Genomic DNA, 57671 nt, shown 5'->3' with positions numbered 1-57671 from the left:
GTTCCGCAAGCTCGTCGACGAGATCTACGCGAAGATGACCGCGCGCGAAGCGGCCGAAGCTTCGCAACGGCGCCTTGAAGTGGGCAGCCGTTTGCCCGACGTTTCGACGAACCTGATGGCGGGCTTGATCGAGACGCTGGCGGCCGCGCCGTATCACGGCCGCGCCGACATGCCCGAGATCGCGCGTTCGCTGCATCTCGAAGTGGACGATTTGTTTCCGATTGCCGAGGTGCTGCAACAGTTGGGTTTCGCCGATGTGCGCGACGGTGACCTGCTGCTCACGCCGCCCGCGCGCGTGTTCGCGGAGATGGGCACGCAGGCGCGCAAGCTGATGTTCGCCGACCATTTGCTGCGTAATGTGCCGCTCGCGGCGCGTATCAAGAAGGTGCTCAACGAGCGTCCGGGGCACCGCGCGCCGCGCGTGCGGTTCGAGCAGGAGCTCGAGGACTTTCTCTCTGATGTGGCGGCCGAAGAAACGCTCGATACCGTGATCGATTGGGGACGGTATGGCGAGATCTTTTCGTATAACGATCAGTCGGAGATTTTTAGTCTTGAGGATGTTGAGGGGTGATGCGCGCTAGCGCCATATAGCGAGATTGGACCGGGGCCTTGAGCCCCGGTTTTGTTTTGTGGAGGCTGTTTCGCCGGGGACAACGACGGCGCACGCTTGCATCGCGCCGCACAGGTAAATTAACTAGGCAACTCGGTGGCGGTGCAAAGTGTCGCCGCACCGTTGTCCGCTTGGCTGTCCCCCATTCGAAGGCATGCCCTGTGCTTCTTTGCTGCGCGCAAAGCCCATGTGGTGGCGCTTCCAGCCCCTATGCCCAGGATATTCCCTGGATTGCCCGGTTTTTAATTGAAATTGCTTGCGTTCGGTTTTTTGCTCCCGCAAGCTTGTCTAGACAATGTGGTGGGTGGCGAGGCTGCCCATCCAGGATCCCGACGGCACGACTAAGGAGTATCGACATGCAGGCGAAGTACACCAGACTGGTCAAGTCCTTGATTGGAGTGGCAATCGGCGCTGCGCTGCTGGGGAGCGGCGGCGCTGGCGCGAAAGAGTGGAAAACAGTGACGATTGCGCTCGACGGTAGTTACGCGCCATGGAACCTCACGTTGCCGGGCGGCAAGCTTGGTGGCTTCGAGCCGGAACTGGTCGCCAATCTTTGTGCGCGCGCACAACTCCAGTGCAATCTCGTCACGCAGGATTGGGACGGCATGATTCCCGGGCTCCAGGCCGGGAAATTCGATGTCCTGATGGATGCCATCTCGATCACTCCTGACCGCGAAAAGATCCTCGCCTTCTCCAAGCCCTATGCGGCTACTCCCGCCACGTTTGCCGTGACCGACACGAAGATCCTGCCGAAGACCGCGCCCGGCGCGAGCCCGGTGAAGCTCGATACCGATGCGCGCAGCAACCTGCCGGCCATCGACGCGCTGCGCAAGGCGCTCAAGGGCAAGACCATCGGCCTGCAGTCGGGCACGATTTATACGCGCTTTGTGAACGACAACTTCAAGGAAGTCGCATCCATTCGCGTCTACAAGTCGGCGCCGCAGCGCGATCTCGATCTCGCGAACGGCCGCATCGACGCCTCGTTCGACGACGTCACCTACTACGCCGCCAACGACAACAAGTCCAACGCCTCCATCGTCATGGCGGGCCCGCAAATCGCCGGACCGATCTGGGGTCCCGGCGAAGGGCTCGCGTTCCGCAAGCAGGATGCCGACCTGAAAGCGAAGTTCGATACCGCGATTGTTGCCGCTCAGGCCGATGGCACGATCAAGAAGCTCGCGATCAAGTGGTTCAAGACGGATGTGACGCCCTGAGCGCTTCCCGGCCCCCTTGCCCGCACCGCGGGCAAGGCCAGTTTAGCCAGCCTCGTCTGGTTTGCTTGAGGTAGTCATCATGTCTATGTTCGAAATGCTCGGCTTTGGATCGGAAGGCTGGGGCAGCGTGCTCCTGTTGGGCGCGGCCATGACGGTCGTGCTCACGCTCGCGGCGCTTGCGATTGGTGCTGTGGCCGGTGGACTCGTCGCGGCGGCGAAGCTTTCGCGGCTGCGCGTCCTGCGCGTGATCGGCGATTGCTACACCACGGTGTTTCGCGGCGTGCCCGAATTGCTCGTCATCTATCTCTTCTACTTCGGTGGGTCTGCGCTCGTGACGAGTGTGGGGCAGTGGTTCGGCGCGGACGGTTTTGTAGGCGTGCCGCCTTTTGCGGTCGGCGCGGTTGCCGTGGGCCTGATTTCCGGGGCCTACCAGGCCGAGGTCTATCGCGCAGCGGTGCTGGCTGTTTCGCGCGGCGAGCTCGAAGCCGCGCGCGCGGTCGGCATGCCTGCGCTTACCATGGCGCGCCGCATCCTCATTCCGCAAGTGCTGCGCTTTGCGCTGCCGGGCATCGGCAACGTGTGGCAGCTCAGTCTCAAGGACTCCGCACTGATTTCCGTGACGGGTCTTGCAGAGCTCCTGCGCGCGAGTCAGGTGGCCGCCGGATCGACGCATCAGTATTTCCTTTTCTTCGTCGTGGGCGGCGCGCTGTACCTCGCGATGACGGGAGTGTCGAACCGCATCTTCGGCCGTGCGGAAGCGCATGTCGGCCGATCCTTCAAGCGCAATTTCGCGCGCAATTGACGTTACGGCGGTTCTGACATGCAAATCGACTTCGATTTTCTCTTCGATACGCTGCGCCAGCTCATTGCTGCGGTGCCGGTCACGCTCGGACTGTTCTTCGCTTCGCTGGTGCTGGGTGGCTTGCTCTCGCTGGTGATCGTGGCCATGCGCGTCTCGCCGCGCTGGTTGCCCAATCGCTTCGCGCGAGCTTACATCCTCGTGTTCCGCGGCTCGCCGCTATTGATCCAGATGTTTCTCGTCTACTACGGGCTTGGCCAGTTCGGCGTGATACGCGAGAGTTTCCTGTGGCCGGTGCTGCGCGAACCCTACGTGTGCGCCGTGCTCTCGCTTGCACTGTGCACGGCCGGCTATACGGCGGAGATCATTCGCGGCGGCCTGATGGCCGTGCCGGTGGGCCAGATCGAGGCCGGTTATTCGATCGGTCTGTCCGGCATCGCGCTGCTGCGCCGGGTGATCGGCCCCATCGCACTGCGCCAGTGCTTGCCCGCCTATTCGACCGAAGCCGTATTGCTCGTGAAGTCCACGGCGCTTGCGAGCCTCGTTACGGTTTGGGAAGTCACGGGCGTCGCCCAGCAGATCATCCAGCAGACCTATCGGACCACGGAGGTGTTCACCTGTGCCGCGCTGATTTACCTCGCGCTGAACTTCTTCGTCGTGCGTCTCATCGGTCTCGTCGAAAAGCGCCTCTCGCGCCATCTGGGTCCAGCGCCCAGCGTGCCCGCGCGCAAGCTGACGACACTCGAATCCCATCGCGCCGCCTCGTGACCGGCAGCCATACCCGCCTTATCAGGAGTTACTCATGAATGCAGCCGCACCGGTCGCCCTGTCCGTCAAGAACATTCACAAGTCCTTCGGCGATCACCATGTGCTCAAGGGCATCTCGCTCGACGCCCATCAGGGCGACGTCATTTCGATTCTTGGCGCGAGCGGCTCGGGCAAGAGCACGTTTCTGCGCTGCCTGAACCTGCTGGAGATGCCCGATGACGGCACCGTCGAGCTGGAAGGCGAGACGCTGAAGATGAAGCGCCGCCGCGACGGCAAGCTGCAGCCCGAGGATCGCCGTCAGGTGGACCGCGTGCGCTCGCGCCTTGGCATGGTGTTTCAGAACTTCAATCTGTGGTCGCATATGACCGTGATGGAGAACCTGGTTGAAGGGCCGATGCGCGTGCTCAAGCGCAGCCGCGCCGAAGCGGCGGAAGAAGCCGAAGCGCTGCTCGCGAAAGTGGGTCTCGCCGACAAGCGCGGCCACTACCCGGCGCACCTCTCGGGCGGCCAGCAGCAGCGCGTCGCGATCGCCCGTGCGCTCGCCATGCATCCGAAGGTCATGCTCTTCGACGAGCCGACCTCGGCGCTCGATCCCGAGCTTGTGGGCGAAGTGCTTCGCGTGATGCGCGCACTCGCCGAAGAAGGCCGCACGATGCTCGTTGTCACGCATGAGATGGGCTTTGCGAAGCACGTGTCCAATCGCGTGATGTTTTTGCACCAGGGGCGTGTCGATGCGGATGGCACCCCTCAGGAAGTCTTCGGCGAGCTGAAGTCCGAACGCTTCCGCCAGTTCGTGTCCAGCCACCAGGACAGAAACGCACACTGATCGAGTGCGGCCCCTGGCGTGTGCCACGGGCCGGCACATAACCTTGGCTTTCCGCAGAGATCGACATGACAGTCATCCGTTCCGAAGCTCCGCTCGTCTGGCGTGAGATTGCCGCCGTCGCGGCGGGCGCGCCCTTGCAGCTTTCGCCCGGGACCGAGGCGCGCATTCGCGGCGCGCGCGCCATCGTCGAACAGATAGTTGCACGCGGCATTCGCGCCTATGGCGTGAACACGGGCGTAGGCGCGCTTTGCGACGTAGTGGTGTCTCCCGCTCAGCAACATGAGTTGTCGCACAACATCCTCATGAGTCATGCAGTGGGCGTGGGCGCTCCGCTTGGCAAGGAGGAGACCCGCGCGATCATGGCTGCCGCGATCAACAACTACGCACATGGCGGTTCGGGCGTGCGCGTCGAGATCGTCGCGCAACTCGCCGCGTTGCTCGAAGCCGATTGCCTGCCCGAAGTGCCGGCCTTCGGCTCGGTGGGCTATCTGAGCCATATGGCGCATATCGCGCTCGTGTGCGTGGGCGCGGGTCACGTGCGCTGGCGCGGCGAGCGTTTGGGCGGCGCCGAGGCGCTCGAACGCCTTGGGCTCGCGCCGCTCGCGCTCGAAGCGAAGGAAGGTTTGAGCCTGGTGAACGGCACGCCTTGCGTGACGGGCCTCGCCGCGCTGGCGCTGGAGCGCGCGCAGCGCCTGCTCGACTGGGCCGATGCGGTGGCCGCGATGAGCTTCGAAAATCTTGGCGGCCAGATAGCGGCATTCGATGCGCAGTCGCTCGCGTTTCGTGTCTCGCCCGGGCTTGCCCGCGTGGGCGCGCGCATGCGTGCGGCGCTCGCGCAAAGCGGCCTCCTCGCGGCAGCGCTCGGGCGCCGCACCCAGGATCCGCTCAGCATGCGCACCATTCCGCACGTGCATGGCGCCGCGCGCGACGTATTGGCCGCCACGGAGGAGGTTGTGAACCGCGAACTGGCGTCGACGACGGATAACCCCATCGTCGACGGAACGCCCGACGCACCACGCGTGTTCTCGCAGGCTCACGCCGTGGGCGCGTCTATTGCGCTTGCGATGGATAGCCTCGCCACCGCCGTCGCTCAGGTTGCGGCGATGGCGGAGCGCCGTCTCGACCGGCTCGTCAACCCGCTCGTGAGTGGCCTGCCCGCGTTCCTCGCCTATCCGGGCGGCACACATTCCGGCTTCATGATCGCGCAGTACACGGCCGCTTCGCTGGTCGCGCAGAACCGGCGCGATGCCGCGCCGGCGAGCCTCGATGGCGGCGTCACATCGGGCCTCCAGGAGGATCATCTGTGCCATGCCACGCCGGCCGCGCTCAAGGCGCTGGCCGTGATCGAAAATAGCAGCCGGATTCTGGGCATAGAACTGCTCGCCGCCGCTCAGGCATACGATCTGCAGCCCGTGGCGGCCGTGCGGGCGGATTACACGCAAACGCTGTACGGGCAGATTCGCAGCGTCGTGCCAACGTATCGCGACGACCGGCCGCTCGCCGGCGACATGTCGGTGGCGTTTCGCATGATCGCCGGCGGCAGCCCGCCTCCGCTGCCCGATCCGCAAGCCGCGCCTTGCACGCCGGAGCCCCTGGCGTCCTGCGCGTTACAGCCGCCGCTGCAAGGCGTGGCGACACCGGGCACGCACGCCTCGGCCAATGAGGAAATGCCGGGCGCGGTGGGCCACTGAGGCGAGGGGAAACACAACGACATCGCGAGCGCTCGTGGATGCCCCCGTCGGCTGAATACGGGAGCTGCGCCATTGCATGAATCCGCCGAAGGAGCCAGACAAAGAATGAACATCGATGCTTCAGCGCGCACCGCGGACGAGCTTGGGCCGGACGTCCGGATACGCAAGGTGGCGGCGCCGTACGAGCAGATCAAGCGCTACGTGATGGAGCGCGTCGCGAACGGCACCTGGAAGACCGGTGACGCGATCCCCTCCGAGACGATGCTGGTGAAGGAATTCGGCGTGGCGCGCATGACCGTGTCGCGGGCGCTGCGCGAACTCACGAACGATGGCGTACTCAAGCGCGTGCAAGGCTCCGGCACTTTCGTCGCGCCGCGCGACTATGAGTCGACGGTGCTCGAAATCCGCAATATCGCAGACGAAATCGCGGCGCGCGGCCATCGCCACGCGGCGCAAGTGTTGACGCTGGACGCGAGCGGCGACGAGGCGGCGCTCGCCGCACTGGACCTCGCGACCGGTCCGGTGTTCCATTCGCGCATCGTGCATTTCGACGAGGAAGAGCCCATCCAGTACGAAGACCGTTACGTGAACCCGGCGCTCTTTCCGCACTACCTCGAGCAGGATTTCAAGCTCGAAACGCCGAATCAATACATGGTGCGGCTTGCTCCCATTCAGCGGGCGGCGTTCCGCATTTATGCACGCAAGCCCGACGTTTATATCCGCGGTCATCTCGACATGGAAATCGGCGAGCCGTGTCTCATGGTCGAGCGCCGTACGTGGGTCGGCGACGCGGTGGCCACTTCGGTGCAGCTCTGGCATCCCGCGTCGCGCTTTCATCTGGCGGGCACGGTGTAAACCTCGCACACAAAGGTGAGCTTCTCCGGGACCCGTGATGAAGTCCCGGCCTCGCTTCCTCACCCCACACCCAGGTCATTGATTACACAGAAAACTCCGCCGCGCGCGGGACGCGCGGCGAGTGCTCCAAGCCGTTAAAGGTGAGCATTTTCGGGATCTCTCGCCAGGCAACACAAAGGTGAGCCCAACATCCGCAACCCGCGCACCGCCCCAGGCAAACATCAATTCGGCTTCCCACGCACCTCACCGCGCGATCGCCCCGCAGCGCGATCGCTATCGCTATCGTCGTCATCGTCACTCGCGGCACGCTGGCCATCCCCATACATGCGCCCTTCGACATCGCTCCCGCTCGCGCGTCCAATCAAGAAGCTGCGCTGCGGATTCGCGAGCTCGATACCGCGCTCCGTGAACCGCGCCAGCACGCGTCGATTGAACTCGCGCTGCACGCCCCATCGCGCCGAGTCCTTGCACTGCATCTGCCCCACCAGCGTCACGCTCGCCCCATCCACCTGATCCACGCCCCAGTACGCGAAGTCGCTGAGAATGCCGTTCTTGTATGCCTCGTCGTTGCGAATCTCCGCGCCGATTTCCTTGAGCGTGTCGATGGCGCGCTGCAAGTCCGCGCCATGCGCGATCAGCACCTTCACCGCTGCGTTGCCGATGCCGCGATTCGTGTTGTTCACGGTCGTCACCGAACTAAACGGCACGGTGTAAAGCGAACCGTCGCCGCCGCGCAAACGCACCGTGCGGATCGAGAGAAACTCGACCGTGCCCGAGACGCCCGCGACCGTAACCCAGTCGCCCACCTGCATGGCGTTCTCGGTGAGCAGGAAGATGCCGGTGATGAAGTCCTGCACGAGCTTTTGCGAGCCGAAGCCCAGCGCGACGCCGAAGATGCTCGCGCCCGCGATCAACGGAGCGGTGTTCACGCCGAGCTGCGAGAGCGCCGTGAGCCCGACCACCACGAGGATCGCGACGAACAGCATGGTGCGGAACATCGGCAGCAGCGTGCGCAGGCGCGCCGCGCGCACGAAGTCGCCGGCATCGGTCCACGCGTTCAGGCGCCGCTCGGCCGCGCCGTTCGCGGCTTCCCAGATCACGATGGCCACGGCGATGGCGATGGCGATCGTCAGCAGCGCGGAGCCGATCAGGTGTCCGATGGGTGCGTTCGTGATAAGACGGCCCGGATGCAGGCCCCAGACGCGCAGCAGGATGTCGAGCGTGGCGATCCACAGCACGGCGGTCACGACGCGCCGCAGCGCCGGGTAGTAGCGATACGCGCGGCGCTGCGCGATCGTCATGTTCTCGCTGTTGCCGTTCGGGTCGAACATGCGGCCAAGCGCGCCGAGCGAGACGATGGCTACCACGCGCGCGGCGAGCAGCACGGCGAGCGAGATGCCGCCGGCGCGCATGAGTTCGCGGTAGCCGCCGCGCAGGTCGAGCGCCCAGACGAACCACAGCGCCATGACGACGAAGACGGCCGCGGCGGCCCAGATGTCGGCGAACCAGTGCACGAGATACGCGAACGAGCTGCGTTCGGCGGCCGACTTGCGGATGGCCGCGGCCACCGGCTGGCGGCATTGCAGAATCGCCACCGCGAGCGCTACGTGCGCGAACAGGATGACGAGCTTGAGCAGGGCGAGATGCGTGTCCTCGGTCATGCCGAGCGGCACCGCGCCGCCGAGCGCGCCGCCCACGCCGCCGATCACGACGATGCGTTCGACCCAGCGCTGCGCGAATTCGGCCCAGGTGCCGGAGAGCGGCATGAGCCGCAGGGCGTCGGCGTCGGGCGCAAAGAGCATGTTGCCGATGACGATGATGGTGCGGCAGACCACCCACGTGTCGACGATTTGACCGACGGCGGCGGCTGGTGCGGCGTCCGCGGGGTTCATGAGCGAGAGCACGCCGGCGGCGCACAGCCCGAATGCGATCACGGGCACGAGTTCGAGCACGGCAACGAGCAGCGCCCAGGGCAGGCGTTTGAGCAGGCGCCAGTGCTGCGCGCTGCGGATGCGGTGGCGCGTTTCGCGCGCGAGCGAGGCGATGCGCTGCCCGGAGGCGTTGTCGGCTTCGGCGGCGAGGGCGCTGGCTCGTGCGCTGGCGTGCTCGTCGAGGCTGGTGTCAGTGGTGGCGTCCGTGCCGGGGGGCGCGGCGGCCGGCGTCATGCCGGCAGCGGCGCGCAGGGTCGCCTGATCGGTTTCTGCTGGCTGCACGCTGGCTGCTTCAGGCGCTGAAGGTGAGGAATCCGTAGTAGCTGGCGCATCTGCGGCATTCGAATCCGCCGCCGGGCCGCCGTTCGTGCCTCGCGCCTCGTCCGCATCCTGTGCGAGCGCCGCATGCTCGACGATCGCACGGCGCGGCTTGCTGATCACGCGGCGCAGGATCGCCTCGATCGCGAGCGCCGGCACGAGCGTGAGCAGCAGCACGCGCATCAGCGAGAGCAGCATCGCGTGGCCTTGTGGCGTGCCGAGGCGGGTACTCCACCAGTCGCGTGCGGACGCAACGTTGAAGAGCGCCGCGCGCGCGCTCAGCAATCGCTGGCCGACGGCCTGCACGCCGCGCGCGGCGCCGTCGGCGATTTGCAGCACGAGGCCATTCGAGCGCAGCGCGTTCGCGAGCGGCGTGGACGCCGCAGCGCTGCTGGCCGCCGATGCCGATGCTTCGCTCGCGCCCGCCGGAGCCGCCGTGGGGGCCGAAGCCGGCGTGGCGAGCGCGCCCGCAGCGGCGATCGCGCGCAGCGTGTCCGTCACGTGCGCGCGCTGAACTGGATCGTCGAGCACCCGCAATGCCGCGTTCGCTTGCGCGGGCGTCAGCACGACCGGCGCGGCGGGGTTCGTCGTGGACGCGGCGGCGGGCGCCGCCGCGCTGCACGGCGCGGCCCAGGGCAGGGCAAGCAGCAACGTGCACACGAAGGCGGCAATTAGCGTGTTGCGGCACTGCGCGGCACGCGACTGTAAGCGGGAGGAAAGAGACGTCCTGGGCATGGGAGGAGTGCGATATCGAATCCGGATCGCTGTGCGTCAGCAAGTTTCGTGCCCCGAATTCGCGGGGCCGGTCATTGACGCGACGGCACGCGCGGCATGAGGACCCAGAGTATGCGCTGCGTCGCGGCGTTTCAAGCTCGATGCAGCCGGATGTAGTGCGTGACGGTTTTGCCGAAGTCAATCAACGCTGATTCAGATTCGAGTGGTGACGCTTCGCTGATCGGGGATATCGCAACTAACAGCCAGGTCCGCGAGATCCCCACCAATTGGGCGGCGTTGCGGGTTTTGATCAGTGGCGCAGGAGATGCGCCCAGTGCTACCGTTGCGCGACACTGCTGCTGGCGGGCCTCGTGTCCGGTGTGGTGACCTTCGTGGTCGGGCCGCTCGCGGGGCTGCTTTCCGACCGCATCAGCCGGCGCGCGCTGGTGTTCTGGCCGCGCCTCGCCGTGGTCGTGCTGATCTGGCCGGCGTTCCAGTGGCTGTCCAGCGGACCGGATGCGGCGCGCCTGCTCATCACCGTGGGCGGCCTGAGCGTGCTGCTCGCGTTGCAGGCCGCGCCCGCCATCACGATGCTGCCCGAAATGTTCCCGCGCGCGGTGCGCGCGACGGGCATGGCCATCGTCTATAGCGTGTCGGCGTGGCGATCTTCGGCGGCTTCGCGCAGGCCATCTCCACGTGGCTCATCAAGCTCACGGGCGACCTGCATGCGCCCGCCTGGTACGTGATGGTGTGCGTGGCGCTTTCGTGCCTCACACTGCCATTCATTCGCGACCTCACCGGCAAGCCGCTGGAGGATTGAGGGCCGTGTTCTATCCGGCTCTGCGCGCCGCTTCCAGATTCGCGTCGAGTTGGCGCGCGAGACCGTAGAGCATGCCGAGCGCCGGCGCGGCCACACCCGCGCGCTGCGCGAGTTCATAGGGCGCGCCCAGCAGCGCCTCCACTTCGAGCGAGCGGCCCGCTTCCACGTCTTGCAGCATGGAGGTCTTGAACGCGCCCAGCTTGCGCGTGATGGCGTTGCGCTCTTCGATGGTCATGGCAAGGCCGATGCCGAATGCCTCGCCTATCGCGCGCGCTTCAGCCATGACCGCTTTCACGAGGCTCGCGGTCAGCGGGTCGTCGAGGATCACGTCGGCGGTCGAACGCGTGAGCGCGCTGATGGGGTTCATCGTCATGTTGCCCCAGAGCTTGGCCCAGATTTCATGCTGGATCTGCCCGGTGGCCTGCACTTCGAAGCCCGCTTGTGCGAGCAGCGCGCACGCTTCCTTGGCGCGCGCCGGCGTGCGCTGCGAAGCGCCGCCCACGATCAGCAGATTGCCCCGGCCTTTGCGGATCACGCCAGGCCCCGCAATCGACGACGAGAGATGCACCACGCAGCCCGACGCTTGCGCGGGCGGCAGCGCCGCCGACACCGCGCCGCCAGGATCGACGGATTCGAGGTGACGGTCGTCGCTCGCGTCGTGCGCGCCGCCGAACTCGGCGAGGAACCACCACGGCACGCCGTTCATCGCCGAGACGATGTGCGTGTGCGGACCGACGAGCGGCGCAAGCGAGGCGGCGGCCTGCACCAGCGCCTGGCCCTTGAGGCAGACGAACACGATGTCCTGAGCGCCGAGCGCGGCGGCGTTGTCGGTGGCGTGCACGCGGGCCGTATAGCGCGAATCTTCTTCGAGTATCGTGAGGCCGTCGCGGCGGATGGCATCGAGATGCGCGCCGCGCGCGAGCACGTTGATTTGTGCGCTGTTATCTGCGCGCGCGAGCCGTGCCGCAATGAGGCCGCCAATCGCGCCGGCGCCCACTACCGTGATGGTGCGTTGCGGGGCATTCACGGTTTACTCCTTGTAAGAAGGGTCGATGCGATCCACGCGGCGGATCAGCGCCGCGAGCACATTCTCGCCCGCGCCATGCGCGGGCGAGAATTGCAGCGCGTCGCGCGTGGAGCGCGCGGTAATGGCCGGGTCGATGGGAATGGTCTGGCCGCGCATCGAGTCGGTGACGCACTGGATCTCGCACGCGCGATTGAGCGTCCAGAGCAGCACGAATGCGTGCGCGAGGCTCGTGCCGTGGGCGAGCAGGCCGTGATTGCGCAGGATCAGCAGGCGGCGGTCGCCCATCGATTTCAACAGCCGCGGCTTTTCTTCGTCGTGCACGGTGATGCCTTCGAAGTCGTGGTAAGCCACCATGCCGTGCAATTGCGCCGAATAAAAGTTCGTGTACGCGAGGCCGCTTTCCATGCACGCGACGGCAAGTCCCGCCGTGGTGTGCGTGTGCATCACGCAATGCGCGTCTTCCACGTGGGCGTGAATCGCACTGTGGATCACGAAGCCGGCCGGGTTGACCGGATAGTCGCTGGGGCTCAGGATCTGGCCGTCCAGATCGACCTTCACGAGGTTCGACGCCTTGATCTCGTCATACGCGAGGCCGAACGGATTGATCAGGAAATGCTTCGCGGGACCGGGCACGCGCAGCGTGATGTGATTGAAGATCAGCTCGGTCCAGCCCATCAGGTGAAATACGCGGTAGGTGGCCGCGAGCCTCACGCGTGCAGCCCATTCTTGCGGCTCGCACCAGTGGGGGCGAGCCGCATCGTCGGGTATTGCGCTCATGGGGCGTCTCCGTATTGAGTTGGCGCGAGGGCAACGATATCAGACGAAATTGAAGCCGATGCCGCCGAGCGGCCCGTAGTCGGCATGGAAGGTGTCGCCCGCGCGCGCGGTAATGGGCGCAGTGAACGAGCCGCTCAGAATCACGTCGCCGGCTTCGAGGCGTTCGTCGTGGCGCGCGATCCGGTTCGCGAGCCAGGCCACGCCCGTGGCCGGATGATTGAGCACGGCGGCGGCCAGCCCGCTTTCCTCGACTGCGCCGTTCTTGTAGAGCAGCGCGCCGACCCAGCGCAGGTCGACGTCGAGCGGCTTGACCGGGCGGCCGCCCAGCACCACGCCCGCGTTCGCTGCGAAGTCCGAGATCGTGTCGAACACCTTGCGCGGCGCCTTCGTCTCGCGGTCGAACTGCTCGATGCGCGCGTCGATGATCTCGATTGCGGGCGTGACGTAAGCGGTGGCGTCGAGCACGTCGAACAGCGTGACGTCCGGCCCTTGCAGCGCACGGCCCAGCACGAAAGCGAGCTCCACTTCCACGCGCGGCGCGATGAAGCGGTCGGCGCGAATATCGCTGCCGGCTTCGATAAACATGCTGTCGAGCAGCGGCGCGTAATCGGGCTCGTCGATTTGCGAGGCGCGCTGCATCGCGCGCGACGTGAGGCCGATCTTGCGGCCCTTGATCGTGTAGCCCGCCGCGAGCTTGAGCTTGACCCACTCGCGCTGGATCGCATAGCCGTCGTCGATCGTCATCGACGGATGGGCGCGCGAGAAGTGGCGCAACTGCGTGCGCGTGCGTTCGGCTTCGTCGAGCTGCGCGGCCAGCTCGCGAATGAGTTGCGGATCCAGCATGGCGATTTCCGTGGTTTGCTTTTAGGGGCGCTCAGGTCTTGAGCCGGGCGTGCAGGTTGTTGTGCTTCCACGCGCCTTCCTCGCCGAACTCGACGATTTCCAGCGAAAGCGCGAGCCCATGCGCGGCGAACGCTACGGCAAAGTGCTGCTTGATGGCTTCGAAGAGCGCGTCGCCGGTGGCGCGGCGCACCTCGGGCGAGCGGCCCGCGCCGATCTTCAGGCAGCCGTGCAGGAAGGCGTTGTGCGGGTCGCCGTCGGCGATGAAGTACTGATTGCAGCGCAGCGCGCGCGTGCGGATGCCGCCGCGCGGGTACACGCGTGCGCCGTTCGCGTCGCGCTGCGCGTCGAGCACGTGTGCGAGCGTGGCGCACAATTCGCCAATGCTCGTTTCGTCGGCGAGATTGGCGCTGTATTCGAGGGTGAGATGCGGCACGAGAGGCTCCTTCGAAATTCAGACGGGCAGCGGCGTGACCGGAAAAATCGCGTTGATCTGCCCGGTGCCGGAGCTGCCGAAATACGGCGTGATGACTTCGGCGCGGCCTGCGTAGCGGTCCCAGCCGAGCGCGCCCAGCAGCATCGCGGTGTCGTGCATGCCGCCTTCGCCCCAGCATTTTTCGGCGTAGAGCGGCAGCATTCCGCAAAAGGTGGTCCAGTCGCCGCGCTCCCAGAGCGACACCACATGGCGGTCCGTTGCTTCGAGGAACGGATCCCAGACCTTGTGCATGAACTGCTCGGCGGTGCCGTTGTTCGCGAAGTGGTGGCTCAGCGAACCGCTCGCGAGAATCGCGACGGTGCCGTCGTAGCGCTCCTCGATGGCGCGGCGCACCGCAAGACCGAAGCGCACGCTCGTGGCGAGGTCGTGCCACATGCACCAGCCCGCCACGGACACCGTTTTGAAGTGCTGGTCGGCATTCATATAGCGCATTGGCACCAGCGTGCCGTATTCGAGGTCCAGCGTGGTTTCGCTGTGCGCGCGGCTCTTCACGCTCATTTCATTGGCGACATCGGCAATCGAATGGCCGAGCGCGGGATTGCCCGGGTACGCGTACGGCATGTTCTTGATGAAATGCGGCAGCTCGTTGCTCGTGTAATTGCCCGCGAAACGCGGCGCGCAGTTGATGTGATATTCGCTGTTCACGAGCCAGTGCACGTCGAACACGACGATCGTGTCCACGCCAAGCTCGCGGCAGCGCCGGCCGATTTCGCGGTGGCCGTCGATGGCGGCCTGACGGCAGCCCTTGTGCGGTCCGTCGAGCTCGGAGAGGTACATCGACGGCACGTGTGTGATCTTGGCGGCCAGCGCGAGTTTGCCCATTTCGATCCTCAGCTTGATCAAGCGCCCCAGCGTGGAATGTGATGCGAGCCCATCGACACGCACACGTTCTTCGGTTCGAGAAATACTTCGTAGCTCCAGGTACCGCCTTCGCGGCCCACGCCCGAAGCCTTCGAGCCGCCAAACGGCTGGCGCAAATCACGCACGTTCTGGCTGTTCACGAAGCACATGCCCGCTTCGATAGCGGCGGCCACACGCAGCGCGCGCCCTGTGCTTTCGGTCCACACGTAGCTCGACAGGCCGTAGGCAATATCGTTCGAGAGACGGATGGCATCGGCTTCGTCGTCGAAGGGAATCAGGCACGCAACCGGCCCGAAGATCTCTTCCTGCGCGATGCGCATGCGGTTATCGACATCGACGAACACCGTGGGCTGCACGAAATTCCCTTGTTTCAGGGCCTCGGGCAGCACGGGCGCATCTAGCCCGCCACACGCGAGCGTTGCGCCTTCCTTTGGCCCGAGTTCGATATAGCCGCGCACCTTGGCGAGATGGCCCTGGCTGATCATCGGGCCGACCACGGTTTTTTCGTCGAGCGGGTCGCCCACGGCGATGCGCTTCGCACGTTCGACGAAGCGCGCGGCGAACTGCGCGTAGATCGAGCGCTGCACGAGAATGCGCGAGCCCGCCGTGCAGCGTTCGCCGTTGTTCGAGAAGATCATGAACACGGCGGCATCGAGCGCGCGCTCGAAGTCGGCGTCCTCGAAGATCACGAACGGCGACTTGCCACCCAGCTCCATCGAGAATTTTTTGAGGCCCGCAGTTTGCACGATGCGATTGCCCGTGGCCGTCGATCCCGTGAACGAAACTGCGCGTACGTCGGGGTGCGCGACGAGCGGCTCGCCCGTTTCCTTGCCGTAACCGTGCACGATGTTCAGCACGCCAGAGGGAATGCCAGCTTCGAGCGCAAGCTGGCCCAGCATTGCGGCGGTAAGCGGTGAAAGCTCGCTCATCTTGAGCACGGCGGTATTGCCGAACGCGAGGCAGGGCGCCACTTTCCAGGTGGCCGTCATGAACGGCACGTTCCAGGGAGAAATGAGCGCGCACACGCCCACGGGATGAAACAGCGTGTAGTTCAGGTGCGTGCTGGTGGGGTAAGTGTGGCCGTCCACCGCCGTGCACATTTCGGCGAAGTACGTGAAGTTGTCTGCCGCGCGCGGCACGAGTTGCTTGCCCGTTTGCGAAATGGTCTGGCCCGTGTCCTGCGTTTCCGTCTGCGCGATCTCGGGCACGTTCTTCGCAATCAGTTCGCCCAGCTTGCGCACGAGTTTCGCGCGCTCCGCTGCCGGCTTCGCGGCCCACGCTCGAAAGGCGTTCTTCGCGGCGCGCACGGCAAGGTCGACTTCTTCTGCGCCGCCGCGCGCGACTTCTGCGAGCACCTGCTGGTTCGCGGGGTTCACGGTCTCGAAGTAGTCGCGGCCCGCATGGGCGCGGCCGTCGATCAGGTGTTCGATGCGCATGGCGTTCTCGCTGGTTTTCCGCTCAGGTTTGTTGCATGGGTGACGATGTGCGGCCGAACTCGGCGTCGGACGCGATCGTGTTGACAAGGCGGCCTAGGCCGTCGATTTCGCAGATCACTTCGTCGCCGGCGTTCACGTTGACGATGCCTTCGGGCGTGCCCGTGAGAATCACGTCGCCGGGCGCGAGCGTCATGAAACCGCTCAAATACTCGATCAGTTCGGCAATGCCGGTGACGAAGTCGCGCGTGTTGCCGCGCTGCTTCAGTTCGCCGTTCACGTATGTGCGCAGTTCTAGCGCATTGACGTCGGCGATATCGGCGGCGTCGACGAACCATGGTCCGAGCACCGTGCCGCCATCGCGATTCTTCACGCGCAGGTTCGGGCGATAGTAGTTCTCCAGATAATCGCGGATCGCATAGTCGTTGGCGATGGTGTAGCCCGCGACGTGCTGCATGGCGTCTTCGCGCTTCACGTTTTGCGCGGTGCGGCCGATCACGACCGCGAGTTCGCACTCGTAGTGCATGAAGGCGACGTCGGCTGGGCGGCGCGTGATGCCGCGATGCCCGATCACGCTGCCCGGCCCCTTGAGGAACACGAGTGGCTCTTCCTGCTTCGTGAATTGCAGTTCTTTCGCGTGCTCGGCGTAATTGAGGCCGAGCGCGAAGATCGTGCCGGGCTCGAACGGCGCGAGCCAGACCACTTCATGCTCTTCGCGCACGCGGCCATCGGCGAGCCGCACGCGCTGGCCTTCGGGGCGTGCTTCGTGAATGGCGCCTGCGTAGGCAACGCGTCCTCGCATCATGCTGCGGCTCCTTGCGCGACGGTTGGTACAACAAATTCGATGGCAAGCGCGGGCCAGTCCGAGATGGAAATGGTTGCGTGCGCACCCGAATGCACGACGGGCACGCCATGCGGCACGCCGAGCGTGAGCACGTCGCCGGCCGAGAGCGTCATGAAATCGGTCACGTCCGCGAGCAGTTGCGCGACGCCGCGCACGCAGGTGGACGTATTCGCGCTGAAACGCGGCTCGCCATCTATATCGACATGGATCGCGAGCCGGTCCGGATCGGCGACATGCCTGCGCGCCTGCACCGTCGGCCCGATTACGCAGAAGCCGTCGCGCGCGCGAAAGCGCACTGAGGGGCGATAGACGCTTTCGTGCGGCACGCTGAGGTCGGCGACCAGCGCATAGCCCGCGATGTAATCGAACGCTTCACCCGGCGCAACGCGCGCGGCGGTCCGGCCGATCACGATGCCCAGCGACGCGCCAACCTGCACGCCTTGCACGCCCGGCACGCCCACGCGCACGCCATGGCCGGCGAGCGTATTGCGCGGCTTGAGATAAAGGACGGGCGCGCGCGGCGGCGCTTTGTAGGGCGCCGCGTTCACGGCGTCGCCCAGGGCTTCCAGCGCGGCGCGGTCGTTGAGCAGCGTGCCGTAGACGGCGCCGGAAATGGGGGCGCGGCAGCGCGCGCCATCGGCCAGCAGCGCGCGCGCCGCGCTTGCGCTCACGTCGCGCGGCAGTGCTTCGCCTTCGAGATGCAGCAGATGGTCGGCCAGCGAAAACATGTCGTGACTCGCTTTCCCATAAACACTAATATGTAAGTGAGTCTGCGCTGGCTATGATCGAGCGTCAACCATCGAAGCAGATTTCGCGGGTTTCCCCTGGAATGAAGTGAACCAAGCCGCCATGTCCGATTCTTCCCGCACGTCCACGCGCGTCGCGCACCGCAACCTGCCCATGCTGCTGCTGCGCGCGCGCGAAAAGATGATGGAGCGCTTTCGTCCGTTGATCACGGCGCATGGGCTCACGGAGCAGCAGTGGCGCGTGATTCGCGCGCTCAACGAAAGCGGGCCGCTGGAGCCGCGTCAAATTTCCGATTTGTGCACGATTTCGAGCCCGAGCATGGCGGGCGTGCTCGCGCGCATGGAGGCGCTGGGCCTCGTGACGAAGGAGCGCTTCGCCGACGACCAGCGGCGCGTGCTCGTGAAGCTCACGAAGAAGAGCCACCAGCTCGTGAAGGCGATTTCGAAGGATCTGGAGGCGCGCTACAAGGCGCTGGAAGCCGAGGTGGGGCCGGAGGTCGTGGAGCGCGTGTATCGGGCCATCGACGATTTGCTGGCCGGGCTCGAATGAATGAGTGAGCGGCGCCTGGCAATGCTTTAGCGCCGCTTTGAAAAGGCGTCCGTTCAGCCCAGCGCCGCGAACGCCGCATCGAGCTCGGCCGCTGCGCCCGGGCGCACCACGCGCGCGATTTCCGCGCCATCGCGCAGGAAGACGAGCGTGGGCCACAGCTTCACGCGAAACGAGCGGCCGAGCGGGCGGCCCGGACCGTCTTCCACCTTGATGCGGCGCACGCCGGGGTGCTTCGCGAACGCATCGCCAATCAGGGGCTGCGCGCCTTGGCAATAGCCGCACCAGTCGGTGCCGAATTCGAGCACGGCAAGACCGCTCAGCGCATCGATTTCCTGGCGGCCCGGGGCCTTGGTGGCGTAACTCATTACATCTCCTGTAGACATCGTCCCCGTACGATACCGCAAGCGGCTCCGGCGCGTTGGCGCTTCCGCGTCCCTCTCAGGCGCACTTCAGGCGCGCTTCAGGCGAGCGCGCGCGTGGCAATCGTCGCGGTCGACTCGATGCGCTCGATGAGCCAGCCATCGTCGCCATGCGCGGCGGCAATGGCGTCGATTTCGGCGAGCAGCGCGTCGAGCTGGCTGCCCAGGCGCTCGCGCGAGAGGCTCGACATCGAGAGCGGGCGCGCCTTCAACTGCTCCGCGCTCACGCGCCGGTACTCGATCACCGAAATGCGCTCGATGGCGGCGAACGCCGAGCGCGCGAGCACGTCGATGTGGCTCTCCCAGTTCGGCGAGCGGCGCAACTCTCGCGCGGGATCGGTATTGGCGTAACGGTCGAGCAGGTCGCGATAGTGCGCGGCCCACGGGCGCTGCGGGTCGTCGAGATGCGTGGTGTTGAAGAGCGCGACGGCGCCGCGTTCGCCGAGGATCGCGTGGAGACGCGCGAGCGTATCCACGCGATCCATCCAGTGAAACGCGCGACCAATCACGGCGAGATCGAACCTGCCGAGTGCGGGCGAGAGTTCATACGAACTGCCCCGGCGGTACTCGATGTTCGGCGCGATGCCCGCGCCCAGCTGCGCGGCGACTTCGAGCATGGCGGGCTCGGGGTCGATGGCCACGGCGCTGCCCACCCAGCTTGCGAAGGCGAGCGAGAGCTGGCCCGGGCCGCAGCCGAGGTCGAGCAGGCGCTGCGTGCCGTCCAGGCCGCTGCGCTGCGCGACGCGGCGAATCAGTGCGGGCGAGTACGCGGGGCGGCCGCTCAGGTAATGCGGCGCGGCGTTGTGAAAGCGTTCGGGAATGAAGGGCGTGACCTGGTTCATGGGCTATCGGATGATCGGGTTCGCGGCAGACTCGCCCAGTCTGGGGACGCGCGTGGGTTGCGTCAAGGTGGATTGCCGCACGTTTGCCGCAAAGGTGAGTCTTTTCGGGAGTGAGCGAAGTGCCGCGCGCGAGCGCACCGTCGAGGTTTCGCGCGCGTCTTGCTTTGATCATCTCGTCGCACAGAAAGTGCCTTGAAACAAGGCGTAATCTGCAACGAAGCGCCGGATACGCAGGTGCCCCGCAGTGCGTTGCCGAGCGCTGAAACTTGCGCTCGAATACGTCTTCATTGCACAAAGGTGAGCGTTTCCGGGAGTCTCCCGGAAGTCTCCCGGAAGCCGGCCCGCACACAGCCGGCTTGCCAGGAAACGATCGAACCGACGCTTGTTTTCGGGGCTTTTCTTTGCGTTCGCCATGAGCCTCGGCAAGCGTGAACGGCGCACGCACCGGCGCGATACGCGCAAAGGTGAGAAGATTCGGGAGCAGCCCGTGCGTTGCCCGGCATGCCCGGCGGCGTCCAATGGACGACTGCCTGTGATGGGTATATAACAGCAGTGCGGGATTTTTTTCCACGAAGTACCAGCTAGGGGAAACGGTTCATCATGACGAGCGACGACACGCGCAAGGATGACGCTCAAGCGGCAGGCGGTAACGGGCAAAAGGACGATCTGGAGAATCTCAACGCGGCGTTATCGCACGTCGACGAAGGGGTGAAGAGCGGCAGCATCGCCAAAGGCGCGGCCAAGGGTCTGGTCTTCAGCCTGATCGAAACGCTGGGCGCGCTGGTGGGCGACCCGGACCTGCCCGAACATGCGCGTTCGGGCTATGAAGGCTTGCTGGAGGCGGCGCGCGAACTGCGCGTGAAGCTGGAGCGCTGAGCAACCCTGGTGTTGCTCAAAACCGCGCGGGCGGCGTGTGCAACATGCACGCCGCCCGCGCATCGTTTTTGGGGTTTCAAGGTTCGGGTTTCAGGATTCGGCGAGCAACGCGGTGGCCAGCCCGGGCGGCGCGTCGCCGATCCGCAATGCCGGCGTGCCGTGCCAGTCGGCGCAACGTTGCAGCGCGCGCCGCAGATCGTTCACGAGACGGCCGCTTACGCGCACGCCCGGCTCCAGATGCAGCGACTTCAATTCGAACACCGCCTGGGCACGATGCGCTTTCGCATCGGCGCGGCCGATCAGTTTTCCGCGGCTCAATATCGGCAGTACGAAGTAACCGTATTTGCGCTTGTGCGCTGGCAGATAGCATTCGATTGCGTAGTCGAAGCCGAATAGCGCCGTCGCGCGCTTGCGCTCCCATACGACCGGATCGAAAGGCGAGAGCAGCGTAGTGGTCGTCGAGGCCAGCGCGCCGCTCGCGGCGCCGTCGATGAGCGGCGCGAAGTCGCGATGCACGAACGCATCGTGCTTCCAGTCTTCCACGCGCACGGGCACGAGTTCGCCGGCGTCGGCGAGCGCGTGCAGCGCCTCGGCGTACGGGCGGCGCGGCAGGCGGTAGTAGTCGGCGGCCCAGTCGGTGCGAATCACGCCCAGCGCCCGGCAGGTGCGCAGCAGCAGTGTGCGCTCGGCGTCGGCGCGAGCGGGCAGATCGCGCGCGTCGCTCCAGTTGGGCAGCACGCGTTCGGTCACGTCGTAGATGCGCTGAAAATTACGGCGCTCGGCCACCATCAGCGCGCCGGTCGAGAACAGCACTTCCAGATGGCGCTTCTCGGGCTTCCAGTCCCACCAGCCGCTGCCTTTCGCGCCCTTTTCGCGGGCGAAATCGGCGGAGCGCACGGGGCCGTTCGCGCGAATGCGTTCGAGCAGCGCATCGATCTCGCGGCGATGCTTCGCATGCCATTCAGCCGGATATTTCCAGCCCATGCCCGAAGGGTCGAGCATGCGATGGCGCAGCAGGCCATAGTCCTCGATCGGTACGAAACAGGCCTCGTGCGACCAGTATTCGAAGAGCCGGCCTTCGGCGAGGTGGGCGTCGAGCCAGCGCGTGTCGTAAGCGCCGATGCGGCTGAACAGCACGAAGTAAGGACTGCGCGCGACCACGTGAATCGTGTCGATTTGCAGTTGCGCCATGCGGCGGATGGCGGCGAGCACGTCGTCCTGGGTGGCCTTGCGGCGCGGCGGCGCGAGCAGCCCTTGCGCTGCGAGATGAAGCGTGCGCGCCGCTGCGAGCGGCAGCGTCACGGTGGTGCGCGAAGGTTGCGCGCTTACCTCGGCTGCGGTGTCGAGCGCCGCGTCGTCACGCATGCAGGCCCGCCATCGCGGCCATGGCTGCCGGCGTCACCGTCGCGCGCGGCACGCTGGCCTCGCTCAGCCACTGGTGAATCTGCGCGACTACGGCCGCGCCTTCGCCCACCGCCGCCGCAACGCGCTTGGTCGAGCCGGCGCGCGCATCGCCAATCGCATAGATGCCATCGACCGTGGTGGCGAGGCTGCACGAGGCGTCGTTGGCGCCGGTCAGCACGAAGCCGTTCATGTCGAGCGCCACGCCGCATTCGTGCAGCCAGCCGGTGTTCGGGTCCGCGCCCGTGAAGAGGAACAGATGGCGGGCGTCGATGCGCTCCACGCCCGACAAGGGGCACGGCGCTTTCAGGCGGATGGCCGCGAGCCCCGCCTCGTCGTCCTCCAGCGCGCCGATCTCGCACGATGGATGCACGGTGACATTGGGCAGCGAGGCGATGCGGTCGATCAGATAACGCGACATCGTCGATTCGAAGCCGGATTTGCGGATCAGCACGTCGATATGGCGCGCGTGCGAGGACAGATAGACGATCGCCTGGCCCGCCGAGTTGCCGCCGCCCACCAGCACGACGTTCTCGTGTTTGCAGAGCTTCGCCTCGACCGGCGAGGCCCAGTAATAGACGCCGCGCCCAGCATAGCGGTCGAGCCCGGCAATGGCGGGCCGCCGGTAGTTCGCGCCGCTTGCGATCACGACGGTGCGCGCACGCACGTTGCCGCTGCAGGTTTCGAGGCGGCGCGGCGCTTCGTTGCAATAGAGCTTGCGCACCATGACCGGGATGGCCACGTGTGCGCCGAACTTCTGCGCCTGCACGAACGCGCGGCCCGCGAGCGCCTGGCCCGAGATGCCGGTGGGAAAGCCGAGGTAGTTCTCGATGCGCGAGCTGGCGCCCGCCTGGCCGCCCGGCGCGCGCGCATCGAGCACGATCACCGAAAGGCCTTCTGATGCCGCGTACACCGCGGTCGCGAGACCCGCCGGGCCGGCGCCCACCACGGCCACGTCGTAGACGCGCTCGCCGTCGAGTTCGGGCAGGAGGCCGAGGCAGGTGGCGAGCTCGGGCGAAGTGGGGTGGCGCAGCACCGTGCCATCGGGGCAGATCACGAGCGGCAGGTCCTCGTTGCGCGCCGCGTAGCGCTCGATCACGCCGAGCATGACGCTCTCGTCGCGTTCGTCGAACACCGTGTACGGATGGCCGTTGCGCGAGAGAAAGCCTTGCAGCGAGAGCATGCAGGGGTCGTCGTGCTTGCCGACCAGGATCGGGCCGCCCGCGCCTTTCTCGATCAGCGCGACGCGCCGCAGGATCAGCGCGCGCACGATGCGCTCGCCCAACTCTGCCTCGGCGACGATGGCCGCGCGCAGGCGCTCGGGCGCAATCACCAGCGCCTCGACCGGTTCGAGCGCGAGGCCGTTCACAAGTGACGGCCCGCCGGAAAGCTGGGCCACTTCGGCGAGGAAGCTGCCGGCTCCGTGTTCGTTGATGAGCCGCTCGTGGCCGAGCCCGTCGCGCTGAAATACCTTCACGCGGCCGGTGAGCAGCACGAACATGCCTCCGCCGGTCATGCCGGTCTGGAACAGCAACTCGCCCGCCGCCCAGCTGCGCCGCTCGCCAAAGCGCGAGAGCCGCACGATCTCCTCGTCGGAGAGGATGGGGAACATCTGGTGGCGCCGGGTAGAGAGCGTCGAGAACGGCGCTTCGGCGGCGTTGCTTGCGTCGGTTGGAATAGCGCCCATCAGGCGGTTCTCCTCATGCGCGTGGCGGCGCGAGAGACGCCGCGAGAATCCAGCGCGGATCTGTGTGGATCAGTGTGAATCTGTATGAATCAAACGGGCTTCGGCGTGATGTTGACCGGCACCTCGGGCTGTGCCACGACTTGCAGCGATTCGAGCGTGCGGCCCGAATCGCGCCAGGCGTCGAGGCCGCCGAGCAACGGCAGCACATCGACAAAACCGGCCTCGGCAAGCTGCTTGGCCATCCAGGCCGCCGAAATCTCGTTGGGACACGAGCAGTAAATCACGAGCTTCTGCTCGCGCGGATACTTCTGGACGATCTCGTCGAGCTGGCGTTCATCGGCGAAGAGCGACCCCGGGATGATGTACGGATCGAGCTTGCGCTTTTCTGCCGAGCGGATGTCGAAGATCACGGGCGGCGGCTGGTTGTCCATCGCGCGGTAGAGGTCGTCCACGGTGATGCGCGCGTTCGCGAGCTTCTTGATGAGCTGGCGGCGGCGCTGCCAGCGATATGCCGCGTACAGCAGCAACAGCACGACGATCACGACCGCGGTGAGACGCCCGAGGCGGCTCGCGCCCGCGAACAGCATGTCGATTTGCGGTGCGAACAGCACGCCGATCAACAGGCCGGTGCTCGACCAGAGCGCCGCGCCAATGCCGTCGAAGCCCACGAACTGGCGATAGGGCGTGCCCATCGCGCCGGCCATCGGCACCGAGACGATCGACAGGCCCGGCACGAACTTGGCGATGGCGAGCACGCGCACGCCCCAGCGGCCGAAGAAGCGTTCGGTCTTCTTCACGCAGGTGTCGCGCGAGAGCGAGAGCTTGCAGAGCGTCTTGAGCGTGTTACCGCCGTAGAGCCGGCCGGCAAGAAACCAGACACTGTCGCCGATGAGCGTGGCGACGATGGACAACCCGAGCACCGGTGCAACCTGCTGGCCGATCGAGCCGGGATGCATGGCGGCCATGGCGCCGAACAGCACGAGCGCCGGCATCGCGGGCACGGGCAGGCCGAGCGATCCGGCCAGCACGTTCAAGAACACGAGCGCAGGCCCGTACTGCGCGATGAGGTCATGTAGCATCGGCTTACTTCCTTGCCACGGGAGCGCCGCACGGACGGCGCGAACTGGAAGAATAACGTTTCGATTATGGACGCATTTCGACAGCGTTCAAGCGAGGTCCAAAGCATACGCCCAATGCGGATTTGTTGCCCGTGGACATGAGCGCGGCGGGTATGCCAGGAGGGCTGGCTTGCCGCGCAAGCGGCGCAGCGAATGAAGCGCATAGTGAATATGCGCGGTGGAAGACGCGCCGCGTGAACGCGCGTGCGTTAGCGAAGCCACCGCGACGGCGTCTTCGCTCAAGGGCCGGCCGGCGCGCAGGCCGGCTGGCGGCCGCGAGTTACCGGTTGTGCGATTCCCCTGGAAGCTCGGCGCCCTGCGCGCGGATGGCCGCGATCAGTTCTGCAGGCGTGATTTCATAACGCACTTCGCGATGGACGCCCGGCTTGCGCTCGTCGACTTCGATCAGCAAAAGGCTCTTGCCGTCGGCCGCCGATTCGAGACGCAGAGAGCGCGTGTCGCGCCCGGTCGAGTCGTCATGCTCGGTGAGCAGGGTCATGCTTCCGGAAGACCCAGTCATGCGCATTGATGTTGTCCTCGTGTGTGGTCGAGCCATTGTACGGGGTCGGCTGCGTGGCGTCTCATCGTAGTGAGCGCGGGCGCACACTGCAGGCCGCCGTACCCCCCCGGCCAGCCAGTGTAACGCGAGTCCAGGCCCGCACGCATGCCCGTATGAGGATTTTTGCGTGCCGTGCAACGCTGCATGCGCCCTGTGTTGCCGCATGGTTCGTTGTCATGGGCATGACGCAAACCGGCCTTATCGGTTTCCCGACTGACGACTGACTATCGGTTCCCGTATTACCTCACCATTCAGGCAAGAAAAAACGGCTCACCCGGTAGAGGCCAGGTGAGCCGCTGAAACGCCGTTGTTACTCGGATCAACACCCAGGTCCTGGGCGCTGACGGGGTACATAGTGCGGCTTCGCGCGAGTGCCGTCGAGATGGGATTTATGCCGATCTATCAGCTTAATTGCGGCAAGCAACAGTATTACGAAACGCCTTCAACGATACTCTCAAACAAGCAGCCAGTGCCCGGATTTAGACATAAACTATTATGGGTGCCGTACATCCGCGGTGTAACGCGCACCATCACGGGGCAGCGCTGGGCGTGCCGCCGTGTTGCCATGGGGAGGCCGCCGTGAAGATCTTCAAGCGCGCTCTGATCGCTTCGACGTTCGTATGGCTGGTGTGCGCGCTCCCAGGCGGCGCATTGGCAGCGCAGCCCGCCCCCGCCAAGCCCGCACCGACGCCCGCGCCAGCGTCCAGCGCGGATGCATCGGCGGCATCGGCAGCCTCGGCGCCAGCGGGCGATATGCGCAAGCTGAGTCTCGCCAACAAGCCTGCTACCGGCGACTTCGACGCGATGCTGAACCGGCGGATTATTCGCTTCCTTGTGCCGTACAGCCGCACGCTCTATTTCGTCGACAAGGGCCACGAGCGCGGGCTCGCCGCCGAGCTCGCGCGCGACTTCGAACGCTACATCAACCGCAAGTACGCGGCCCAGCTCGCGAAGCGTCCGCTGACCGTGTATCTGATCCCGACCACGCGCGACCAGCTGCTCACGAAGTTGAACGCCGGCTTCGGCGATATTTCGGCGGGCAATCTGACCGCCACGGACGACCGCCTCAAGATTGTCGATTTCGTTGCACCCCGCGACCGCAAGCCGGTGCGCGAACTCGTCGTGACGGGACCCAAGGCGCCGGCGCTGGCTTCGGTGGACGACCTCTCGGGCAAGGAGGTCTATGTGCGCAAGTCGTCGAGCTACTTCGGCAGCCTGACCCAATTGAGCGAGCGCTTGCGCAAGGCGGGCAAGCCGCCGATCCGCATTATGCCGCTGCCCGACGCGCTCGAAGACGAAGACGCCATGGAAATGGTGAACGCGGGCTTGCTGCCGATTATCGTGGTCGACGACTGGAAGGCGCGTATGTGGGCCCAGGTGCTACCGCAGATCAAGGTCCGCGACGACCTCGTCGTGAGCGGCGAGGGCTACACGGGCTGGGCGATCCGCAAGAACAGCCCGCAACTGCAGGCCGTTGTGAACGACTTCTATGTGGGCTACGTGAAGAAGCAAAGCGTGGTCGAATACCGCCTTGCGCAGTACATGAAACGCATCAAGCAGATCCGCAATAGCGGCGGCGACGCCGAGCAGCAACGATTCAAGCAGACGCTCGCGCTGTTCGAGAAGTACGGCGCGCAATATGGCTTCGATCCGCTGATGCTCGCGGCGCAAGGGTTCCAGGAATCGCAGCTGAATCAGAAGGCGCGCAGCCATGTGGGCGCGATCGGCATCATGCAGCTAATGCCGGCCACGGGCAAGCAGATGGGCGTGGGCAGCATCTCGGTTGCCGACGCGAATATTCACGCCGGCGCGAAATACATGGATGAGCTGATGGAGAAGTATTTCCCCGACGCGCATTTCAGCGGCAGCGAACGCACGATGTTCGCGTTCGCGAGCTACAACGCGGGACCGGGGAACATCGCGAAGATGCGCAAGCTCGCCGTGCAGCGCGGCCTCGATCCGAACAAGTGGTTCAACAACGTGGAGATCGTCGTGGCGGACAAGATCGGGATCGAAACGACAACTTACGTGCGCAACATCTATAAGTACTACGCCGCGTACAAGCTGATCACCGATGCCCAGCAGGCTCGCAACAAGGCCGTCGAGAGCATGCAGAAGGGATCCTGATAGCGCTGCTATTTTTTTATCGCGCTCCCGCCACCGTAAACAGACGCACGGCTTCGTCGAGCACGTCGGCCTGCTCGGCGAGCCGCTGCGCCGTGGCCGCCGCCTGCTCGACGAGCGCGGCGTTCTGCTGCGTGGCGCTGTCCAGATGCGCGACCGCCTGGTTGACCTGATGAATACCCTCGGCCTGCTCGCCGCTCGCGTTGGCAACTTCGACGATGATAGCCGAGACGCGGCTCACGGCTTCGTCGATGGCGCGCATCTGCGCGGTCGTGCGGCCGACCAGCTCCGTGCCCTGGGCGATCTCGCTCACGCTCTCGTCCACGACCTGCTTGATCTCCTTCGCGGAGGCCGCGCAGCGCTGCGCGAGCATGCGCACCTCGCCCGCGACCACGGCGAACGAGCGGCCCGCCTCGCCCGCGCGCGCGGCCTCCACGGCCGCATTGAGCGCGAGGATGTTGGTTTGGAACGCGATGCCGTCGATCACGCCAGTGATGTCGGCGATGCGCTGCGAGGCATCGGTGATGCCGGCCATCGTGTGCTCCATGCGGCTCGCGATCGAGCCGCCCTGGGCGGCGGCGGACTGCGCCTCGCGCGCGAGGTCGAGTGCGCGCGCGCTCGCCTCGGCGTTGGCCTGCACGGTGGTGGTGAGCTGCTCCATGGTCGCGGCGGTTTCCTCGACCGAGGCGGCCTGCAACTCGGTGCGGCGCGAGAGGTCGAGGTTGCCGGTGGAGATTTCGTGCGCGGCGTCGAGCATGCCAGCGATCTGGGCGCGCACATCGAACACGATGGCGGTGAGATTGGCCTGCAGCTGATTGAGCGCCTGGAGCACGCTGCCGAGATCGTCCTTCGACTCAATCGCGAGCGTGGCGGTGAGGTCGCCCGCCGCCATGCGTGTAGACGCCATCGACATCTGCGCGAGCGGGCCGCCGAGCTGGCGCGTGGCGAGCCGCCAGGCCGCGAGGCTGCACACCGCCGCCGCGCCGAAGGCGCACCAGAACGGCGTGGGCGGCAGCCCGCGCCAGGCGCCGAAGCCCGCGGCGGCGAACACGGCGGGCACGAGCGCATAGCCGGCGGCGACGCGCGTGGCCACCGGCAGGCGCAGGAACGATTGCACCGCGCCGGGAACGCCGGTGCGCACGAGCGCGCCGCGCCGCAGACGCACGCCGCGCAAACGCCCGTCGCGCATGCGCGCGTAGAGCGCCTCGGCCTCGCGGATTTCCTCGCGGCTGGGCTTCACGCGCACGCTCAGATAACCCACCACCTTGCCTTGCTCGGAGACCGGCGTGACATTCGCGCGCACCCAGTAGTGGTCGCCGTTCTTGCGGCGGTTCTTCACGAGCGCGGTCCACGGATGGCCGGAGCCGATGGTCTGCCACATGTCGGCGAACGCTTCGGGCGGCATGTCGGGATGGCGGATGACGTTGTGTGCCTTGCCGATCAATTCTTCTTTCGCGAACCCCGAAACCGAGATGAACGCGGGATTGCAATACTGAATGCGGCCCTTGAGGTCAGTGGCCGAGACGAGCATCTGCGAAGCGGGATAGTCGAATTCCTGCTGCGTGATGGGCTGGTTGTTGCGCATGGGGTTCCTTGCGTTCTTTGCAATGGGGCCGCTCACGGCCCGACAACATGCAAGGATTAACGGCATTTCCCCTACGATCTTTAGGGGATTAAAAATGCTTGATCGGCATCGTTTTCGAGCGATTCGGCCACCGCTTTCGCGATGCCGGCTTGCGAGGCGCCCCACGTGGCGTTGCCGTGGAAGTCGTTTTCGATTTGCGCCTTGTTCACGTAGAGCGTGAGCGGCTTGGCGGGAATTCCCGGCCGCGCGATCACGACGAAGGGCGCGTGGCCCGCGGAGGGCGTGGCGAGCGCCGTGGAGAACGCCTGGCCCGCGGGGCCGTTGCGCGGCCCGACCAGCACGTTGATGTGGGCGAGATTGACGCCCGGTCCTTCGAATCCTTCACCGATATAAAGCTGCTTGCACATGTGTCTGCTCCAGTGCCGATATGCGATTAAGGAATGCAACGGTGGAGCGATTGTGCGGCGGGGCTGGACAGCGCATGAATCGATGATTTCTCGCCGGGGTGCGAGGCAAACTCATATCCGGGTTAATGCCAGGGGCGCTGGGGTTGGCGGGAAGCGATGGCATCGGTGGCGGGCATTTCGTGGCGCGGACGAGGCAATTTTCTTCAATACAGGCGCACGCGCGCCTCGTACGCTCGACGGTGAATCATCGCCATTGGGCGTAACGAGGAAAACCGTGAGCACCGCACTTTCCATGGCCGCCTTCGCGCTGGCCACGTCGATCACCCCTGGGCCCGTCAACGTGGTCGCGCTGGGCGCAGGCGCGCGCTACGGACTGCGCGCGAGCTTGCGCCATGTGACGGGCGCGACAGTTGGCTTCGCGCTGTTGCTGCTGCTGATCGGACTCGGCCTGCGCGAGTTGCTCGCGAAGTTGCCGTTTCTCGCGCGCGCGATCGAATGGGCGGGCGTGGCGTTCCTGCTGTACGTCGCGTACAAGCTCGCCATCGACGATGGGCGCATCGATGCGCCGGGAGCCGCGCGCGGCCCGTCGCTCATGACCGGGGCGGCGATGCAGTGGCTCAACCCCAAGGCATGGCTCGCCTGCGTCGCCGGCATGGGCGCGTTTGCGGCCTCGGGCGAAAACGCAATCGTGTGGCAGTTCGCGGCCATCTATTTCGTGGTGTGCTACGCGTCGATTGCGTGCTGGGCATGGGCGGGCGCATCGTTGCGCCAGGCGTTGCGCGAACCGGCGCGCGTGCGTTTCGTGAACCGCACGATGGCGCTGCTGCTCGCGGCGAGCGCGCTGTGGCTGCTGCTCGAATGAACGGCCCGGACCTTAGCCGCGATATTGTCCCGGCGTGGCCGCCACGAACTGGCGGAAGGCGCGTTGAAGATGGGCCTGGTCGGCGAAGCCGGCTTCGGCGGCGACGTCGGCGATGGCATGGCCGCGCCGCAATTGCGCACGGCAGAACTCGATGCGCCGGTTCACTACATACGCATGCGGTGTCATGCCGTATTGCTCGCGAAACGCGCGGATCAAATACGAAGGCGACAAGCTTGCCGCCGTGCAGATGTCTTCGAGCTTGAGCGTGCGCGTGTAATTGCCGTCGATGAACTCGGCGGCGCGCGCGAGGCGCGGGTTGGGCTCGCGTGGCGTGCTCTCGGGCGGCGCGGGATTGAGCGCTTGCTGGAGCGCGGTGAAGTACTGCGTGACGGCGCATTCCTTGCGCAGCGCGTCTTCTTGCGGATTCACGAGCACGTCGTAGAGCGCATTGAGCCCTGCGAACAGATCGGCGCGCCACGTGAGCGTCTGCGCGAACGGAACGAATGTCGCCTGCGTGCCGAAGCCCTGCGCGTGCTGGAGCTTCGCGAGCCAGCCCGTGTCGAGATGGAACATGCGATAGGACCATGCCTCGTCGGCGGCGGGATTGCATGCGTGCACAACGTTCGGGTTGACGATGACCACGGCGCCCGCGTGTACGCGCTCGAGCGTGTTGCCGTTCAGATAGGTGCTGCGCCCGCCCGTTACCGCACCGATCGAGAACGTGTCATGCGCATGACGGCCGTAGCGCAGCTTGCGGCCGTCGGCAATGGCGCGGACTTCGATGAACGGCAGAGCCGGGTCGCGCCAGAAAGAGGGCGTGGAGTCGGTCGGTTGTGGCACGGTGGGCCTCGGTGGCGATGCGGCGCGAAGAATCGAATGGCCATCTTAACGCAGCCGCGCTGGCACGCGAGCCGTCGATTGGCAAGTCCATTCATCATTTCGTCATATATAAACGCCGATAATGCCCCCCGAATAAATTGGCCTCACGTGTCACGAGTCGCGCAGTCATAGCGCGTCCGGCACGGTGCAAGGCCCGGGGATTTCGACATGACCATTCGCCACCGCATCACGCTACTCATCGTGCTGATGTTCGTCGCGTTGTCCGCCATTGGCGGCTACGCGGTCTATCAGACGCGCCGCAGCGCCACCGACGTCCATCAGGTCACGCAGGGCGTCGTGCCCAGCGCGCTGGCTTCCGCCGATCTCGTTTCGCTCTTGAAAGACGTGCAGCTCGCGACGATGACGCTCGTCTACGCGCCCGACGCGACCACTGCCCAACTGGCGCAGGACGAACTCAGGAAAAAGAAGGCCGCGCTGGGCGCCGCGCTCGACGTGCAGCGCCAGGCCGCCGCGAGCCATGCGCAGGACGGGCTCGTCGCGCAGGCGCGCGAAAGCCTCGCGAACTACTTCAACGCCATCGAAGAAACGGCGAACATGAAGGCCGCGGGCAAGGGCGAACTCGCGCAGGCGTATCTCTTCGCGAACGTCGCGCAGTATCGCGACGAACTCGAAGGCATCGTCACCACGCTGCGCGTGGAGAAAAATCGCCAGAAGGACGCGGCCATCCAGGCGCTCAACGGCATGCTCGACACCACCACGAGCGCCATTGCGGGCGTCACGGGCGGCGCGGTGCTGCTGCTCACTCTGATTGGCGCGCTGTTGTATCGGCAGATCACGCGGCCGCTTTCGCGCATGCAGGAAATGATGAGCGAGATTGCGTCGAGCCAGGATTTCACGCGCCGCGTGCCCGTGGGGCGCATGGACGAGATCGGCCGCTCGATCGTCGCGTTCAACGGCATGATCGAGAAGATTCAGCACAACTCCGCGCAACTCGAGCGCAAGACCGCCGACATTCAGGCGATGTTGCAGAACATGCAGCAAGGCATTCTCACGGTCGTGGAAGGCGCGAGCGTGCACGACGAGTATTCGGCCTATCTCGAAGCGATTTTCGAAACGCGCGAGATCGCGGGGCGCGCGCTCATGGATCTCGTGTTCTCGCACACGAATCTCGACGCCGATACGCTGGCGCAGATCGACGCCGCCGTGCACGCGTGCATCGGCGAGGACGACGTGAATTTCGCGTTCAACCAGCATCTGCTCGTGAACGAAATCACGCGTACCATGCCCGATGGCCGCAAGAAGGTGCTCGACCTGAGCTGGTCCGCGATCACCGACGAACGCGATGTGGTCGTGCGCCTCATGCTGTGCGTGCGCGACGTTACCGAGCTGCGCGAACTGGCGGCGCAGGCCGACGAGCAGAAGCGCCGCCTGCAGATGATCGGCGAAATTCTTTCGGTAAGCGAAGAGAAGTTTCATCGCTTCGTGGAGAGCTCGAAGGGCTTTATCCACGAGAACGAGCGCATCATTCGCCAACACGATTGCGCCAACATGGACGCGGTTGCCGCGCTGTTCCGCAACATGCACACGGTGAAGGGCAACGCGCGCACCTACAGCCTCCAGCATCTCACGGGCGTCGTGCACGAAGTGGAGCAGCGTTACGACGCGCTGCGCCGTTCAGATGCGAGCCACGCATGGGACCAGCAGGCGCTCATCGACGATCTGCAGCGCGTGCGCGAGGCCGTCGACCATTACGCGACGCTCAACGAAGTGAGCCTCGGGCGCGGTGCGGGCGGGCGCGGCGGGAACGGGGCTGCGGGCGGCATCGGGCGCGAGCAGATCGATGCGAGCTTGCGCGTGCTGGACAGCGCGAACGAACACGACCTCGATTCGCTGCGCGCGATGCGCACGGAGTTGCGTCGGGTGCTGGGCCGCATCGGCACGCAGAGCGTGGAGCAAGCGCTCGCCGGCGTGCTCGAATCGCTGCCTTCGCTGGCGCAGGAACTGGGCAAGGTTGCGCCGCACGTCTGCATCGACGATGGCGGCTACCGGCTGCATTACGATGCAGCCGGCACCGTGAGCGATGTCTTCACGCATTTGCTGCGCAATTCGCTCGATCACGGCATCGAGATGCCGGCGCAGCGCCGCGCGCAGGGAAAGGACGAGGCGGGGCGCATCGACATCGCGTTGAGCGTCGCCGATGGCGCGCTGCGCATGGCGCTCTCCGACGATGGCCGGGGGCTTGCGCTCGCGCGCGTTCGCGCCGTCGCCGTGGAGCGTGGGTGGCTCGACTCCGGCGAGCAAGTCAGCGACGAGACCGTGGCGGCGTTCATCTTCCGGGCGGGTTTTTCCACGGCGCATAGCGTGACCGAGGTGTCGGGGCGCGGCGTGGGCATGGATGCGGTCCGCGATTTTCTGGAGCGCAAGGGCGGACGCATCGAACTGCGCTTCACCGACAACCGGCAAGGCGCCGATTATCGGCACTTCGAAACACTTGTATATTTGCCGCTGGCCTGCGCCGTCGCGTGTGCGGGCGAGCAGGCCGCATCGCACGAAGCCTTGCTGGCGTAACAGGAGGCACCGTGCTTTTACCGTATCTGATGGGCGGGGCTGCGGGCCTCGCGTTGGCGGCGCTGTGCGCGGCGGGACTTCAGTGGCGCGCGCGCGCGCAGTGGCGCGATGCCGAACGACTGGAGCGCACCCGGCATGAAGACGCGCTTGCGCAGGTCGAGGCGCGCGTGCGCGCGGCACAGGAAAGCGCCGTGCAGGAGCATGAGGCGCTGGCCGAGCAGATCGAGTCGCTGCGTGCGGACCTCGCCCAACGCAAGTGGGTGAACGAAGCGATGGAAGCGGCGCTCGAGGGCGAGCGCGCGCGCAGCGCCGAAGCGCGGCAGCGCACCGAACGCATCGCGGCGGAGACCGTTCGCCTGAAGCAAATGTCGACGGTCTTCGAGCGCTGGCACGAGCAAATGATCTCGCTGATGGCGCAGAACCGCGACATGCACGAGAAGAATCAGGTGCTCTCGTCGATCGTGAGCCATGTGCTGATCGTCTCGCTGAATGCCTCCATCGAGGCGGCGCGCGCTGGGGCGGCGGGCCGGGGTTTTTCGATCGTCGCGGGCGAGGTGCGCGCGCTCGCCACGCGTTCGCAGGAGCTTTCCAGGAGCTACCGCGAGAGCCTGCACCGCAACGACCTTGTCACGACCGCCACGTTCCAGGACATTCAGGCGGGCGGCAAGATGATCGCGGCCTCGCTTGCGAGCGTGGAGTCGCTTGCGCAACAGTTGCACGCCCAGCTCCAGGAAGCGACCGACGAGGTGCCCGCATGATCGGCCCGCAGGCGCAGGAAAGCTTCGAGCAGATTTTCTTCGCGGCGGCGCGCACGCGCCTCGTGACAGATCCCCTGCACGCGTGTGAGATCACTGCGGCGCCGGGCGAGCATGCGCGCGGCGAACATGCGGTGCTGCTCACGATATCGTCGATGCAGTTTCGCCTGCTGCTGCTTCTGCATATCAAGGATGACGAAGCAACGCGCGCATACTACCTGGGCGGCGCGCAAGGCGCGCTGGCGGATGCGTTCATGGAGTTCGGCAATCTGTGCTGCGGGGCGATGAACCAGCATCTGCTCGAGCATTTCCAGGACCTCGGCATGTCCACGCCCTACGCGCTCGACAGCCAGTGCCTGCAGCATCTGCGAGAACTGAAGCCCGATTACGTGAAGTCCTATGCGCTCACGATCGACGGCGCCGTGCAGTTGGGGGCGACGCTATGCGTCTGCACCCATTCGCCGCTCGATTTCGTGACTGCCCGGGACCAGTTGAGCGCGGCGCACGAGAGCGCGGGCGAACTCGAACTGTTTTGAAACACTCATGCACAGCGCGCCGCTCGGGCGCAAAGGAAAACAACAAGATGGCGAAGATTCTGGTGGTGGACGATTCCGGCACGGTGCGCGACGAAGTCGCGGGCTTCCTGCGCAAGAACGGCCTGGACGTGGATACGGCGGTGGACGGCAAGGACGGCCTCGCCAAGCTGCGCGCGAATCCGGCCGTGAAGCTCGTGGTGAGCGACGTGAACATGCCGAACATGGACGGCCTCACGATGGTCGAGAAGATCCGCGGCGAACTGGGCAACGCCGCGGTCAATGTCGTGATGCTGACGACCGAAAGCAGCCCGGCCATGAAGGAACGCGGCAAGGCTGCGGGCGTGCGCGGCTGGATCGTGAAGCCGTTCAAGGGCGATGCGGTGCTGGAAACGTTCCGCAAGCTGGCGGGCTGAAGCCGCGCGAGGCGCGCGGCGATCACGCCACAAGCGCGCCGCAAGCGCGCCACAAGCGCGCCGCAATCACGCCGCGAGTGCGCTCGCCTTCGCCGGGCTCAGCAACACCGGAATCGACTTCGAAGTGGGCGTGCCCGCGCCATCGGCCACCGATGCAAGCGGCACGAGCGGATTCGTCTCCGGATAGTACGCGCCGAGGCACCCGCGCGGAATGTCGTACTCCACGAGCAGGAAGTCCTCGACGTGGCGTTCCACGCCGTCGTCCCATACGCTCGTGATGTCCACGCGCTGGCCCGGCTCGTAGCCGAGCATCGTCATGTCCTCGCGGTTCGCGAACAGCACGCGGCGCTGCCCATAGACGCCGCGATAGCGGTCGTCGAGACCATAAATCGTGGTGTTGTACTGGTCGTGCGAGCGCGTGGTCATCAGCGTCATCAATCGCTGGCCGTGCGCGGCGCGGGCGCGATGGATGGGCGTGTCGAGCGCAATCGCGTGCACCACGAACTGCGCCTTGCCGCTTTCGGTCATCCAGACGCGATCGCGCGAGGCCACGCCCAGATGGAAGCCGCCGGGCTGCTTCAGGCGCTCGTTGTAGTTCTCGAAGCCGTCCAGGACCTTTTCGATACCGTCGCGGATCTTCGAATAATCGGCGGCCAGACCGAGCCAGTCCACTTTCTCGCTGCCTAGCGTGGCCTGCGCCATGCGCGCGACGATGGCGATTTCCGAGAGCAGGTTCTGCGAAGCGGGCCGGTTCATGCCGTACGAGATGTGCACCATGCTCATCGAATCTTCCACGCTCACGCCTTGCGGCACGCCGTTCTGCATGTCGATTTCAGTGCGGCCGAGCGTGGGCAGAATCAGCGCGTCCTTGCCGTGCACGAGATGGCTGCGGTTGAGCTTCGTGGTCACGTGTACCGTGAGCGCGCACGAGCGCATCGCGTCCCACGTGCGCGGCGTGTCGGGCGTGGCGATCGAAAAATTGCCGCCCAGGCCGATGAACACCTTCACGCGGCCTTCGAGCATCGCGTGGATCGTTTCCACCACGTCGTAGCCGTGCTCGCGCGGCGGCTCGAAATCGTAGGCCGCGCCGAGGCGGTCGAGAAACGCCTGGGTGGGCTTCTCCTCGATGCCTACCGTGCGATCGCCCTGTACGTTCGAATGGCCGCGCACCGGGCACAGGCCCGCGCCGCGCCGCCCGATGTTCCCGCGCATCATCATGAGGTTCGAGAGCAGCTGCACGGTCGCGAGCGAGTTCTTGTGCTGCGTGATGCCCATGCCCCAGGTCGCGATGGTGGCACGGCCCTTCGCGTAGATGTCGGCGAGCTTGAACACCTCGTCGAGCGGCACGCCCGACTCGGCGACGATGGTGTCCCACGATTCGGCGCGCAGGTCGGCCGCGAAGACTTCGAAGCCAACGGTATGTTCGGCGAGGAAACCCACGTCGAGCACGCGCTTCGTGCCGCGTTTTGCACCCATCGCGCGAGCGGCGTCGTCGAGTTCGAGCGTGCGCTTGGCCACGCCCTTGATGAGCGCGAAGTCGCCGCCCACGCGCGGGCGGATGAACACCGAGCTGATCTGCACGCCCGAAGGCGAGAGCATGTCGAGCGTGTGCTGCGGGCTCGCGAAGCGTTCGAGGCCGCGTTCCTTGAGCGGGTTGATCGAGACGATGGTGGCGCCGCGCTTTGCGCAGTCGCGCAGCTCGCCCAGCATGCGCGGGTGATTGGTGGCGGGATTCTGGCCGAAGATCAGCAGCGTGTCGGCATGCTCGAAGTCGTCGAGCGTGACCGTGCCCTTGCCGATGCCCACCGTGCCCGGCAGACCGCGGCTGGTGGCTTCGTGGCACATGTTCGAGCAGTCGGGGAAGTTGTTGGTGCCGTACATGCGCACGAACAGCTGATAGAGGAACGCGGCTTCGTTGCTCGCCCGGCCCGAGGTGTAGAAGGCCGCGCGGTTCGGGTCGTCGAGCGCGTTGAGGTGCTTCGCGATGAGCCGGAACGCATCGTCCCAGGCGATCGGCACGTAGCGGTCCTGGTTCGCGTCGTAGACGAGCGGATCGGTCAGGCGGCCATGCTGTTCGAGTTCGTAGTCGGACTGCGCCATCAGCTCGGTCACGGTGTGCTCCGCGAAGAGCTGCGGCGTCGCGCGCTTGCTGGTGGCCTCGGCGGCCACGGCCTTCACGCCGTTCTCGCAGAACTCGAAGGTGGAGGCGTGCTCGCGGTCGGGCCACGCGCAGCCGGGGCAGTCGAAGCCGTTGGGCTGGTTCTGCTTGAGCAGGGTCCGGTAATTGCCGCCCGTCACCTTCTCCTTGATGAGATTGATGGCGACTTGCTTGAGCGCTCCCCAGCCGGCGGCGGGATGGTGGTAGGGCTCGATGCGGGGTTGCGGCTTTTTCATGGTGCGTCTGGCTCGGATCTGGCTGGGGCGGTGCGGGTGCATGGCCCGATGTGCGAAGCGTACTGTGTTCCTGTGTGCGCGGTGATCACAGAAAAACGAAAAGGCAAGGGGTACAGTTGCGGCGATTTGTCATAGACTCTCGGAATCGTCCGCCTCGCGCCAACTGCCGTCCGTGACCGCTCCGTCCACCGTTCCCCGCTACGAACATCTCGCCGACGACATCGAAGCCGCCGTGCGCCGCGGCGTGTTCGCCGCGGGCGAGCGCATTCCTTCGGTGCGGCGGGCGAGTGTTCAGCACGGCGTGAGCATCAAGACCGTGGTGCACGCCTATGCGTTGCTGGAGAGCCGCGGCGTGATCGAATCGCGGCCGCAGTCGGGGTTCTTCGTGAAGGCGCGGCCCGTGGCGCGCGACGGGTCGCTTGCGCGCACAGGTGAGGGGGCCGCGCATGGGGCCGCTCAGCGATCGTCTCCGGCCGCGAAGGGGCGCCGCGCGGGGGCGCAGAAGATGCCGATGGAACCCGCGCCCAACGCCGCGCCCGCGCCGGTGGATGTGAGCCGCCTCGTGCTCTCCACGCTGCGCAGCATCGTCGCGCAGGACGCGGTGCCGCTCGGCTCGCCGTATCCGGACCCGGCGCTGTTTCCGTGGCGGCGCATCAACCAGTACGCGAATGCGATTGCGCGGCGCCACGTGAGCTGGAACCTGATCGACGACCTGCCGCCCGGCAACCCCGAGCTGATCCGGCAGATCGCGCGCCGCTACGCGGAGAACGGCGCGGACGTGGATCCCGACGAAATCGTCGTCACGGTAGGCGCGACCGAGGCCATCAACCTGAGCCTGCAGGCGGTGGCGAAGCCGGGCGACACTGTGGCGGTCGAGTCGCCCACTTACTACGCGATGCTGCACGCGATCGAGCGCCTCGGCATGCGCGCGATCGAAGTGAGCACGCATCCCGACACCGGCATCGACCTCGATGCGCTCGAGCGCGTGCTCGAGCGCAAGAAGGTGGCCGCGTGCATGGTGATGCCGAATTTCCAGAATCCGCTGGGCTTTCGCATGCCCGAGGCGAACCTGCGGCGGCTCGTGGCGCTGGCCGAGGCGCACGACTTGCCCGTGATCGAGAACGACGTGTATCAGGAGCTTTATTTCGGGCCCACGCGGCCACTGTCGCTCAAGCAGTTTGACTCGCGCGGGCTCGTGCTGCATTGCGCGTCGTTTTCAAAAAGTCTTTCGGCATCCTACAGGATTGGCTGGGCGCTGCCGGGGCGCTATCGCGCGCAGGTGGAAAAGCTCAAGTTCCTCAATACGCTCACGACGCCTTCGGTGCCGCAGGTCGCGCTCGCCGACTATCTGCGCCACGATGGCTACGACCGCCACCTGCGCCGGCTGCGCCGCTTCTATCGCGAGCAGGCGCGGCTCATGCGTGCGATGATCGAGCGGTTCTTTCCCTCCGGCACGCGCACCACCGACCCGCAGGGCGGCTACGTGCTGTGGGTCGAGCTGCCGCCGCGCGTGGATTCGATGCGGCTGTATCGCGCCGCGCTGGCGCAGGGCATCACGATCGGGCCGGGTTACATGTTTTCGATGCGCAACGACTTTCACCACTATATTCGGTTGAACTACAGTTATCCGTGGACCGCGCAGACCGAGGCGGCGTTGAAGACACTCGGCGAGCTGGTCGCGCGCATGGCATGAGGAGACGCTATGAACGACGCAAGCGACGAAGGTGATGAACGCGGTAAAGAAAGCGGCGACGAAATCGATCCCGCGCTGGTAGCCATCCTCGAGCAACTGTGGCGCGCGCACTGCGAAACGCCCGGGCGCGCGTGGTCGCTCGCGAAGCTCTCGAAACAGGCCGGCGTGCCGATGAGCGGTTTGCGTCGCCATCTGACCGGCCTTGTGGACGGCGGCCTGGTCGTGACGACGCTGTCCGAGGACGGCACCGGCAGCGCGAGCCTCTCCGAGGACGGCCGCGCGTTTTGCGCGGAAGTATTCGGCGCGGCTGAGCCGTGACGCGCGGCTTCACGCCGCCGCGCTGAATCGTTTTTTACTCCATTCGCCATCATTGGCGCTCACGCCATGGACTATATCGACACCCTGCGAATCTTTCGTTCCGTGGTCGAGGCGCGCAACTTCACGCGCGCCGCGGACATGCACGGGATCGCCACGCCCGCTGTCTCTCGCGCGATCGCGCGGCTGGAAAAGCGTCTGGGCAGCCGGCTCTTTCATCGCACCACGCGCGCGGTTTCGCTCACCGAAGCCGCCGAGCGCTTCTACGACGGCTGCTGCCGCGTGCTCGACGATCTCGATGCGCTGGAGGCCGGCGCGACCGAGCAAACGCGCGAAGCCAACGGCGTGCTGCGCCTCGTTGCGCACACCTCGGCCTCGGTGCACCGGCTCGTACCGCTCATTTCCGGCTTCAAGCGTGCGCATCCCAACGTGACGCTCGACGTGATGCTGACCGAGCGCCCCGTCGATCTGGTCGCGGATGGCTACGATCTCGGGCTCGTGCTGCCGTTCATGCTCAATAGCGAAGGCACGGTGACGAAGCTGCTCGAGCGCATTCCGCTCGCGCTCGTCACCACGCCCGGGTACCTCGCGGCACACTCGACGCCGCGCCATCCCTCGGACCTCGAAGCGCACACCTTCGTGCCGATGCCGCCTTCGCTGCGCAAGCCAGCGCTCACGTTCCGAGATGGCGGGAAGGAGGTGACCGTGCGCATGAAGTATGAAATCGCCTCGAACAACTCGGACTTCAATCAGGCGATGGTGCTGGAGGGATTCGGCATCGGCATCCTGCCGCTCGCGCTCGTGCGGCCCGACGTGGCGGCGGGGCGGCTCGTCACGCTGCTCGACGATTTTCCGATCGTCGACTCGCAGATCGAGATCCGCCTCGCCTATGCGTCGCGCACGCTGCTGCCCGCGAAAGTACGCGCGTTCATCGACCACGCCACCGAGTTCTTCGGCGGCGCGGCGCAGTAGCGCGGTTGACCTCGCAGCGCATCGGCGCCGCCTACGTTGCTTTCAGCGGACGCGCTGCTTCATCGGCGCTCATCGGCTCTCCTCCGCGCAGCGGCAAATTCTCGCAAATACCAGCGTTGCGATCCGGCGCGTGGTGGCATGATGAAGCCTGCTCCATTCGACGCATAGCCGCCGGCTTACATGAAACGACATCGACTGCCTTTGCCGCATTTCATGCGCGACCCGTCGCATCCGGCGTGGCGCGATCTCGCGCTCACGTCGCTGCCGATCGCGCTGTTCTGCGTCGCGGTGGTCGCGGTGTTCGTGTGGCTCGTCGACCCCTCGCCGCCGCGCACCATCACCATCAGCGCGGGGCCGCGCGACAGCTCGTTCATGCAGATGGCGCAGGCATACGGCAAGATCCTCGCGCGCAACGGCGTCACGCTCAGGGTGCTGGAGTCGGACGGCTCGGTGCAGAACCTGCAGCGCCTGCTCGATCCCAAGTCGAAGGTCGATCTCGCGTTCGTGCAGGGCGGCGTGGCCGACGGGTTCGACACGCGCTCGCTCGTCTCGCTCGGCAGCGTGGCGTATCTGCCCATCGTGGTGTTTTATCGCGGCTCGGGGCTCACGCAACTTTCCCAACTCGATGGCAAGCGCATTGCCATCGGCCGCGTGGGCAGCGGCACGCGCGAGCTCTCGCTGAAACTGCTGGCCGCGAACGACATGGAGCCGGGCGGCGACTCCACCTTCCTGCCGCTCGACGGCATGGAAGCCGCCACCGCGCTGGTCTCGAACCGCGTGGACGCGGCCATGCTGAGCGGCGACTCCACCACGCGCGAACTCATGCAGCGCCTGCTCGGCATACCCGGCATTTCGGTGATGAGCTTCGACGAATCGGCGGCCTATACGCGGCTCTTTCCGTATCTGGAGAGCATCGACCTGCCGCCTGGCGTGCTCGATTTGCGCCGCCGCATGCCGCCGCAAACCGTGCATCTGATTGGGCCGACTGTAGAGATCGCCGCTCGCAACACGCTGCATCCGGCCATCTCGGACCTCATCGTCGAAGCCGCGGGCGAGGTCAACGGCGTACCTGGGCTGCTGCAGCGCGCGGGCGAATTTCCGAGCCCCGTCGCGCATGACTTCCGTATCAGCGAAGACGCCACCCGCTACTACAAGTCGGGCAAAAGTTTTCTCTATCGCACGCTGCCGTTCTGGCTCGCGAGCGTGGCCGACCGCCTGCTCGTGCTGCTGCTGCCGCTTGCCGTGCTGGTGTTTCCGGCGCTGCGGGCCATCCCCGCGCTGTATAGATGGCGCGTGCGCTCGCGCATTTACCGCTACTACGGCGCGCTCATCGCGATCGAGCGCGATGCGCTCAAGCATTCGAGCGACGAAGAGCGGCGCGAGCTCATTGCGGAGCTCGACGAGATCGAGCGCGCGCTCAATACGCTGCGCATGCCGCTCGCCTATGCCGATGCGTTCTACGTGCTGCGCGAGCACATAGGCTTCGTGCGCATGCATCTGGCGCCCGGAGCCCGGCCGTCCGAAGGCGCGGGGCGTTGAGCGAAAAGGGGGATTCCCGGTTGCCGGAATTATTCCCGGATTCATGTCATTCAATGTAATTGATTCAATTCCGGAAACGGATCGTTCGCCGACGAACTCGTGGTTGACACAATGAGTCATACCTCTATATTTTTGATCGCCAGTGCGTCACGGGATGTCGCATTAAAAATCAAAATCGCGGTGCCTCGATTAAGATTTCAATCCGCACCGCAGGCAGGTTCTCCATTTCGGGCACCTGAAAGAGTTATCCGCAACGAGGAGGAACGATTCGTGAAATCGTCCGGTGTACGCCAGCGCGCTGTCTGGCTCATGTGCGCCGCGCTCGCGGCCGCACCGCTGTTCGTCGGCCCGACCGGTCCGGCGGCCGCCATCGCGCAACAAAGCGCAGCGCAACATTTGTCGAACCAGCAACTCGACTCGCTCACGGCGCCCGTCGCGCTTTATCCCGACGCGCTGCTCGCACAGGTGCTCATGGCTGCCACGTTTCCGGCAGACGTGCAGGCCGCCGCCGCGTGGTCCAGAGCCAACCCCAACCTCAAGGGCGACGACGCCGTGAAGGCCGTCTCCTCGCAGCCGTGGGACCCGAGCGTGCAGTCGCTCGTGGCCTTCCCGCAGGTGCTCGCCACCATGGATTCCAAGCCTGACTGGGTCGAGCAGATCGGCAGCGCGTTCCTCGCGCAGCCCGGCGACGTGATGGACTCCGTGCAGCGTCTGCGCTTGCAGGCGCAACAAGCGGGCAACCTCAAGACCACCGAGCAGCAGAAGGTGATCGTGCAGCCGGCCTCGGGCACGTCGACCACGCAAACCATCGTGATCGAGCCCGCCAATCCGGAAGTGGTGTACGTGCCCACGTATAACCCCACCGTGGTGTACGGCACGTGGCCGTACCCTGCCTATCCGCCCGTGTACATGCCGCCGCCTCCGGGCTACGCGATCGCCACGGGTTTCATGACGGGGCTGGCGTTCGGCGCGGGCATTGCGGTGGCGAACTCGCTGTGGGGCGGCTTCGGCTGGGGCTCGCACGATGTCAATATCAACGTGAACCGCTACAACAATATCAACGTCAACAACCGCATCAACACGAACAACCGCACGGCCAACTGGAACCGCAACAACAACGTCGAGCGCCGCAACCAGAACTTCAATGGGCAGCGCAACAACTTCAACGGCGGCCAGCGCAACAACCAGTTCCGCGGCTATGACCAGTCGCGTTCGCAGGCCATGCAAACCCTGCAGAACCGCACCGGGCAGAACATGAGCGGCAGTGCGAGCCAGCGTCTGCAAGGCATTCAGCAAGGCGGCCGGCCCAATGGCAATGGCAGCCATGGCAACCTCTCGGGGGCCACGCGCAATGGCAACGGCAATCTTTCGGGCGCCACGCGCAATGGCAGCCGCGGCAATTTCTCGGGCGCCACGCAAAACGCCAATCGCGCCGACCTCGCCAACCGTTCGCAGAACGCGAATCGCAGCAATGCGCTGCGCGGCGCCGGCGACGGCAATGCGGCTCGCGCCGACATGCAGCGCGGCCAGCAAAGCCGGCAGTCGTTCCAGAGCCGGGGCGGCGGTGGCGGCTTCAACGGCGGCGGCGCGCACAACTTTGGCGGTGGTGGCGCACACAACTTTGGCGGCGGAGGCGGCGGTGGCCGGCTTGGCGGTGGTGGTGGCGGACACTTCCGTCGTTGAATCTCTATAGGAGTCTTGCGATGATCCGCAAACACGCACGCCTTCCGTCGCAACATGCATCGCGCAACGCAAGGCCTGCCGGGCTCGCCCGGCTCACCGCGGCAGTGGCGTTCGCGCTGTTCGCCGCGCCCGCTCTGCTGGCCCTGCCCGGCGCAGGCGCGGCTTCGGCGCAGGCCGTCTACGCCACGCCCGACGCGGCGGCAGAGGCATTCAGCAACGCGCTGGCCACCAATGACCAGGACGCGATGAAGCACGTGCTCGGCAACAATTTCGAGCAGTTCATCCCCACGAAGGATATCGGCGAGGAAGACATCGACGACTTCCTGGGCGCGTGGTCGAAGGGCCATCAGATCGTGCCGGACGCCACGCCCGTGGCCGGCAAGGCGAGCGCTCACCTGGCCGTGGGCGACAGCGGCTGGACGCTGCCCATCCCGATCGTGCAGAACGCCAGCGGCTGGCGCTTCGATCCGCGCGAGGGCACGAGCGAAATGCTCACGCGGCGCATCGGCCGCAATGAGCGCGCCGCCATGCTCAGCTCGCTTGCCTATGTCGACGCGCAGAACGACTACCGCAAGCTCATGGAGCACTATGCGCAGCGCCTCGTGAGCACGCCCGGCACGCATGACGGCCTTTACTGGCCCGTCGAGCAGGGCGAGCAAGAAAGCCCGCTCGGCCCGCTGGCCGAAGTCATGATGCGCGACTCGAAGGTCACGCCGCAGGAGGGTTATCACGGCTACCACTTCCGCATTCTCACGGCGCAGGGCGCCCATGCGGAGGGCGGGGCGCGCAGCTATATGGCGAACGGTCAGCTGGCCAACGGCTTCGCGCTCGTGGCGTGGCCGGCGCAATATGGCAAGACGGGTGTGATGAGCTTTATCGTTAATCAGGACGGCAAGCTTTATCAAAAGGATCTTGGGCCCAACGGCGCGCGCACGGCCGCCGCACTCAAGAGCTTCGATCCCGATGCGTCCTGGCAGCCCGCCACGCCTTGATCTGACGTTGCCTGGCGGCGCTGGCGCGCGCTGCCTGGCCAGTTGCATGAGCACGTGCCGCGTGCCTGCTCCGGAGCGGGCACGCGGCATGCTGCAAACTTCTGCACGCTCTCATTCGTGTAGGGGAAACGACATGCAACGACGCACCTTCATGCTTTCAACCGCCGCCGCGCTCGGCGGTTTCGCGCTTGCGGGCTGTACCACCACGCCGGGTGGCACCTCGAACGCCGCGACCAATATGTCGAAGCGCCAGTCTATCGACGCGAGCGTCGACAACACCATGGCGAAGCTCTATTCCACCGTGCGAGGGTCGCATGAACTCGTCGCGAAGTCGCGTGGCGTGCTCGTGTTCCCGTCGGTGCTGCAGGCCGGTTTCATCGTCGGCGCGCAGTACGGCGAGGGCGCGCTGCGCGTGGGCGGCGCCACAACGGGCTACTACAACACGGTTTCCGGATCGCTGGGCTTGCAGGCCGGTGCGCAGTCGAAGGCCATCATTTTCTGCTTCATGACCCAGGACGCGCTCGCGAAATTCCGCGCGACGGACGGTTGGGCAGCGGGCGCCGACGCCTCGGTTGCGCTCGTCACGGTAGGGGCGAATGGCGCGGTCGATACCAACACGGCTACGCATCCGGTCGAAGTGTTCGTCTTGACCAACGCGGGCTTGATGGCCGACGTCTCGCTCGAGGGAACCAAGGTCACGCGCCTGAATATCTAACTGCTTGATCCGAGGTTATAGCCGTCGCGCAATTCGCCATTGAGTTCCTGTTTTTGTTTGGAGAAACTGCCGGAACGAGAACGAACGAGAACTTCGGGACATGCGGATCTGTGTGCTGGGCGGCGGCGTGATTGGCGTGACGACGGCGTATTTTCTCGCCCGTGACGGACATCAGGTGACGCTGGTGGAGCGTCACGCGGAGGTGGCGCGCGAAACCAGTCACGCCAATGGCGGCCAACTGAGCTATAGCTATGTGGCGCCGCTCGCGGATCCTTCGGTGCTGCCGAAGCTGCCGCAATGGCTGTTTTCGCGCGAAGCCGCGCTGCGTTTCGCGCCGCGCCTGGACCCGCGCCAGTGGCGCTGGTGCCTCGCGTTTCTGCGCGCCTGCACGCGCGCGCGCAGCCGTGCCACCACGGCGGAACTACTCGGCCTCGGCTTTTTGAGCCAGCGGCTCATGCATGAGATCGTCGCGCGCGAGGCGTTCGCGTTCGACTACGTGCGCAATGGCAAGCTCGTGGTGTATCGCGACCGCGACGCCTTCGAAGGCGCGCGCGGCCAGGCGCGCTATCAGGCGCAGCTCGGCTGCGAGCAGCATGCGCTCGACGGCGCGGCGTGCGTCGCGCTCGAGCCCGCGCTCGCGCACATCGGCGCCGAGATTGCGGGCGGCATTCACACGCCGGGCGAGGAAGCCGGCGATTGCGACAGCTTCACGCGCGGTCTTGCGCGCGCGGCCCAACGCGACGGCGTGGATTTTCGTCTTGCCACCGAATTCTCCGGACTCCGTACCGAAGGCCTGCGCGTGCAGGCGGCCGCGACCTCGGCGGGAGATATCGAAGCGGATGCGTTCGTAGTGTGCCTGGGCTTTCAGAGCCAGCCGATGCTGGCCTCGCTCGGCGTGAACGTGCCGGTGTATCCGCTCAAGGGATACAGCCTCACGCTGCCCAATGCGAGCGCGCGGGGCGCGCCGCGCGTCTCGGTCACGGATGCGCATCACAAGGTGGTGTACGCGCCGCTGGGCGAGCGCTTGCGCATCGCGGGCATGGTCGATCTCACGGGCATGAGCGCGCACGCGGACCACGAGCGCATCGCGTTGCTCGCGCGCCAGGCGCGCGAGACCTTTCCCGAAGCCGGCGACTACGGCGCGATCCAGACGTGGACCGGCATGCGTCCCGCCACGCCCGACAGCAAACCGCTGATTGGCGCCACGCATTTCCGCAATCTATGGATGAATACCGGACATGGCGCGCTGGGCTTCACGCTCGCGTGCGGGAGCGCCCAATTGATGGCCGACTTGCTCGCGGAGCGCGAACTGGCGCTCGATGGCGACGCATTCGCGCCGGGCCGCTGAGCTACAACGGGGCACCACAGAACAGCACGGAGCACCACGAACCACGCATTCACTGCGAGGCCACTTCTTTACTTTGACGAGTTGGGAGACGAGCACGATGAACAAAATCAAACTGATCGCGTCGATGGCGCTGGCACTTGCGACGCTCACGACGCTCGCGGGCGCGGCCCACGCCGATGAACTCACGGGCACGCTCAAGAAGGTCCGCGACAGCGGCGTGATCGTGCTCGGCACGCGCGAGTCGTCGATTCCGTTCTCCTACTATGACCAGAACCAGAACGTGATTGGCTATTCGCAGGAAATCGCGCTGAAGATCGTCGATGCGGTAAAGCAGAAGATCAATATGCCGAACCTGCGGGTGAAGTCGATTCCGATCACCTCGCAAAACCGCATCCCGCTCGTGCAGAACGGCACCATCGACATCGAATGCGGCTCGACCACGAATACGTTCGAGCGCCAGAATCAGGCCGCGTTTTCCAACAGTATTTTCCTTTACGGCATTCGCTTCATCACGCGCAAGGATTCGGGCGTGAAGGACTTCCCCGATCTCGCGGGCAAGACGGTCGCGACCACGGCGGGCACGTCTGACGAGCGGCTGCTGCGCAAGATGAACGAAGAGAAGCACATGAACATGACGATCATCAGCGCGAAGGACCACGCCGAATCGTTCCTCAACGTGACGACGGGGCGCGCGGTGGCGTTCGTGATGGACGAACCGCTGCTCTATGGCGAGCGCGCGAAGGCGAAGAACCCGGGTGATTATGTGGTTGTGGGCACGCCACCCGTTTCGGAGAACTATGCGTGCATGTTCCGCCGCGACGATCCGCAATTCAAGGCGCTCGTGGACGACACGGTCGCGAAGATGCAAACCTCGGGAGACATGGCGAAGCTTTACGCGAAGTGGTTCACGCAGCCGATCCCGCCCAACGGCATGAACCTCGAATATCCGCCTTCGCAGCAGATGAAGGAGCTGTTCGCGCATCCGAACGACAAGGCGCTCGATTGATGCGTAATTGAAGCGCCAAAAGAAAATGACGCATCCCGCGAGGGAGTGCGTCATTGTCATTGCATGCGGCCAAACCGAAGGCGCACGCCGCTGTACTGAATATTCGTTGGTAGGCTCGATTGGATTCGAACCAACGACCCCCACCATGTCAAGGTGGTGCTCTAACCAACTGAGCTACGAGCCTGTTGAGAGCGCGAATTATAGAGACACTCCCGCAGGCTTGCAAGCGCTTTTCGCAAATTGTTGAAAACGGCTTGCGGACACCGCAATGACGAGCGGCGTACACTGAACAGCGCCAGGGCGGCCCCGCAAACGGGAATGCCTGCCAGCCGGAATGTTCAACCACATTCATCAGGGGCGTCATGAAGAAACTCGTCAATCACCCTTCCGACGTCGTGCGCGAAATGCTCGAAGGCATCGCGCTGCAGGCACCGAATGTCGTTATCCTCGGCGAGGAGAACGTGCTCATTCGCCGCGACATTCCCGAATTCCATACGCGCCCGGTCGCGCTGATCTCGGGCGGCGGCAGCGGCCACGAGCCCGCGCACGGCGGCTATGTGGGCGCGGGCATGCTGAGCGCGGCCGTATGCGGCGAGGTGTTCACCTCGCCGCCCACCGACGCGGTGCTCGCGGCAATCCGCGCCACGGCGGGCCAGCGGGGCGCGCTGCTGATCGTCAAGAACTACACCGGCGACCGGCTCAACTTCGGCCTTGCGGCCGAACTGGCGCGCGCCGAGGGCATCCCGGTCGAAGTGGTGACGGTCGCCGACGACGTCGCGCTGCGCGGCCACGCCGAGCGCCATCAGCGGCGCGGCATTGCCGGTACCGTGCTGATCCACAAGATCGCGGGCGCGGCGGCCGCACGCGGCGCGCCGCTCGAAGTGGTGGCGGCGATCGCGCGCGACGCGGCCGCCAATCTCGGCACCATGGGCGTCGCGTTAGACGGCTGCACGTTGCCGGGCGCAGGGGCGTCCAGCTTCAGCCTCGGCGACGACGAAATCGAAATCGGCCTGGGCATTCATGGCGAAAAAGGCGTGGAGCGAAGCGTGCCGCTGCCGGCCGACGAACTCACCGAGGCGCTGCTCGTCAATATCCTCGACGATCTCGCCATCACGCGAGGCGAACGTGTCGTGCTGCTCGTCAACGGCTTGGGGGCCACGCCGCGGATGGAGCTCGATATCGTGCTGCGGGCGGCCATCGCTAACCTGCGCTGCCGCGAAGTGCGTGTGGAGCGCGCATGGGCCGGCACCTTCCTTTCGGCGCTGAACATGCCGGGCTGCTCGATCTCGCTGCTGCGCGTGGACGACAGCCGGCTCGCATTGCTCGATGCGCATACCGACGCGCACGCCTGGCCTGGCAAGGGCTGTGTGAACCCGACCATCCGGCTCGACACCTCGGGTGTCAATCATGAGGAATCCGTAGCACCATCGCTGGACGCTTCGCGCGCGGCGTGGGCGGCGCGGCTGAAGGCGGCGCTCGATGCGGTTGCGCTGGCGTTGACCGAGAACGAGGCGCGCCTGACCGAACTCGACACGCTCGCGGGCGACGGCGATTTGGGCGCGAGCATGCGGCGCGCCGCCGACGCGGTGGCCGCCATGCCGGTCCATGCGCTCGGCACCGCGCCGCAGGCGCTGGCGTCGCTCGGCGAGAGCATGCGCCGGGCGATTGCGGGCAGCTCGGGGCCGTTCTACTCCACGGCGCTGCTGCGCGCGTCGCGTCACCTCGCCGATACGCCGGAGCCCACGCCGTACGAGTGGGCGCAGGCTTTCCGCGGCGCGATCGAGGCGATCAGCGAATTGGGCGGCGCGAAGGCCGGCGACCGCACGATGCTCGACGCGCTGGTTCCGGCCCTGGAGGCATTCGAAGAAGCGCTTAAGCAGGGTCAGACGGCGCAGCGCGCCTGGGCGGCCGCAGTGGCTGCCGCGGAGCATGGCGCGCAGGCCACGGCACATATGCACCCGCGCGTGGGCCGCGCGAGCTATCTGGGCGAGCGGGCGATCGGCTCGCCCGATGCCGGCGCGGTGGCGGTGGTGTGCTGGCTGGCGGCGTTGCGTCCGCACGTGGGCGGGAACGCGTGAAGGCTTGAAGGGCTTGCCCGGACTGCCTTGAGGCTCTTGGCGCAGGACCGGAATTCCGCGCGCTCATTCCTGAAATAGTGACCGCGAAAAGCCCTGCAGATTCGGTGTCCGGAGCGTTCGCGCCGCTCCGGGCGGCGACTGCTATAAAATCGCGGTCAAATTACCCGCCACACTCGTTAAAAAGAAGTCAGAATTTTTATGGATTCGGATCCGCATCGCGCTTCAGAGCGTCTTTCCAGCTCTGGAGACTCAACGTCGTCAACTCCCTCCTTGCACCGCAGTCTCAAAGCCCGCCACCTGACCATGATCGCGATCGGTGGATCGATCGGCACTGGTCTGTTCGTCGCTTCAGGGGCCTCCATTTCCCAGGCCGGACCCGGCGGCGCCATGGCCGCGTATCTGGTGATCGGCCTGATGGTCTATTTCCTGATGACGAGCCTCGGCGAAATGGCCGCCTTCATGCCGGTCTCGGGCTCGTTCGCGACCTATGGCGCGAAATTCGTCGACGAAGGTTTCGGCTTCGCACTGGGCTGGAACTATTGGTACAACTGGGCCGTGACCATTGCCGTCGAACTGGTTGCGTCGCAACTGGTGATGGGCTACTGGTTTCCCCACGTGCCGGGCGTCTGGTGGAGCGCCGCATTCCTCTGTGTGATGTTCCTGCTCAACGCGCTTTCCGTGCGCGGTTTCGGCGAGGTCGAATACTGGTTCTCGCTGATCAAGGTGATTACCGTGATCGCCTTTATCGGCATCGGACTGCTGATGATTATCGGCATCCTGAAGGGAGGCGCCGACCACGTCTGGGGCAACTTCACGCTCGACGGCGGACCGTTCACGGGCGGCCTGCCGGCCTTGCTGGGCGTCACCATGATCGCGGGCTTCTCGTTTCAGGGCACCGAACTGATTGGCGTGGCGGCCGGCGAATCGGAGAACCCGGGCAAGAATATCCCGCGCGCGGTGCGCCAGGTATTCTGGCGCATTTTGCTGTTTTACGTGCTCGCCATTTTCGTGATCGGCTTGCTGATTCCGCATACCGACCCGAACCTGCTGAAATCGGACGTGACCGATATTGGCGTGAGCCCGTTTACGCTCGTGTTTCGCCGCGCGGGTCTCGCGGTTGCAGCGGGCGTCATGAACGCAGTCATTCTGACCGCCGTGTTGTCGGCCGGCAATTCGGGCATGTATGCATCCACGCGCATGCTCTATAACCTCGCCGTGGAGGGCCGTGCGCCCAGGCTGTTCGCGAAGCTTTCCGCGAGCGGCGTGCCGAGGAATGCGCTGTATGCCACCACGGCTGTTGGGGCGCTGTGTTTTCTTTCGTCGATGTACGGCGATAAAACCGTTTACATGTGGCTGCTGAACACCTCGGGCATGACGGGGTTCATTGCTTGGCTGGGCATTGCCGTCAGCCATTATCGATTCCGCAAGGGGTTCGTCGCGCAAGGCTATTTGCTCGATCAACTGCCGTACCGGTCGAAGTGGTTTCCCATCGGGCCGATTTTCGCGTTCGCGGTCTGTCTGGTTGTCATGCTCGGGCAGGACTACCAGGCGTTCACGGCCAACAAGATCGATTGGGTGAGCGTGCTGGCCACGTATATCGGGATTCCGCTGTTTGTGCTGATGTGGCTTGGTTATCGGATCGTGAAGAAGAGCCATTTCATCAATTACGGGGAAATGGATATCAAGCTTTATATCGGGCAAGCGCGTGCATTGGCGCAGGCGAGCAATGAAGGCGTGGTTAGAGCCGGCCACGAAGCGTAAAAACGGAGGGGAAGCCCTCCGTTTTTTTCGCAGATTTCTGGGGAAGGGCGCTGATCGACCCACTGCCGCCATTCAACCGGCCGCGAACCGGACGGCGGCTTTCAAGGCATAACGGCCCCACGTTTTTTCATGCTTCCGATGGGCTTTCAATATGAAACGCCGTAGCGCACCGACGTGCACCGCCGCGATTCGTGTTAAAGCAAAGTAAGCGCGGCGTCTCGAGAATCGACGGCCGGTGTGCAGCATGATTGAGGTATGGGACACGCGCGAGCGTCGCTACGCGACGACAGGATGACCTCCCATGCCATAGCCGGCGCATAGGTGCGCCCTTTAACCTCGCCTCTGGCCGGAGAGTGGTGAATGCTACGGACGTTCCTGATCCTCCATCGTGCCTGTTCCTGAACATTTCAGCCTGCGTGGCGGAAAGCCATGATCTGCATCAACTCACCCAGCACCAACCCGCGGTGTGATATCGGCGTGGGCTGCGAACGCGCTACTCAGCGTGTCATGGAAGACGCCCGATCTTCGGACGAATGAACTCCCAACGTGGGGCCGCCGATGACGTGCTCGCAGTCCGTGGCGCATCTGACCCGGCCCGCCGTTCGCGTCTGTGACTTGGTCGACCAGCCGGCGAAACCTTGCACGCGCCGCCCTCGATCAACGCCAGCGATTCACGCGTTGCCTGGGTTTGCCTGAATGGCAGTGCGGAGGAGCAATGCAGATCTATCGTGTCGATGAGCCTCGGCTCGGAGCATTGCGGGTGCGCGAATGGCGGCGCCGCGCCCGCCGCGCGCTTGCTTTGCTGCTTCTACTGCTGCTGATCGTGGTCACGGGGCTGACGCTGCTCGACAATTCGAAAGCGCCGCCGCCAACCAAAGTGTTCCATGCGCTGTGGGACGGCGTGAACCTCGTGACCACACTTGGCGACTTCACCGATTTCAACGAGCACCAGAAGATTTTCATGCTCGCCGCCATGCTGGTCACGATGCTGGGCGCGGCACTGGCCATTTCGATGTTCACGGGCCTGCTTTCGGGCGACGACGTGATGGTCTATCGGGAGAACAGAGTGATGGAACGGAAGCTCACGCAACTTTCCAACCATGTCGTGGTGGTCGGTTTTCGCTCGCTCGGCGAGACGGTCGCAGAGCGCTTGCGCGCGGCAGGCGAGACCATCCTTGTACTTGCCGCCGACCAGGGGATCGCCGATCGGGCATCGGACCGAGGCTACCTCGTCCTGCTTGGCGCGCGAGATGTATTCGACGACGTGCTCCGGCGTGCGCATCTCGAGCGCGCGAAAGCGATGATCGTGACGTCGCCCGATGCGAACGACAACGTAGCCATCACATTGATGGCGCACACGCTCAATCCGTCGCTGAGGATCATCGTGCCTGGCGAGAGCGGCATGAAAAGCACGTTACTGAAGAACGCGGGCGCCTCCGAGGTGGTGATCATGGACGACCTGCTGGCGGTCGCGTTCGTCGGCAAACTCGCGTCCCGTAAGGAGGCGACCTCATGAAGACGATGGCCTCCGCCGAGGCGGCCGTTCACCGCCTTCCCCTCCTGCGGCGGCCCGGTTGCGCGGCCGGCATGGCGACGCCAAGTAGGTTGTTTCCAACGTCAGCAGCCCGCCACACGGGTCCGAGTGCTGATCGACGCCGGGAAACGCAGTAACCACTCAACCGCACCATCATCGGAGTAATGGTGCGAAGTAGAGAAATCCATTCGCTCAAGGCCTCGAGACATATCGAGGTCGCTTCCAGTCTGGATCCAGACAGGCAGTGTCTGTCGGCTTCAGATGTATTGCTGCCGCTCGAATGGCAGCAATCTTCGACCATCATATGACCGCAAGTGGCGGCGCAAGTGGCGGCGCAGCCCGACCAGCCGGAGATTCATCTGCTGCCGGACAAGCGCTCGCCGTATAGCGCCGTGGCCGGGGTGCTTGCCGCGGCCCAGCGCGAAGGCGCGACGAAGATCGGGCTCGCGGGCAACGAACAGTACGTGCAATAGCGTGCAATAGCCTGCAATCGCCACGCAGTAACCGCTGCCCACTCCGGTATTACGCAGCGAGCTTCAGCGCTTGCGAGAAGTCCGCGATCAGATCGTCGATATCTTCGATGCCCGCGGAAAGTCGCAGCATGCCGTCGGAAATACCCATCGCCTTGCGCGTTTCCGCCCCGGCTTCGAAGAAGATCGTCGGCGCAACGGGAATGATCAGCGTGCGCGTATCGGCGAGCCCGGTTGCCTTGATCGGCACCTGGAGCGCATTGACCACGTCGATCATGCGCTCCGCGTTCAGCAATTCGAACGACAGCAGCCACGACGCGCCCTTGAACAGCGCCTGCGCGATCGCATACTGAGGGTGGCTCTTCAAGCCTGGATAAAACACCTTGCCGATGGCCTCGTGCCCTTCCAGGAACTGCGCGAGCGCGAGCGCGTTGTCGCTGCTCTGCTTCACGCGCAGCGCGAGCGTTTCCGCGCCCATCGCGATCGAATGCGCCTGCTCGGACGACAACGCCGCGCCCATGTCGCGCAGGCCCTTCTTGCGGATCTGCAACAGCCCCTGCTCCTTCGAGGGCGCACGCCGGTAGTCATCGGCGATGTTCGGGTACGCGCTCCAGTCGAACAGGCCCGTATCGGTCACCGCGCCGCCAAGCGCCGCGCCGTGGCCCGCGATCGTCTTCGTCAGCGAATTGATGACGAGGCTCGCGCCCACCGCCTTCGGCTTGAACAGGGCGGGCGAGGTGATGGTGTTGTCGACGACATAGGCGAGGCCGCGTTCGCGGCATACGTCGCCGATGCCCTGGAGGTCGGGAATCTGCGTGCCCGGATTCGCGATGGTTTCGACGAACACCATGCGCGTATTGGGGCGGATCGCGTCCTTCACGTTTTTGGCGTCGCAGGCGTCGACGGTTGTGACTTCGACGCCGAGCATGCGCAAGGTGCCGAACAGGCTGTTGGTGTTGCCGAACACGTAACGGCTGGAGATCAGATGATCGCCGGCGCGCAGGAGCGTGAGGAACGTGGCCGTGATTGCCGCCATGCCGGTGCTGAAGCAGATCGTGCCGACGCCTTCTTCGAGGTTCGTGATCTTGCGTTCGAGCGCCGCCGTCGTGGGCGTGCCCTGGCGCGCGTAGTTGAAGCCGCCCTTTTTCGTGCCCTGGAACACGCCGATCAGGTCCTCGACGCGCTCGAAACCGTACTGCACGGACGTATGAATCGGCTGCCGCACGCCGCCGTGCTCGGTGCCGCCGATTCTGTCGCCGTGAACGATGCCCGTGGTGAAGCCTTGCTTGCTCATACCTTGTCCGCCTTTCTAGTCGATTACTTCCGATGGATTATTTCAGGTCGCCCATGGTGCGCGAAATCGCCAGCAGCGCTATCGATCTGAAAAATGATTGATTCTCTCATGACGGCCGCTTCGTTAGGCTGTGTGCTTCGCCAGCGCCGATATCCGGTCACGGCGCACGGGCAACACAACGAAGGAATCTCGACAATGAAAAACAGCTTCTGGGGCGCAGTGCCTGCCGCACTGTTGACGGCGCTTTTGGCCGTGGCATCGACCGCCGCGCACGCGGATCGTCTCGACGATATCAAGCGCGCCGGCGTCTTGCGCGTGGCCGCATTCGACAGCAACCCGCCTTTCGGCTTCGTCGATCCGAAGAACAATCAGATTGTCGGGCTCGACGTGGATTATGCGAACGCGGTGGCGAAGCGCCTTGGCGTGAAGCTCGAAATCCAGCCGACCAATCCCGCCAACCGGATTGCGTTTCTGAAGTCGGGCAAGGTCGACCTCGTATTCGCCAACTTTACGATTACCGACGAGCGCAAGAAGGAAGTGGATTTCAGTACGCCTTACTTTGCGTCGGGCACGCAATTCATCGCGAAGAAGAGCGTGCTGAAGTCGCCGGAGCAATTGAACAGCCTGCGCATTGGCGCCGATAAAGGCACGACCAACGAGCAGCAGGTGCGTGCGAAATTCCCGAATGCGACCATCGTGGCCTACGACGACACGCCTTTCGCGTTTGCCGCGCTGCGCACGGGCAACGTGCAGGCGATTACCCAGGACGGCCCGAAGCTGGTCGCATTGCTGGCGCGCGCGCCGGACAAGGCGAATTACGAAATTTCCGCGTTCACGATTTCGAACGACTACGAGGGCGTGGGCGTGCCGAAGGGCGAGACGCGTCTGCTCGAGGCGGTGAACGGCACGCTGACGAATCTGGAAGCGGATGGCGAAGCCGCGCGCATCTACGACAAGTGGTTCGGCCCGAAGAGCGAAGCGCCGCTGCCGCGCCTTTTCAAAATCGGCGATCCGCAAAAGAACAGCTAACTCATGCATGACTGGCTTGAACCGAAGTATTTCGCGTGGCTCGAACACGGTTTCTTCATCACGCTGATGTTGTCGGCCTGCGCGGCGTCGTGCGCGACGCCGCTGGGTTTTCTGCTGGCGGTCGCGCGTACGGCTCGCAACGGCGCGATTGCGCGTGCGGCGGCGCTTTACGTGTTCGTGTTCCGCAATTCGCCGCTGCTCGTGCAACTGCTGTTCTGGTATTTCGGCGCGGCGGTCGTGATGCCTTCAGGCTGGATGGAATGGCTCAACACGCCGCACGCGGCAACGCTTGGCGCGGTCACGCTGCACTGGCCGAGCTTCGAGTTGTTCGCGGGCTGGGTCGGGCTGACCTGCTACTCCACGGCGTTCATCGGCGAAGAATTTCTGGCGGGTCTGCGTGGCGTGCGCGCTGCGCAGTGGCACGCGGCCGAGGCACTGGGCATGAGCCGTTACGCGACGCTGCGCCATGTGATCCTGCCGCAGGCGCTGCGCATCGCCACGCCGCCGCTCGCCGGGCAATACATGAACGTGATTAAAAATTCGTCGCTGACGATGGCGATAGGCGTGGGTGAACTGTCGTATATGTCGCGACAAGTCGATACGGAAAGCTTCAGGACCTTCGAGGCATTCGGCACGGCCACGCTGTTCTATGTGCTCGCTATCGCGGTCATCGAGGTCCTGCTGCTGCTGCGGCAGCGAACCGGCCCGCGCGCATGGCAGCGAGGCCGCGCGTGAACGGATTCGAGTGGCTTCCCACGCTGCGCTATTTGCTGCTCGGGACGTTTCCCGCTGGGCCGCTCGGTGGCGTGGCGCTGACGATCGCGCTTTCGGTGGTGTCGGCGCTGCTGGCGGCGCTGATCGGTCTCGCGGGCGGCATTGCGCTCGCCATGACGCGCGGCTTCGTGCGTCTCGCTTTGACCGCCGTGGTGGGGTTCTTTCGCGCGATACCGGTGCTGATGCTGATTTTCTGGACCTTCTTCCTGATGCCTGTTTTGCTGCACATCGACGTGCCGGGCCTCGCCACGGTGGTGTGCGCGCTGGCGCTGATCGGGGGCGCGTATCTCTCGCAGTCGGTTTATGCCGGCATTGCGTCGATTGGCGAGGGGCAGCGGCAGGCCGCGCTTTCGCTCGGCTTGACGCGCTGGCAGGCGCTGCGCGAAGTGATCCTGCCGCAAGCGGTGCGGGTGATGATGCCGTCGTTCGTCAATCAGTGGGTGGCGTTGATCAAGGATACGTCGCTGGCTTATATCGTCGGCGTGCCGGAATTCACGTTCCTCGCCAATCAACTGAACAATCGTCTGCTGGTGTATCCGGCGCAGATCTTTCTGTGCGTCGGGCTGCTTTATTTGCTGCTGTGCGGTGCGCTGCAGTGGAGCGCTCATGCGCTGCTCGCGCGCCGGCGCGATCTGGCTTGAGTGGCCTTATAAAATGTTAGCAACTGGCTATCGGAGATAAAGCCGTTAATTCCTATAGTGAGGCCCTCGGCAATCAAGCATGGGCCAGGAATGACGCGGTTATCCACGATACCAACCACGCAGCGGCGGCATGGACCGGCAGGCAGGTGCGCTCATGCATGAAGCCGCCTGCCAATTCGACAATGATGCGCTGTTCGGCGCATCGACTACGCGTCTGAACACGGACGAGGCCCGTGCACTAGTGGCCGAGGCGTTCGGCGTAGAAGGCCGGGTGAGCCCGCTTAACAGTGAGCGAGACCAGAACTTCCGCGTGGATGGCGA

50 protein-coding genes, 1 tRNA gene and 3 pseudogenes (2 of these 54 cut by a window edge) are annotated in these 57671 nt (G+C 65.3%); 33 read left to right on the top strand and 21 right to left on the bottom strand.

The features are described from left to right. From NH14_RS00735 to hutC, 7 genes are all read left to right on the top strand, one after another. Window positions 1-571: the 3' end of an ABC transporter ATP-binding protein gene (locus NH14_RS00735; protein ID WP_035530052.1), read on the top strand. 764 nt of this gene lie to the left of the window's left edge; the window shows 571 of its 1335 coding nt (coding positions 765-1335); its start codon lies off the left edge, out of view; its stop codon occupies window positions 569-571. Window positions 572-966: 395 nt separating this feature from the next. Then, complete coding sequence (locus tag NH14_RS00730) at window positions 967-1824, top strand: transporter substrate-binding domain-containing protein (protein ID WP_035530054.1); 858 nt, start codon at window positions 967-969, stop codon at window positions 1822-1824. 79 nt (window positions 1825-1903) lie between these two features. Beyond that, window positions 1904-2626 (top strand): ABC transporter permease, encoded by a 723-nt coding sequence (locus NH14_RS00725; protein WP_035530055.1) that lies wholly within the window; start codon window positions 1904-1906, stop codon window positions 2624-2626. An 18-nt stretch (window positions 2627-2644) separates the two neighbouring features. Continuing rightward, window positions 2645-3391 carry an ABC transporter permease gene (locus NH14_RS00720; RefSeq protein ID WP_035530057.1) on the top strand — a complete coding sequence of 249 codons (747 nt, stop codon included), beginning with the start codon at window positions 2645-2647 and terminating at the stop codon, window positions 3389-3391. Window positions 3392-3425: 34 nt separating this feature from the next. Then, window positions 3426-4217, top strand: coding sequence for an ABC transporter ATP-binding protein (locus NH14_RS00715; RefSeq protein WP_035530059.1), 792 nt, complete (start codon window positions 3426-3428; stop codon window positions 4215-4217). Window positions 4218-4282: 65 nt separating this feature from the next. Then, window positions 4283-5908 (top strand): HAL/PAL/TAL family ammonia-lyase, encoded by a 1626-nt coding sequence (locus tag NH14_RS00710; RefSeq protein ID WP_035530061.1) that lies wholly within the window; start codon window positions 4283-4285, stop codon window positions 5906-5908. 105 nt (window positions 5909-6013) lie between these two features. Continuing rightward, the gene (gene hutC / locus NH14_RS00705; protein WP_084225718.1) at window positions 6014-6763 is read left to right on the top strand and encodes a histidine utilization transcriptional repressor HutC; all 750 of its coding nucleotides are present in this window, start codon (window positions 6014-6016) and stop codon (window positions 6761-6763) included. A 221-nt stretch (window positions 6764-6984) separates the two neighbouring features. Here hutC and NH14_RS00700 read toward each other — a convergent pair whose 3' ends face one another. Then, entirely contained in the window at window positions 6985-9747 is a 2763-nt protein-coding gene (locus tag NH14_RS00700; RefSeq protein WP_152617207.1) for a mechanosensitive ion channel family protein, read from the bottom strand. A gap of 266 nt (window positions 9748-10013) precedes the next feature. On the opposite strand from NH14_RS00700, the gene NH14_RS00695 reads away from it, so the two are divergent. Further along, window positions 10014-10472 carry an MFS transporter gene (locus NH14_RS00695; protein ID WP_152617208.1) on the top strand — a complete coding sequence of 153 codons (459 nt, stop codon included), beginning with the start codon at window positions 10014-10016 and terminating at the stop codon, window positions 10470-10472. An 84-nt stretch (window positions 10473-10556) separates the two neighbouring features. On the opposite strand, the gene NH14_RS00690 is transcribed toward NH14_RS00695, so the two are convergent. From NH14_RS00690 to NH14_RS00655, 8 genes are read right to left on the bottom strand one after another with little or no spacing between them, the layout of a single operon-like run. Further along, the gene (locus NH14_RS00690) at window positions 10557-11573 is read right to left on the bottom strand and encodes a 2-dehydropantoate 2-reductase (RefSeq protein ID WP_035530065.1); all 1017 of its coding nucleotides are present in this window, start codon (window positions 11571-11573) and stop codon (window positions 10557-10559) included. Between the two features lie 3 nt (window positions 11574-11576). Next, complete coding sequence (locus NH14_RS00685; RefSeq protein ID WP_035530068.1) at window positions 11577-12350, bottom strand: class II aldolase/adducin family protein; 774 nt, start codon at window positions 12348-12350, stop codon at window positions 11577-11579. 39 nt (window positions 12351-12389) lie between these two features. Next, complete coding sequence (gene hpaH / locus NH14_RS00680) at window positions 12390-13193, bottom strand: 2-oxo-hept-4-ene-1,7-dioate hydratase (protein WP_035530069.1); 804 nt, start codon at window positions 13191-13193, stop codon at window positions 12390-12392. A gap of 31 nt (window positions 13194-13224) precedes the next feature. Beyond that, on the bottom strand, window positions 13225-13626 hold the full coding sequence (locus tag NH14_RS00675) for a 5-carboxymethyl-2-hydroxymuconate Delta-isomerase (protein WP_035530072.1): 402 nt from the start codon (window positions 13624-13626) through the stop codon (window positions 13225-13227). A gap of 18 nt (window positions 13627-13644) precedes the next feature. Continuing rightward, window positions 13645-14508: a 3,4-dihydroxyphenylacetate 2,3-dioxygenase gene (hpaD, locus tag NH14_RS00670; RefSeq protein WP_035530272.1), complete on the bottom strand. Its 864-nt coding sequence runs from the start codon at window positions 14506-14508 to the stop codon at window positions 13645-13647. Window positions 14509-14525: 17 nt separating this feature from the next. Then, complete coding sequence (gene hpaE, locus NH14_RS00665; protein ID WP_035530074.1) at window positions 14526-15983, bottom strand: 5-carboxymethyl-2-hydroxymuconate semialdehyde dehydrogenase; 1458 nt, start codon at window positions 15981-15983, stop codon at window positions 14526-14528. Window positions 15984-16005: 22 nt separating this feature from the next. Next, window positions 16006-16785 carry a fumarylacetoacetate hydrolase family protein gene (locus NH14_RS00660; protein WP_035530076.1) on the bottom strand — a complete coding sequence of 260 codons (780 nt, stop codon included), beginning with the start codon at window positions 16783-16785 and terminating at the stop codon, window positions 16006-16008. Further along, window positions 16782-17552, bottom strand: a complete 771-nt coding sequence (locus NH14_RS00655) for a fumarylacetoacetate hydrolase family protein (RefSeq protein WP_035530077.1) — start codon at window positions 17550-17552, stop codon at window positions 16782-16784. The genes NH14_RS00660 and NH14_RS00655 overlap by 4 nt, the downstream gene beginning before the upstream one ends. Window positions 17553-17724: 172 nt before the next feature. On the opposite strand from NH14_RS00655, the gene hpaR reads away from it, so the two are divergent. Then, complete coding sequence (gene hpaR, locus NH14_RS00650) at window positions 17725-18120, top strand: homoprotocatechuate degradation operon regulator HpaR (protein ID WP_035530274.1); 396 nt, start codon at window positions 17725-17727, stop codon at window positions 18118-18120. A 53-nt stretch (window positions 18121-18173) separates the two neighbouring features. Here hpaR and NH14_RS00645 read toward each other — a convergent pair whose 3' ends face one another. Both NH14_RS00645 and NH14_RS00640 read right to left on the bottom strand, forming a co-directional pair. After that, window positions 18174-18485 carry a thioredoxin family protein gene (locus NH14_RS00645; RefSeq protein ID WP_237179490.1) on the bottom strand — a complete coding sequence of 104 codons (312 nt, stop codon included), beginning with the start codon at window positions 18483-18485 and terminating at the stop codon, window positions 18174-18176. A 95-nt stretch (window positions 18486-18580) separates the two neighbouring features. Continuing rightward, on the bottom strand, window positions 18581-19381 hold the full coding sequence (locus NH14_RS00640; RefSeq protein WP_035530082.1) for a class I SAM-dependent methyltransferase: 801 nt from the start codon (window positions 19379-19381) through the stop codon (window positions 18581-18583). A gap of 600 nt (window positions 19382-19981) precedes the next feature. On the opposite strand from NH14_RS00640, the gene NH14_RS00635 reads away from it, so the two are divergent. After that, a complete protein-coding gene (locus NH14_RS00635) occupies window positions 19982-20257 on the top strand; it encodes a hypothetical protein (RefSeq protein ID WP_035530085.1) in 276 nt (91 codons plus the stop codon). 90 nt (window positions 20258-20347) lie between these two features. Here NH14_RS00635 and NH14_RS00630 read toward each other — a convergent pair whose 3' ends face one another. The 4 genes from NH14_RS00630 to NH14_RS00615 all read right to left on the bottom strand — a co-directional run bounded on the left by NH14_RS00630 (window position 20348) and on the right by NH14_RS00615 (window position 24989). Continuing rightward, on the bottom strand, window positions 20348-21622 hold the full coding sequence (locus NH14_RS00630; RefSeq protein ID WP_084225720.1) for a winged helix-turn-helix domain-containing protein: 1275 nt from the start codon (window positions 21620-21622) through the stop codon (window positions 20348-20350). Further along, window positions 21615-23345, bottom strand: coding sequence for an FAD-dependent oxidoreductase (locus NH14_RS00625; protein ID WP_052148261.1), 1731 nt, complete (start codon window positions 23343-23345; stop codon window positions 21615-21617). Before NH14_RS00625 ends, NH14_RS00630 begins: the two co-directional genes overlap by 8 nt. An 89-nt stretch (window positions 23346-23434) precedes the next feature. After that, entirely contained in the window at window positions 23435-24424 is a 990-nt protein-coding gene (locus tag NH14_RS00620; RefSeq protein ID WP_035530088.1) for a DedA family protein/thiosulfate sulfurtransferase GlpE, read from the bottom strand. Window positions 24425-24743: 319 nt separating this feature from the next. Next, on the bottom strand, window positions 24744-24989 hold the full coding sequence (locus NH14_RS00615; RefSeq protein WP_035530091.1) for a hypothetical protein: 246 nt from the start codon (window positions 24987-24989) through the stop codon (window positions 24744-24746). A gap of 612 nt (window positions 24990-25601) precedes the next feature. Here NH14_RS00615 and NH14_RS00610 point away from each other — a divergent pair. Beyond that, window positions 25602-27149 (top strand): MltF family protein, encoded by a 1548-nt coding sequence (locus NH14_RS00610; protein WP_407947111.1) that lies wholly within the window; start codon window positions 25602-25604, stop codon window positions 27147-27149. Window positions 27150-27165: 16 nt separating this feature from the next. Here NH14_RS00610 and NH14_RS00605 read toward each other — a convergent pair whose 3' ends face one another. Then, window positions 27166-28731, bottom strand: coding sequence for a methyl-accepting chemotaxis protein (locus NH14_RS00605; protein ID WP_052148262.1), 1566 nt, complete (start codon window positions 28729-28731; stop codon window positions 27166-27168). Between the two features lie 110 nt (window positions 28732-28841). Next, window positions 28842-29138, bottom strand: a pseudogene (locus NH14_RS00600) (formaldehyde-activating enzyme); the annotation flags it as partial. 274 nt (window positions 29139-29412) lie between these two features. Here NH14_RS00600 and NH14_RS00595 point away from each other — a divergent pair. After that, a complete protein-coding gene (locus NH14_RS00595) occupies window positions 29413-30000 on the top strand; it encodes a LysE family translocator (RefSeq protein WP_035530093.1) in 588 nt (195 codons plus the stop codon). A 12-nt stretch (window positions 30001-30012) separates the two neighbouring features. Here NH14_RS00595 and NH14_RS00590 read toward each other — a convergent pair whose 3' ends face one another. After that, the gene (locus tag NH14_RS00590; protein ID WP_035530095.1) at window positions 30013-30840 is read right to left on the bottom strand and encodes an AraC family transcriptional regulator; all 828 of its coding nucleotides are present in this window, start codon (window positions 30838-30840) and stop codon (window positions 30013-30015) included. Between the two features lie 207 nt (window positions 30841-31047). Here NH14_RS00590 and NH14_RS00585 point away from each other — a divergent pair, with 207 nt between their 5' ends. Genes NH14_RS00585 through NH14_RS00570 form a run of 4 tightly spaced genes read left to right on the top strand, consistent with a single transcriptional unit; the run spans window position 31048 to window position 35112 of the window. Then, entirely contained in the window at window positions 31048-33408 is a 2361-nt protein-coding gene (locus tag NH14_RS00585) for a HAMP domain-containing protein (RefSeq protein ID WP_035530097.1), read from the top strand. Window positions 33409-33419: 11 nt separating this feature from the next. Continuing rightward, window positions 33420-34166: a methyl-accepting chemotaxis protein gene (locus tag NH14_RS00580; RefSeq protein ID WP_035530098.1), complete on the top strand. Its 747-nt coding sequence runs from the start codon at window positions 33420-33422 to the stop codon at window positions 34164-34166. After that, the gene (locus NH14_RS00575) at window positions 34163-34699 is read left to right on the top strand and encodes a hypothetical protein (RefSeq protein WP_035530100.1); all 537 of its coding nucleotides are present in this window, start codon (window positions 34163-34165) and stop codon (window positions 34697-34699) included. Before NH14_RS00580 ends, NH14_RS00575 begins: the two co-directional genes overlap by 4 nt. 47 nt (window positions 34700-34746) lie before the next feature. Beyond that, a complete protein-coding gene (locus NH14_RS00570) occupies window positions 34747-35112 on the top strand; it encodes a response regulator (protein ID WP_035530102.1) in 366 nt (121 codons plus the stop codon). Between the two features lie 66 nt (window positions 35113-35178). Here the strand turns inward: NH14_RS00570 and NH14_RS00565 are convergent, their stop codons facing one another. Next, a complete protein-coding gene (locus NH14_RS00565; protein ID WP_035530103.1) occupies window positions 35179-37506 on the bottom strand; it encodes an FdhF/YdeP family oxidoreductase in 2328 nt (775 codons plus the stop codon). A 172-nt stretch (window positions 37507-37678) separates the two neighbouring features. Here NH14_RS00565 and NH14_RS00560 point away from each other — a divergent pair, with 172 nt between their 5' ends. The 9 genes and pseudogenes from NH14_RS00560 (at window position 37679) to NH14_RS00520 (ending at window position 47769) form a co-directional block, all read left to right on the top strand. Beyond that, window positions 37679-39199, top strand: a complete 1521-nt coding sequence (locus NH14_RS00560; RefSeq protein ID WP_035530105.1) for an aminotransferase-like domain-containing protein — start codon at window positions 37679-37681, stop codon at window positions 39197-39199. Window positions 39200-39208: 9 nt separating this feature from the next. Next, window positions 39209-39517, top strand: coding sequence for a helix-turn-helix domain-containing protein (locus NH14_RS00555; protein ID WP_052148263.1), 309 nt, complete (start codon window positions 39209-39211; stop codon window positions 39515-39517). A gap of 66 nt (window positions 39518-39583) precedes the next feature. After that, window positions 39584-40486 carry a LysR family transcriptional regulator gene (locus NH14_RS00550; RefSeq protein ID WP_035530106.1) on the top strand — a complete coding sequence of 301 codons (903 nt, stop codon included), beginning with the start codon at window positions 39584-39586 and terminating at the stop codon, window positions 40484-40486. Between the two features lie 180 nt (window positions 40487-40666). Continuing rightward, entirely contained in the window at window positions 40667-42025 is a 1359-nt protein-coding gene (locus tag NH14_RS00545; protein WP_035530107.1) for a TAXI family TRAP transporter solute-binding subunit, read from the top strand. 270 nt (window positions 42026-42295) lie between these two features. Then, on the top strand, window positions 42296-43708 hold the full coding sequence (locus NH14_RS00540; protein ID WP_035530109.1) for a DUF3300 domain-containing protein: 1413 nt from the start codon (window positions 42296-42298) through the stop codon (window positions 43706-43708). Between the two features lie 20 nt (window positions 43709-43728). Next, on the top strand, window positions 43729-44700 hold the full coding sequence (locus NH14_RS00535; protein ID WP_035530111.1) for a DUF2950 domain-containing protein: 972 nt from the start codon (window positions 43729-43731) through the stop codon (window positions 44698-44700). Window positions 44701-44833: 133 nt separating this feature from the next. Then, the gene (locus NH14_RS00530; RefSeq protein WP_035530114.1) at window positions 44834-45415 is read left to right on the top strand and encodes a BPSL1445 family SYLF domain-containing lipoprotein; all 582 of its coding nucleotides are present in this window, start codon (window positions 44834-44836) and stop codon (window positions 45413-45415) included. A gap of 91 nt (window positions 45416-45506) precedes the next feature. Further along, window positions 45507-46763, top strand: a pseudogene (locus tag NH14_RS00525) (D-amino acid dehydrogenase); the annotation flags it as partial. Window positions 46764-46887: 124 nt separating this feature from the next. Next, window positions 46888-47769, top strand: coding sequence for a glutamate/aspartate ABC transporter substrate-binding protein (locus NH14_RS00520; protein WP_407947122.1), 882 nt, complete (start codon window positions 46888-46890; stop codon window positions 47767-47769). Between the two features lie 107 nt (window positions 47770-47876). Here the strand turns inward: NH14_RS00520 and NH14_RS00515 are convergent. Then, a tRNA-Val gene (locus NH14_RS00515) sits at window positions 47877-47953 on the bottom strand. 178 nt (window positions 47954-48131) lie between these two features. Here NH14_RS00515 and NH14_RS00510 point away from each other — a divergent pair. The 4 genes and pseudogenes from NH14_RS00510 to NH14_RS00495 form a co-directional block, all read left to right on the top strand. After that, window positions 48132-49847 carry a dihydroxyacetone kinase family protein gene (locus NH14_RS00510; protein WP_035530120.1) on the top strand — a complete coding sequence of 572 codons (1716 nt, stop codon included), beginning with the start codon at window positions 48132-48134 and terminating at the stop codon, window positions 49845-49847. 198 nt (window positions 49848-50045) lie between these two features. Then, a complete protein-coding gene (locus NH14_RS00505) occupies window positions 50046-51608 on the top strand; it encodes an amino acid permease (protein ID WP_035530123.1) in 1563 nt (520 codons plus the stop codon). A 610-nt stretch (window positions 51609-52218) separates the two neighbouring features. Beyond that, window positions 52219-53124, top strand: a complete 906-nt coding sequence (locus NH14_RS00500; protein WP_244143466.1) for an NAD-binding protein — start codon at window positions 52219-52221, stop codon at window positions 53122-53124. Window positions 53125-53462: 338 nt separating this feature from the next. Further along, window positions 53463-53615: pseudogene (locus NH14_RS00495) on the top strand (ExbD/TolR family protein); the annotation flags it as partial. Window positions 53616-53664: 49 nt separating this feature from the next. On the opposite strand, the gene NH14_RS00490 reads toward NH14_RS00495, so the two are convergent. Then, window positions 53665-54906: a cystathionine gamma-synthase family protein gene (locus NH14_RS00490; RefSeq protein ID WP_035530126.1), complete on the bottom strand. Its 1242-nt coding sequence runs from the start codon at window positions 54904-54906 to the stop codon at window positions 53665-53667. 195 nt (window positions 54907-55101) lie between these two features. On the opposite strand from NH14_RS00490, the gene NH14_RS00485 reads away from it, so the two are divergent. From NH14_RS00485 to NH14_RS00470, 4 genes are all read left to right on the top strand, one after another. Beyond that, the gene (locus NH14_RS00485; protein WP_035530128.1) at window positions 55102-55935 is read left to right on the top strand and encodes an ABC transporter substrate-binding protein; all 834 of its coding nucleotides are present in this window, start codon (window positions 55102-55104) and stop codon (window positions 55933-55935) included. Window positions 55936-55938: 3 nt separating this feature from the next. Further along, the gene (locus tag NH14_RS00480; protein WP_035530131.1) at window positions 55939-56670 is read left to right on the top strand and encodes an amino acid ABC transporter permease; all 732 of its coding nucleotides are present in this window, start codon (window positions 55939-55941) and stop codon (window positions 56668-56670) included. Next, entirely contained in the window at window positions 56667-57350 is a 684-nt protein-coding gene (locus NH14_RS00475; RefSeq protein WP_052148281.1) for an amino acid ABC transporter permease, read from the top strand. Before NH14_RS00480 ends, NH14_RS00475 begins: the two co-directional genes overlap by 4 nt. A gap of 154 nt (window positions 57351-57504) precedes the next feature. Next, window positions 57505-57671 carry the 5' portion of a phosphotransferase gene (locus NH14_RS00470; protein WP_035530290.1) on the top strand. 916 nt of this gene lie beyond the right edge of the window, so only the first 167 of its 1083 coding nucleotides appear in the window; it begins with the start codon at window positions 57505-57507; the stop codon falls past the right edge of the window.

It is taken from the genome of Paraburkholderia sacchari (genome assembly GCF_000785435.2).
In the GTDB taxonomy this organism is placed as follows: Bacteria; Pseudomonadota; Gammaproteobacteria; order Burkholderiales; family Burkholderiaceae; genus Paraburkholderia; species Paraburkholderia sacchari.
This window is presented reverse-complemented; position numbering and strand designations above follow the sequence as displayed.

Coding starts and splice junctions, on each gene's coding strand:
- NH14_RS00615 (WP_035530091.1), bottom strand. CDS start 24,989: ATGCGCATGACTGGGTCTTCCGGAAGCATGACCCTGCTCACCGAGCAT.
- NH14_RS00645 (WP_237179490.1), bottom strand. CDS start 18,485: ATGAGTTACGCCACCAAGGCCCCGGGCCGCCAGGAAATCGATGCGCTG.
- NH14_RS00725 (WP_035530055.1), top strand. CDS start 1,904: ATGTCTATGTTCGAAATGCTCGGCTTTGGATCGGAAGGCTGGGGCAGC.
- hpaE (WP_035530074.1), bottom strand. CDS start 15,983: ATGCGCATCGAACACCTGATCGACGGCCGCGCCCATGCGGGCCGCGAC.
- NH14_RS00655 (WP_035530077.1), bottom strand. CDS start 17,552: ATGTTTTCGCTGGCCGACCATCTGCTGCATCTCGAAGGCGAAGCACTG.
- NH14_RS00480 (WP_035530131.1), top strand. CDS start 55,939: ATGCATGACTGGCTTGAACCGAAGTATTTCGCGTGGCTCGAACACGGT.
- NH14_RS00530 (WP_035530114.1), top strand. CDS start 44,834: ATGCAACGACGCACCTTCATGCTTTCAACCGCCGCCGCGCTCGGCGGT.
- NH14_RS00505 (WP_035530123.1), top strand. CDS start 50,046: ATGGATTCGGATCCGCATCGCGCTTCAGAGCGTCTTTCCAGCTCTGGA.
- hpaR (WP_035530274.1), top strand. CDS start 17,725: ATGCTGCTGCTGCGCGCGCGCGAAAAGATGATGGAGCGCTTTCGTCCG.
- NH14_RS00640 (WP_035530082.1), bottom strand. CDS start 19,381: ATGAACCAGGTCACGCCCTTCATTCCCGAACGCTTTCACAACGCCGCG.
- NH14_RS00555 (WP_052148263.1), top strand. CDS start 39,209: ATGAACGACGCAAGCGACGAAGGTGATGAACGCGGTAAAGAAAGCGGC.
- NH14_RS00700 (WP_152617207.1), bottom strand. CDS start 9,747: ATGCCCAGGACGTCTCTTTCCTCCCGCTTACAGTCGCGTGCCGCGCAG.
- hpaH (WP_035530069.1), bottom strand. CDS start 13,193: ATGCTGGATCCGCAACTCATTCGCGAGCTGGCCGCGCAGCTCGACGAA.
- NH14_RS00730 (WP_035530054.1), top strand. CDS start 967: ATGCAGGCGAAGTACACCAGACTGGTCAAGTCCTTGATTGGAGTGGCA.
- NH14_RS00570 (WP_035530102.1), top strand. CDS start 34,747: ATGGCGAAGATTCTGGTGGTGGACGATTCCGGCACGGTGCGCGACGAA.
- NH14_RS00485 (WP_035530128.1), top strand. CDS start 55,102: ATGAAAAACAGCTTCTGGGGCGCAGTGCCTGCCGCACTGTTGACGGCG.
- NH14_RS00660 (WP_035530076.1), bottom strand. CDS start 16,785: ATGATGCGAGGACGCGTTGCCTACGCAGGCGCCATTCACGAAGCACGC.
- NH14_RS00535 (WP_035530111.1), top strand. CDS start 43,729: ATGATCCGCAAACACGCACGCCTTCCGTCGCAACATGCATCGCGCAAC.
- NH14_RS00545 (WP_035530107.1), top strand. CDS start 40,667: ATGAAACGACATCGACTGCCTTTGCCGCATTTCATGCGCGACCCGTCG.
- NH14_RS00565 (WP_035530103.1), bottom strand. CDS start 37,506: ATGAAAAAGCCGCAACCCCGCATCGAGCCCTACCACCATCCCGCCGCC.
- NH14_RS00605 (WP_052148262.1), bottom strand. CDS start 28,731: ATGCGCAACAACCAGCCCATCACGCAGCAGGAATTCGACTATCCCGCT.
- hpaD (WP_035530272.1), bottom strand. CDS start 14,508: ATGGGCAAACTCGCGCTGGCCGCCAAGATCACACACGTGCCGTCGATG.
- NH14_RS00715 (WP_035530059.1), top strand. CDS start 3,426: ATGAATGCAGCCGCACCGGTCGCCCTGTCCGTCAAGAACATTCACAAG.
- NH14_RS00630 (WP_084225720.1), bottom strand. CDS start 21,622: ATGCGTGACGACGCGGCGCTCGACACCGCAGCCGAGGTAAGCGCGCAA.
- NH14_RS00620 (WP_035530088.1), bottom strand. CDS start 24,424: ATGCTACATGACCTCATCGCGCAGTACGGGCCTGCGCTCGTGTTCTTG.
- NH14_RS00710 (WP_035530061.1), top strand. CDS start 4,283: ATGACAGTCATCCGTTCCGAAGCTCCGCTCGTCTGGCGTGAGATTGCC.
- NH14_RS00635 (WP_035530085.1), top strand. CDS start 19,982: ATGACGAGCGACGACACGCGCAAGGATGACGCTCAAGCGGCAGGCGGT.
- NH14_RS00685 (WP_035530068.1), bottom strand. CDS start 12,350: ATGAGCGCAATACCCGACGATGCGGCTCGCCCCCACTGGTGCGAGCCG.
- NH14_RS00625 (WP_052148261.1), bottom strand. CDS start 23,345: ATGGGCGCTATTCCAACCGACGCAAGCAACGCCGCCGAAGCGCCGTTC.
- NH14_RS00510 (WP_035530120.1), top strand. CDS start 48,132: ATGAAGAAACTCGTCAATCACCCTTCCGACGTCGTGCGCGAAATGCTC.
- NH14_RS00575 (WP_035530100.1), top strand. CDS start 34,163: ATGATCGGCCCGCAGGCGCAGGAAAGCTTCGAGCAGATTTTCTTCGCG.
- NH14_RS00585 (WP_035530097.1), top strand. CDS start 31,048: ATGACCATTCGCCACCGCATCACGCTACTCATCGTGCTGATGTTCGTC.
- NH14_RS00720 (WP_035530057.1), top strand. CDS start 2,645: ATGCAAATCGACTTCGATTTTCTCTTCGATACGCTGCGCCAGCTCATT.
- NH14_RS00520 (WP_407947122.1), top strand. CDS start 46,888: ATGGCGCTGGCACTTGCGACGCTCACGACGCTCGCGGGCGCGGCCCAC.
- hutC (WP_084225718.1), top strand. CDS start 6,014: ATGAACATCGATGCTTCAGCGCGCACCGCGGACGAGCTTGGGCCGGAC.
- NH14_RS00550 (WP_035530106.1), top strand. CDS start 39,584: ATGGACTATATCGACACCCTGCGAATCTTTCGTTCCGTGGTCGAGGCG.
- NH14_RS00490 (WP_035530126.1), bottom strand. CDS start 54,906: ATGAGCAAGCAAGGCTTCACCACGGGCATCGTTCACGGCGACAGAATC.